Raw genomic sequence first — 57,671 nt, 5'->3', positions numbered from 1 at the left:
GAATCCGCCGCTCGAAGAGATCCCTCGCGAGGAGCACCACCGCATCATGGACGAGGTGCGCGACGAGTTCGGCATGCGTTGGGAGGACGTCGACGATGCGCATGGTGATTGACGCCTCGTCGGTCGTCGACCTGCTCGAGTCCACCGCGATTGCAGCGAGAACCCGAGAGATCGTCGGTGGCGGTCCGCTCGACGCGCCTGATCTCGTCACGGCCGAGGTGTTGTCCGCGCTGGCTCGCCGCGCGAGAGCCGGGCGACGCGGCACCGACGGTGCGCTGCGGGTGTTCGGGGAGATGCCGATCGTGCGGCACGACAGTCATCTGCTGCTGTCGGAGGCGTGGCGGCTGCGCGGCAGCATTCGGGTGACCGATGGCTTCTACGTGGCGCTGGCCCGCTCGCTCGGCGTACCGCTGGTCACCTCGGACGCTCGACTCGGACGCGCGGTCGAGCAGCAGGCACTCTGCGACGTACGCATCGTCTCGTGAGGAATAGGCTCGCGCGACAGCGGGTTGCGGGGTGAAGTGAGCGCAGGAACCGGTACGACGTCCGCCGGCTTCGGCGTGCTCTGGGTGGCCATCAAGCGGGAGCCGTGGATCTTCGCGGTCTCGACCGTCGGGAGCGTCCTCTTCGGCGCGCTGACCGTCGCGGACGCCTGGGTGCTCGGCTGGTCGACGGACCATGTGGTGATCCCGGCCTTCCGGGACGGCGAGATCGGGGCGGGGCTGCTCTGGGCGGTGCTCGGACTGTTCGTCGGCGTGGCGATCCTGCGGGCCGTCGGGATCGTGGCGCGGCGCCTGGGCGCGGGGGTCATGCAGTACCGGATGCAGGCGCACAGCCGTCGCGCCGTCACCCGCCAGTACCTCCGGCTTCCGATGGCGTGGCACCAGAAGCACCCGACCGGCGAGCTGCTGTCCAACGCCAACGCCGATGTCGAGGCGGCCTGGGGCCCGATCGCGCCGCTCCCGATGGCCGTCGGCACGGTGGCGATGATGGTGATCGCCGTGGTGCAGATGCTGGTCACCGACCTGGCGCTGGCCGCGGTCGGCCTGCTGGTCTTCCCCCTGGTCATCGTCGTCAACATCGTCTACCAGCGGCTCGCCCAGGGCTGGGCGACGCGCGCGCAGGAGTTGCGCGCCGAGCTCTCCGAGATCGCCCACGAGTCGTTCGACGGGGCGCTCGTCGTCAAGACGCTCGGCCGCGAGCCCGAGGAGACCCGGCGGTTCCGGGCCAAGGCCGAGGAGCTGCGCGAGGCCAACATCCGGGTCGGCCGGATCCGGGCCGCCTTCGACCCGGCGCTCGCCGCGCTGCCGAGCCTGGCGGTGCTGGTCGTCCTGGTGGTCGGCGTCCACCGCGTCGTGTCCGGCGCGACCGTCGCCGGCGACGTCGTGACGGTGTCCTACCTGCTGACCGTCGTTGCGTTCCCGATCCGCTCGATCGGCTGGCTGCTGGGCGACTTCCCGCGCAGCGTCGTCGGCTACCGACGGGTGGCCGCCGTCCTGGCCGCCACCGGCGCGATGGAGTACGGCGACCGGCCGCTGCCGACGCGCGCGGGCGGAGCCCGGCTCGAGGTCGATGGGGCGGCGTTCGGCTACGTCGCCGGCCGGCCGCTGCTGCGCGAGGTGAGCTTCGACGTCGCCCCGGCCCGCACGGTGGCCCTCGTCGGCGCCACCGCGTCGGGCAAGAGCACCCTGGTCGGCCTGCTCGCCCGCCTGGTCGACGTCGACGCCGGTGCGATCCGGATCGACGGCATCGACCTGCGCGAGGTGCATCGCGGCGGGCTCGCCGAGACGCTGGCCGTCGTACCCCAGACGGCCTTCCTCTTCGACGACACCGTCCGCGGCAATGTGACGCTGGGACGTCGGGTGGGAGCCACGGACACCACGGACGACGAGGTCTGGGCGGCCTTGCGCACGGCCCAGGCCGACGGCTTCGTCGCCGCCCTGCCGGCGGGGCTCGACACCCGTCTGGGGGAGCGCGGCACCTCCCTGTCCGGCGGCCAGCGGCAGCGACTCGCCCTGGCGCGGGCGCTGGTGCGGCGCCCGCGGCTGCTCGTGCTCGACGACGCCACCTCCGCGGTCGACCCGGAGGTCGAGGCCCGGATCCTCGCGGGTCTCGGAGCCGAGGACACCACCCTCGTGGTCGTCGCCTACCGCAAGGCGACGATCGGGCTGGCCGACGAGGTGCTCTACCTCGTCGACGGCCGGATCGCCGACCGCGGACCGCACGACGAGCTGGTCGCCCGCAACGCCGACTACGCCCGGCTCGTCAACGCCTACGAGACCGAGCACGAGAACGACGTCGTGGAGGTCGCCCCGTGAGCACCACCCTGAACACGGAGCCGGGCACCCCGGAGCACACCCGTCTCGCGACGGGCGAGGACATCGGAGCCTGGGAGACGATCCGCCGCGGCATCCGTCACTCGCCCGAGCTCGTGGAGGGCGTCGGCTGGACGCTCACCCTCGCGGTGCTCGCCTCGGTGGGCCAGGTCGTCGTCCCGATCGCGGTCCAGCAGACCGTCGACAAGGGCCTGCGCGGATCCGGTGGCCCCGACCCGACCTTCACCACGTGGCTCGCGCTCGCCTCGGCGGTCGCGATCGTGGTGACCAGCTGGGCGTCGTACGCCATGACGGCCCGGCTGTTCTCCTCCGCCGAGCGCGGGCTGGCGACGCTGCGGGTCAAGGCGTTCCGCCACGTCCACGACCTCCCGCTGCTCACCCAGAACACCGAGCGCCGCGGGGCGCTCGTGTCCCGCGTGACGAGCGACGTCGACCAGGTCAGCCAGTTCCTCGTCTTCGGTGGCCTGATCTTCGTCGTCAGCATCGGTCAGATGCTCATCGCGACCGTCGTGATGGTCTTCTACAGCTGGCAGCTCGCGCTCGTGGTCTGGATCTGCTTCGCGCCGCTCTTCTTGAGCCTGCGCTACTTCCAGCGCAAGCTGGCCGCGGCCTACGGCACCGTACGACGCCAGGTGGGCGTGCTGCTCTCGGCCGTCTCCGAGCCGGTGGTGGGCGCGGCGGTCGTGAAGTCCTATGCGATCGAGGCGCGCACGCAGGAGCGGATCGACACCGCGATCGACACCCACAAGACGGCGAGCACCCGCGCCCAGGGGTTCACCGCGTTCTCGTTCAGCCTCGGCGGCATCTCGGCCGGCATCGCCAATGCGGGGGTGCTGATCGTCGGGATCTGGCTGGGCCAGGGCTTCGCGTGGGGAGAGGGGATCACCGCCGGCGAGGTGCTCGCCTTCGCGTTCTTGGTCACCCTGTTCGTCGGCCCGGTCCAGATGGGCACCCAGATCCTCACCGACGCCCAGAACGCCATCGCCGGCTGGCGTCGGGTGATCGGCATCCTGGACACTCCGGCGGACCTGCTCGATCCCGGCCCCGACGGGCAGAGCCTGCCGAAGGGCGCGATCGACGTCCGGTTCGACGGTGTCTCCTTCGCCTATCCCGGGGGACCGGCGGTGCTGAGCGACATCGACCTCGAGATCCCCGCCGGCCAGCGGGTCGCGGTCGTCGGCGAGACCGGATCCGGCAAGTCGACGATCGCCAAGCTGTTGACCCGGCTGATGGATCCCGGCCGGGGACGGGTGCTGCTCGACGGCATCGACCTGCGCGAGATCGCCGAGGGCGCGCTGCGCCGCAGCGTGGTGCTCGTGCCCCAGGAGGGCTTCCTCTTCGACGACACCCTGGCCGCCAATGTCCGCTACGGCCGCCTCGGCGCCACGGAGGCGGAGATCAGCGAGGCCGCTCGGACGATCGGTCTCGGCGACTGGCTGGCCGGTCTGCCGGAGGGTGTCGAGACCCGGGTCGGTCAGCGGGGCGAGGCGCTGTCGACGGGGGAGCGGCAGCTCGTGGCACTGCTGCGTGCCCAGCTCGCCGACCCGGACCTGCTCGTCCTCGACGAGGCCACCAGCGCCGTCGACCCCGAGCTGGAGACCCGGATCGGCCGGGCGCTCGAACGGCTGATGAGCGGGCGCACCTCGGTCACCATCGCCCACCGGCTCTCGACCGCGGAGGCCGCCGACGTCGTGGTCGTCGTCGACCGCGGCCGGATCGTCCAGCACGGTCCGCACGACGAGCTCGTGCGGCAGGCGGACACCCCCTATGCGCGTCTGCACGCGTCGTGGGTGGCGCAGCACGGTCGCTAGGGCCGGCGTACCCGCACCGTCGTCGTCCGGCTCGCCTTGGCGTCACCCAGCTCGTTCGTCGCGACCACGCTCACCCGGTAGGTGCCCGCGGCGAGCTTCCGCAGGACGAGCCGGTGCTTGGACGCCGCGACCACCCACGACCGCCCGTTGACGCGGACGGTGTACTGCGTCAGCGGCGCGCCCTGTGCGGACGGCTCGCGCCACCTCACGACCAGCCGAGGGCGCTCGCCCTTGACGGTGGCGGTGGGCTTGGCGACCCGACCCGGCCGGCGGGCGGGGACCACGCTGTTGGACGGCGCCGAGGCGAGACCCGCCCCGGCGGCCGTCGTCGCGGTCACCGTGAAGGTGTACGACGTCCCGTTGACGAGGCCCGGGACGACGATCTCGCGCACGGTGGCGCCGACCGTCGTCTGCTGGCCGCCGGGATGGGTCGTCACGACGTAGCCGGTGACCGGGGAGCCGTTGCCGTCGGCCGTGGTCCAGCTGACCGTGGCGGACCGGTCGCCGCGCTGGGCGCGCACGGTGGCCGGCGCTCCTGGTGCCTGGGCGGACACGACCTCGGGCGTGACCGCGTCGGAGGGGACCGACGCCGCACTGTTGCCGACGGGGTTGGTGGCGATGACGGTGAAGGTGTAGGCCGTGCCGTTGGTCAGGCCGGTCACCGTGCAGCTCAGGCCGGCGGTCGTCGCGCACGCGCCGCCCGCGGGTGAGCTGAGGACGGTGTAGCGCTCGACCGCGGCGCCGTTGCCGTTCGCCGCGCTCCAGGTGACGACGGCCGATGCGTCGCCGCGGACGGCGGTGGGTTTGGCGACCGTGCCGGGTACGCCGGCCGGGGTGACCGCGTTCGACGACGCCGACGCCGGGCCGGTGCCGAGCAGGTTGCTGGCCGTCACGGTGAAGGTGTAGGCCGTGCCGTTGTCCAGACCGTCGACCAGAGCGGTGGTGCCGGTGCCGGCGACGTCGACCGGCCGCTCCCCGGGATGGGCCCTCACGGTGTAGCCCGTGATGGCCGAGCCGTTCCCCGGGGCCGCGGTCCAGGTGACGACGGCGGCGCCGTCGCCCCGGGTCGCGGAGGGAGCGGCGACCTGGCCCGGCGCCGCGGCCGGGGTGACCGCGTTCGACGGCTGCGACGGCGTGCCGTCGCCCACGTCGTTGGCGGCGGTGACGGTGAAGGTGTAGGCCGTGCCGTTGTCGAGACCGTCGACCGTCGTCGAGGTGGCGTCGCCGTCGACCGTGGCGGACCTGCCGCCGGGGGCGGCAGTGACCGTGTAGCCCGTGATGGGTGAGCCGTTGCCGCCGGTCGCGGTCCAGGTGACCGTTGCGGATGCGTTGCCGCGCACGGCGGCCGGCTTGGCGACGGTACCGGGGCGGCCGGCGGGGACGACCTCGGTCGACGGCTCGGAGACGGCGCCGGAGCCGAGGGTGTTGGTGGCGACCACCGTGAAGGTGTACGCGATGCCGTTGTCGAGACCGTCGACCGTGGCCGCGGTCGAGGTGCCGTCGACGATCACGGTCCGCCCGCCCGGAGCGGCCTTGACCGTGTACGCCGTGACCGGGTGGCCGTTGCCGTCGGCCGCGGTCCAGGTGATCCGCGCGGCGCCGTCGCGGCGCTCCGCGCTCGGTCGGGCGACCTGGGTCGGGACGGTGGCCGGCACGACGCCGGCGGACGGCGCCGAGGCGGGGCCGTCGCCGATCGCGTTGCTGGCCCGTACGGTGAAGGTGTAGGTGGTCCCGTTGGTGAGCCCGGTGACCGTCGCGTGGGTCGTGGAGCCGTCGACGGTCACGGACGTGCCGCCGGGCGTGGTGGTGACGGTGTAGCCGGTGACGGGCGAGCCGTTGCCGTTCGCCGCCGTCCAGGCCACGGTGGCCGACTGGTTGCCACGGGCCACGATCGGCTTGGCGACCGCGAGCGGGGCGCCTGCGGGGGTGACCGCCGCGGACGGCTCGGAGGCCGGACCGGCGCCGCTGGCGTTCGTGGCGGCCACGGTGAACGTGTAGGCGGTGCCGTTGGCGAGGCCGGTCACGGTGGCGGTGCGCTTGTCCCCGGCGACCGTGACGATGGTGTCGCCCGGAGAGGTGGTCACGGTGTACGTCGTGACGTCCTGACCCTCGTTGCCCTCCTCGGTCCAGGTCACGGTCGCGGTCCCGTCGCCGGCGGTCGCGACCGGCCGGACCACGCGGTGGGGAACGCCCACCGGGACGACGCTGTTGGAGGCCGCGGACGCCGCGCTGTCGCCCACGGCGCTCGTGGCGACCACGGTGAAGGTGTAGGCGGTGCCGTTCGTCAGGCCGGTGACGCCCGCGGTCGTCGTACCGCCGGCGACGGTGACCTCGCTGCCGCCGGGGCTCGCGGTGACCGTGTAGCCCGTGATCTCGGCGCCGTTGCCGTCGGCGGCCGGCCAGGTGACGGTCGCCGACTCGTTGCCGCGCTCCGCGACCGGGGTGCCCGGCGCCCCGGGCAGGCCTGCCGGTGTCACCGCGGCGGACGCCGGCGAGGCCGGGCTGTTGCCCAATGCACTGCTCGCCACGACCGTGAACGTGTAGGCCTGGCCGTTCTGGAGGCCGGTGACGGTGCAGCTGAGGCCGTCGGTGGCGGCGCACGCCTTGCCGCCGGGGCTGGCGACGACGGTGTAGCTGGTGATGGGGGAGCCGTGGTCGGCCGGAGCCGTCCACGACACCGTCACCGCCCGGTCGCCGCGGACGGCGGACGGCTGGGCGACCTGGGCCGGAGCGCCCAGGGTGGCGGCGGTCGGTGCGGAGGTCGCGATGCCGGTCAGGCCGCCGACGGTGTTGTAGACGCGGACCGAGATCTGCTTGCCGGCGTCGCCGGCCCCAGGCGTGTACGACGGCCCGTTGGCTCCCGGGACGGGCGCGCCCTCGACGAGCCACTGCCGGGCGAAGGCGCCGCCGGCGCTCCAGGTCCCGTGGTCGGTGGTGAGGGGAACCCCGGTGACGGGCGCACCCGAGCCGGCCGTGTTCGTGATGACCGGGGGCGTCGTGTTCGACGGTGTCGGAGCCCCGTTCGACGCCTTGACCGTGACCGCGGCCGACGTCGCGGACCCGTCGGTGTAGCCCTCGTGCGAGGCGGTGACCCGCACGCTGAACTCGGGCCAGTTGAGGCTCTGCCAGGGGCTCACGCTCGGCGTGTACGTCGCCGCCGTCGCGCCGGCGATCACGTTGCCGTTCGAGTACCACTGGTACGCGAACCCGGTCCCCGCGGCCGGATCCCACACGCCCGGGTCCACCTGCAGCACCTCGCCGGAGCTCGCCGTGCCGCTGATCGTCGGCGGCAGTGCGTTGGTCACCGGGGGGAGCGGGTCGGCCGCGGCGGCACCGCTGGGCACGGTGAGGACGGCCAGCGCCAGCAGGAGAGTCGTCACCGGCGCGAGCAGGATCAGGGCTGCGCGACGAACGCGGGGGGACATGGTGCCTCCAGGGACGAGGAACGGACGGTGCACCCGGACCCCCGATGGCACGGTGACAGTGAGCCCTCAACGAGAACGTGATCGCGTTCGTTACGGACGCCCCGCAGGGCGCGCTGGCCCCGTTGGCGATACTGGAGCCTGTGAGTTCCCTCGACCCGGCTCTGGCCGACCGCCTGCGGCGCACCCCCGACGGTCTGGTTCCGGCGATCGTCCAGCAGCACGACTCCGGCGAGGTCCTCATGCTCGCCTGGATGGACGACACGGCCCTGCACCGCACCCTCACGACCGGCCGGGCGACGTACTGGAGCCGATCGCGGCAGGAGTACTGGGTGAAGGGCGGGACCTCCGGCAACCCGCAGCTGGTCAAGGAGGTGCGCCTCGACTGCGACGGCGACACCCTGCTCGTCAAGGTCGACCAGATCGGTGTCGCCTGCCACACCGGGACCCGCACCTGCTTCGACGACGGACTGGTCGAGGGCCTCGATGGCTGAGGCCCGGGCCACCTTCGGTCCCGTCGTGCTGCTCGGCCTGGCGGGCAGCGGATTCGCCGCGGTCGCGGGACACAAGGCGATGCTGTCGATCCCCGAGGCGACGGTCACCGCGGCCGGCGGGCTCGCGCCGAGCATGGCGGAGCGGTCGGTCGAGTTCCCCCTCGCCGGTGCACTCGCCCTGGTCGCCCTGGCGGCCTGGGGAGTCCTGCTGGTGACCCGCGGCGTCGTCCGCCGGGTGGCGGCCGGGCTCGCGCTGCTGGCCGCGGCCGGCATCCTCGTGGTCGTGGTGGTGGGTGGCTTCGTCCAGGACCAGGACGCCGCGGGCGACCTGGCGACGCGCCTCGGTCTCAACCTCGAGGCGGTCGACGTCGAGCGCTCCGGATGGCTGTGGGTCGCCCTGGTGTGCTCGCTGGTCGCGCTGGTCGCGGCCGGGGCGGCGGTGCGCCTGGTGCCGGCGTGGCCCGCGATGGGCAGTCGGTACGACGCCCCGACCGGCGCGGCCGCCGCGGGCGCGGCGGCGAGTGCGGGCCAGGACCCCGCCGAGCAGTCGAACCTCGACCTGTGGAAGTCCCTGGACGAGGGACACGATCCGACCGGCGATCCGACCGGCGACCCGACCGGCGACCCGACCGGCGACCCGACCGGCGACCCGACCGACGACCCGACCGGCGGCTGAGGCCTCGCGACCCCTAGAATCACACCCGATCCACCCGAACGAGCGAGGAGTTCCCACTCATGGCCGACAACCACGGCAACACCCCTGCGGCCTGGACCGCGGTCCTGGTCTCGCTCGTCGGCTTCGTCGTGGGTGCGGTCGGCATGTCCCTCAGCCCGTTGAACTGGCCCCTGTTCTGGGTCGGCACCGCGGTCGTCCTCGCGGGCGGCGTCGTCTTCGTGGTGATGGCCAAGATGGGACTCCACGAGTCCGGCCACTGAGCCGATGAGTCACTGAGCCGATGAGTCTCGCGGCGACCCCCGTCCGGGCCCCCGCCGCGCAGGCGCGCGGGCGGCGGATGGTGCCGCCGCTCCTCGTCGCCGGCGGGATCGCCGCGGCGACGATCGCCCTGCATCTGCGTGACCCCCACGACCAGGGCAGCTGGGGCCTGTGCCCCTCGGCGGCCCTGGGCTTCTACTGCCCCGGCTGCGGCGGCCTGCGCGCGGTCAACGACCTCGGCGACCTGCGGATCGCCGACGCCGCGTCCAGCAACCTGCTCTTCGTCGCGACGATCCCGCTCTTCGTGTGGATCTTCTGGCGCTGGAGCGCCGGGCGCTGGACCGGTCGCGCCTGGGACCCCGACAGCCGCGCCGTCGCTCGGCTCTCCGCGGTGCTGATCGCCGTGATGGTCGTGTTCTCGGTCGTGCGCAACACCCCCGCGGGCGCCTGGCTCGCGCCCTGAGGCCCGCCCGCGCCGCGACGTACGACGCCCCCTGTCCCGGTCGGGACAGGGGGCGTCGCGCGTGTCGACGTGATCCGCTCAGCTGTTGCCGAGCGCCACGACGAAGATGATGCCGTAGACCACGATGCCGACGACCATGAGGATCGAGGCGATCATGCCGCAGATGCGCCCGGCGTTGATCGTGCCGCGGTTGGTGTACGCGCCCGGGTTGGCGTCGATCTCCTGGATCGCCTTGTTGCCCATCACCCAGGCCGCGATGCCCAGGGGGCCACAGCACACGAGGCCGAGGATGCCCAGGATCAAGATGGTGGTGCCCTGCGGGTGGTCGCCCCCGGCGAAGCCCCCGGTGCCGTAGCCGCCGGCCGGCGGCGGAGGCGGAGTGCCGTAGTTCGGCGGCTCGTTGTAGCTCACGATGGTCCCCTTCTCAGGTCTGCAGATGTCGTGCGGCCCGACCGAGTTCCGGGCGGTGTGTGGAACCCTAACGGCCGCGTGCCACACTCGACACCATTCGTCGGTGTTTCGGTGCCGTCGGACCTTGCCCAGCGCGGGCGAGCTTTGAACCTGCCCACCTGCGAACCACCACGGAGGCGTCAGATGTCGGCCCCCCAGGCCCCCCAGCCCACGGTGCTCGACGGGATCGTCGCCGGAGTGCTCGACGACCTCGCCACGCGCCAGACGGCCCTCTCCGAGGCGGACCTGCGGGCAGCGCTCGCCGATGTCGACCCCGCGCGCGACCCGATGCCGCACTTCCGGGCCGCCGGATCGAGCGTCATCGCCGAGGTGAAGCGCAAGAGTCCGAGCAAGGGCGCGCTGGCCGACATCCCCGACCCCGCCGCGCTGGCGCGGGAGTACGCCGCCGGCGGTGCCGGCGCGATCAGCGTCCTGACCGAGCGGCGTCGCTTCGGGGGCAGCCTCGACGACCTGCGCGCCGTACGCGCCGCGGTTGACGTCCCTGTCCTCCGCAAGGACTTCATCGTCACCGAGTACCAGCTGCTCGAGGCGCGCGCGGCCGGCGCCGACCTCGCCCTGCTGATGGCCGTCTGCCTGCCGGGCGACCGGCTGGGGCAGCTCCACGACTTCGCCCGCGAGCTGGGCCTGACGGTCCTCCTGGAGGTCCACGACGAGGAGGAGACGGCCCGTGCGGTCGACGTCGGCGCCGAGCTGATCGGCGTCAACGCACGCGACCTCAGGACTCTCGAGATCGACCCGGCCGTCTTCGGCCGACTCGCCCCCCACATCCCCGACGACCGGGTCAAGGTCGCGGAGTCCGGCATCTTCGGCCCCGCCGACGTCGCGCGGTTCGTCGGCGAGGGGGCACGCGTGGTCCTCGTGGGGGAGGCGCTGGTCAAGGACGGAGCGCCGCGCACGGCGGTCGCGGCGATGACGGGGCTGTGAGCATGGCGGAGGCAGGCATGGACACGACGGGTTCGACGGGCGCATACGGTGCCGACGCCCTGGGCTGGTTCGGCGGCGCGGGCGCGTTCGGCGGCCGGTTCATGCCGGAGGCGCTGATCGCGGCGCTCGACGAGCTCGACATCGCCTGGCGCGAGGCCATGGCCGACCCCGCCTTCACCGGCGAGTTCGAGCGGCTGCTCACCGACTACGCCGGCGTCCCGAGCATGCTCTACGACGCCACCCGGCTCTCCGAGCACGCCGGGGCCCGGATCCTGCTGAAGCGCGAGGACCTCAACCACACCGGCGCCCACAAGATCCGCAACGTGCTCGGCCAGGCGCTGCTCACGAAGCGGATGGGCAAGACCCGGGTCATCGCCGAGACCGGGGCCGGGCAGCACGGCGTCGCCTCGGCCACGGCCGCGGCCTACCTCGGGCTCGACTGCACCGTCTACATGGGCGAGGTCGACACCGAGCGGCAGGCGCTCAACGTGGCCCGGATGCAGCTGCTCGGCGCCGAGGTGATCCCCGTCAAGAGCGGCTCACGCACTCTCAAGGACGCCATCAACGAGGCCCTGCGCGACTGGGTGGCCAGCGTCGACGAGACCGCCTATCTGTTCGGCACCGCCGCCGGACCGCACCCGTTCCCGAGCCTGGTGCTCAGCTTCGTGCGCGGGATCGGCGACGAGGCGCGCCGGCAGTGCCTCGACCAGTACGGCGCGCTGCCCGACGCGGTCGCGGCCTGCGTGGGCGGCGGATCCAACGCGATCGGCCTGTTCGCCGGCTTCGTCGACGACCCCGAGGTCGCGATCTACGGCTTCGAGGCGGGCGGCGACGGCGTCGAGACCGGCCGCCACGCCGCCACCATCTTCGCGGGCTCGATCGGCGTGCTGCACGGCGCGCGCACCTACGTCCTGCAGGACGAGGACGGCCAGACCATCGAGTCCCACTCGATCTCGGCGGGCCTGGACTATCCCGGCGTCGGGCCGCAGCACTCCGCGCTGTCGGCGGCCGGGCGCGCGACGTACCTGCCGGTCACCGACGCCGAGGCGATGGACGCGATGGCTCTGTTGGCCCGCACCGAGGGCATCATCCCGGCCGTGGAGTCCGCGCACGCGGTCGCCGGCGCGCTGCGGCTCGCGCGGGAGCGACCGGGCCAGACGATCCTGGTCAACCTCTCGGGGCGCGGAGACAAGGACATGGGCACCGCCCTGGAGTACTTCGGGCTCGGGCAGGCCGGGACCCGCGGGCAGGGGGAGACGAAGTGACCAGCAGCAGCGCCGCGTTCGCGAGGGCGCGGTCCGAGGACCGGGCTGCCCTGGTGGGCTACCTGCCCGCCGGATTCCCCGACGTCGACGGGAGCATCGCCGCGCTGAAGGCCATGGTCGAGGCCGGCTGCGACGTGATCGAGATCGGTCTGCCCTACAGCGACCCGGTCATGGACGGCCCCACCATCCAGGCGGCCGCGCAGCAGGCGCTCGACGCCGGCGTCCGGACGACCGACGTGCTCCGTGTGGTCGAGGCCGTCGCCGCGACCGGCACGCCGACCCTCGTGATGACCTACTGGAATCCCGTGGAGAGCTACGGACGCGTCAGCGGGCGGAGCCATCAGCGCAGTGGCGCCGAGCGATTCGCGCAGGACCTGGCGAACGCCGGGGGAGCCGGCCTGATCACGCCCGATCTCACCCCGGACTTCGCGCCGGAGTGGATCGCCGCGGCCGACGAGCGCGACCTCGACAAGGTCTTCCTCGTCGCGCCCTCCTCGACCGACGAGCGGATCGCGATGACCACCGCCGCCGCCCGCGGCTTCGTCTACGCGACCGGCGTCATGGGGGTGACCGGCACCACGCAGGCGACGGCCGCGGGCGTCGCCCCCCTGATCGCCCGGACCAAGGCGCTGAGCCCGGCCGGGGCCGACCTGCCGGTCGGGGTGGGGGTCGGGGTCAGCTCCGGCGCGCAGGCCGCCGACCTGGCGGTCAAGAACGGCATCGGCGCCGACGGGGTGATCGTGGGCTCCGCGTTCGTCCGCACGCTGCTCGACCACCCCGACGACCGGGCGGCCGGGCTGAGGGCCCTCGCCGCGCTGACCGAGGAGCTGGCCGGAGGTGTCCGTGCGTAGGCTCGCCATGCTCGTCGCCATGGTCGGCCTCCTCGCCTCCGCCTGCAGCAGCGGCAGCGCGCCGGAGGAGTTCGCCGGCATCCGGCTGAAGAACCCCTATCAGGCGGCCGACATCGCGTTGACCGACACCAGCGGGACGCCGTACTCCCTGGGCTCCGACACCACGAAGCCGCTCACCGTCGTGTTCTTCGGCTACACCAACTGCCCCGACTTCTGCCCGATGGTCATGAACAACCTCGCGGCGGCGATGAACCGGCTCGACGCCGACGACCGCAGGTCGGTCGACGTGGTCTTCGTGACCACCGACCCGGCCCGGGACGACGAGAAGACCCTGCGCGCCTATCTCGACCAGTACGACAAGGGGTTCATCGGCCTCACCGGCGACCTCGACACCATCATCGAGGTCGGCGACCCTCTCGCCATCTACGTGAACGACGGCGTCAAGCTGCCCACCGGCGGCTACGACCTCGGCGGCCACTCCACCTTCACCCTCGCCATCGACAGCAGCCACCAGGCGGTCGCACTGTGGAACCAGGAGACCTCCAGCACGGAGTTCGCCTCCGACATCCACACGCTGCTGACCGAGGACTGACCCCCGTCCGTTCCCGTCGGCCCATCTGGCCCGAACCCACCAGGAGTCGCCGTGCTCACCGAGATCCCGCGCGTGATCGTCGCCAGCATCCCGAGCCCCTCGGAGGGCGTCTGGAACATCGGGCCGTTCCCGCTGCGCGGCTACGCCCTGTGCATCATCCTCGGCATCGTCGTGGCGATCTGGATCGGCGAGAAGCGCTGGCAGGCGCGGGGCGGCACGATCGGCGAGGTCCAGGACGTCGCCATCTGGGCGGTGCCCTTCGGCCTCGTCGGCGCCCGGCTCTACCACGTCGCCACCGACTGGAAGAACTACTTCGGCGCCGGCGGTGATCCGATCGAGGCGCTCTACGTCTGGCATGGCGGTCTCGGCATCTGGGGCGGGGTGGCGCTGGGCGCCGTGGGCGCCTGGATCGGCGCCCGGCGCAAGGGGATCCGGCTGCTGCCGCTCCTCGACGCGCTCGCCCCTGGCGTGCTCGTGGCCCAGGCGGTCGGGCGTTGGGGCAACTGGTTCAACCAGGAGCTCTACGGCCGCCCGACCGACCTGCCCTGGGGCCTGAAGATCGACAGCGACCACTTCAGCGGCGCCTATCAGGCCAGCCAGGACTACCGGGACGCCGTGGCCGCCAACGGCGGCATCCCGCCGGAGTTCGTCACCTTCCACCCGACCTTCCTCTACGAGTGCCTGTGGAACCTGGCGGCCTTCGCCCTCATCATCTGGCTCGACCGCCGCTTCAGGCTGGGGCATGGCCGCGTGATGGCGATCTACGTCATGGTCTACACCCTCGGGCGCGGCTGGATCGAGTACATCCGCATCGACGACGTCCAGCTCAACGACGTCCTCGGCCTGCGGTTCAACGTGTGGACCTCGATCGTGCTCTTCGTGCTCGCCGCCGCCTACTACGTCTGGTCGGCGAAGAACCTCCCGGGCCGGGAGGAGAGCGTGTACGCCGACGGACGCACGACGCCGGTCGAGGCCGGGGCGGACAGCGAGGACGCCGGAGATGCCGAGGACGAGGGGGACGGCGGGACCGGTGTGACGCATGATGCGTCCACTGCGGGCGACGATTGAGCGGACGCGCTTAACGCTGTAGTAACCTGGGCGCTCCGCCGCGTGGGCCAATGCCGTCCCTTGCGCCCCACCTTCTGTGGTTCCGTACGCCCGCTCCGGCCGGCGTGCAGCGCGAGCACAGACGTAGTCGACGGGAGGCTTCCCATGCCTTATCTCCACAAGTTCCCGCCGCCCCAGGGTCTCTACGACCCCCGCCACGAGAAGGACGCCTGCGGCGTCGCCTTCGTCGCGACCCTGACGGGAGAGGCCAGCCACGACATCGTGGCCAAGGCCCTGACCGCTCTGCGCAACCTCGACCACCGCGGTGCCGCGGGTGCCGAGGTCAACTCCGGTGACGGTGCCGGAATCCTGATGCAGGTCCCCGACGCCTTCCTGCGCGAGGCCGCGGTCGAGGCCGGCTTCACCCTGCCCGCGGCCGGTGGCTACGCCGTCGGCACCGCCTTCATCCCCGGCGACGACGAGCAGGCCGCCAAGACCCGCGGCCGGATCGAGGAGATCGCCGCCGAGGAGGGCCTGTCGGTCCTCGGCTGGCGCGACGTGCCCGTCGACCCGAGCATCCTCGGCACCATGGCGCGCAGCGTCATGCCGACCTTCGCCCAGCTCTTCGTGCAGCCCGCCGGCGGCCCTCTGAACCAGGCCGGCGCGGACCACGGCGCCGACGGCCTGGGCCTGGAGCGGCTGGCCTTCTGCCTGCGCAAGCGCGCCGAGCACGAGACCGACGTCTACTTCCCGTCGCTGTCCTCGCGCACGCTCGCCTACAAGGGCATGCTGACGACCGACCAGCTCGACCACTTCTTCCCCGATCTGGTCGACGAGCGGATGGCCTCGGCCCTCGCCGTCGTCCACTCGCGGTTCTCGACCAACACCTTCCCGAGCTGGCCGCTGTCGCACCCGTTCCGGTTCATCGCCCACAACGGCGAGATCAACACGGTCATGGGCAACCGCAACTGGATGCGGGCCCGCGAGGCGCTGCTCGCCTCCGACAGCATCCCGGGCGACCTCGAGCGGCTGTTCCCGATCTGCACGCCGGGCGCCTCGGACTCGGCGTCCTTCGACGAGGTGCTCGAGCTGCTCCACCTGGGTGGGCGCAGCCTGCCGCACGCGGTGCTGATGATGATCCCCGAGGCGTGGGAGAACCACGCCGAGATGGACGAGCGGCGGCGCGACTTCTATCGCTTCCACTCGACGATGATGGAGCCCTGGGACGGCCCGGCCTGCGTCGTCTTCACTGACGGCACCCAGATCGGTGCGGTCCTCGACCGCAACGGCCTGCGCCCCTCCCGCTTCTGGGTCACCGACGACGGACTCGTCGTCCTGGCCTCCGAGGTCGGCGTACTCGACCTCGACCCCGCCACGATCGTCCGCAAGGGACGTCTCCAGCCGGGCAAGATGTTCCTCGTCGACACCGACGAGCACCGGATCATCGAGGACGAGGAGATCAAGGACCAGCTCGCCGCGGAGCGCCCGTACGGCGAGTGGCTGCACGCCGGTCTGGTCGAGCTCGACGACATCCCCGAGCGCGAGCACATCGTGCACACCCATGCCTCGGTCACCCGGCGCCAGCAGATCTTCGGCTACACCGAGGAGGAGCTGCGGGTCCTGCTGACGCCGATGGCCAACACCGGCGGCGAGGCGCTCGGCTCGATGGGCACCGACTCGCCCATCGCCGCCCTGAGCGAGAAGCCGCGGCTGATCTTCGACTACTTCAGCCAGCTGTTCGCCCAGGTGACCAACCCGCCGTTGGACGCCATCCGCGAGGAGCTCGTCACCTCGCTCTACGGCTCCATCGGTCCGGAGGCCAATCTCCTCGAGCCGACCCCGGCGTCCTGCCGTCAGGTGGTGCTCCCGTTCCCGGTCATCTCCAACGACGACCTGGCCAAGATCCGGCACATCAACCGCGAGGGCGACCACCCGGGCTTCGTCACGCACGTGTCGCGCGGGCTCTACCAGGTCGAGGAGGGCGGCGCCGCGATGGTCCGGCGGATCGACGAGATCTGCCAAGAGGTCTCCGACGCCATCGCCGGCGGGGCCCGGATCATCGTGCTCTCCGACCGGCACGCTGACCAGTTCAACGCCCCGATCCCGTCGTTGCTGCTGACCGCCGCCGTGCACCACCACCTGGTGCGGGAGAAGACCCGGACCCAGGTCGGACTTCTGGTCGAGGCGGGCGACGTCCGCGAGGTCCACCACGTCGCGCTGCTCGTCGGATTCGGCGCGGCCGCGGTCAACCCGTACCTCGCGATGGAGACGGTCGAGGACCTCGCCCGCGAGGGCTACTACGTCAAGACCGAGCCGGAGCAGGCCGTCAGGAACCTGATCAAGGCGCTCGGCAAGGGCGTGGTGAAGGTGATGTCGAAGATGGGCGTGAGCACGGTGGCGTCCTACACCGGCGCGCAGATCTTCGAGTGCGTCGGTCTCTCCCAGGAGGTCATCGACCGCTACTTCACCGGTACGACCTCCAAGCTCGGCGGCATCGGCATCGACGAGATCGCCCGCGAGGTCAAGATGCGCCACGACATCGCCTATCCGGTCAGCGGTATCCCCGCCGCGCACCGCGAGCTCGAGATCGGTGGCGAGTACCAGTGGCGCCGGGAGGGCGAGCCGCACCTCTTCAACCCCGAGACGGTGTTCCGGCTGCAGCACTCGACGCGGACCGGTCGCTACGACATCTTCAAGCAGTACACGAAGGCCGTCGACGACCAGTCCGAGCGGCTGATGACGCTGCGTGGGCTGTTCCGGTTCAAGGACGCCGGCGCGTCCGGCCGCAGCCCGATCCCGATCGACGAGGTCGAGCCGGTCGCGGAGATCGTCAAGCGGTTCTCGACCGGCGCCATGTCCTACGGCTCGATCTCGCGCGAGGCGCACGAGACGCTCGCGATCGCCATGAACCGGCTGGGCGCGAAGTCCAACACCGGTGAGGGCGGCGAGGATCCGGAGCGGCTGCACGACCCCGAGCGCCGCAGCTCGATCAAGCAGGTCGCCTCCGGACGCTTCGGCGTCACCTCGGAGTACCTCACCAACGCCGACGACATCCAGATCAAGATGGCGCAGGGCGCGAAGCCCGGCGAGGGCGGCCAGCTGCCCGGCAACAAGGTGTACCCGTGGGTGGCGAAGACCCGGCACTCCACGCCGGGTGTGGGTCTGATCAGCCCGCCGCCGCACCACGACATCTACTCGATCGAGGACCTGGCGCAGCTGATCCACGACCTCAAGAACGCCAACCCGTCGGCCCGCGTGCACGTCAAGCTGGTCTCCGAGGTGGGCGTCGGCACGGTCGCCGCCGGTGTGTCCAAGGCGCACGCGGACGTCGTCCTGGTCTCCGGCCACGACGGCGGCACGGGCGCCTCCCCGCTGACCTCGCTCAAGCACGCGGGCGGCCCCTGGGAGCTCGGCCTCGCCGAGACCCAGCAGACCCTGCTGCTCAACGGCCTGCGCGACCGGATCGTCGTCCAGACCGACGGTCAGCTCAAGACCGGTCGCGACGTCGTCATCGCCGCGCTGCTCGGTGCCGAGGAGTTCGGCTTTGCGACCGCCCCGCTGGTGGTCTCGGGCTGCATCCTGATGCGGGTCTGTCACCTCGACACCTGCCCGGTGGGCGTGGCCACCCAGAACCCGACCTTGCGCTCGCGGTTCAGCGGTAAGGCCGAGTACGTCGTCAACTTCTTCGAGTTCATCGCCGAGGAGGTCCGTGAGCTCCTCGCCGAGCTGGGCTTCCGGTCCATCGAGGAGGCCGTCGGCCAGGTCGAGGCACTGGAGACCGCCGACGCCGAGCGCTACTGGAAGGCGCGGGGGCTCGACCTCGCGCCGATCCTGCACAAGGTCGAGGTCGCCGACACGCACTTCCCCGACCAGGACGTGCGCAACACGGGCAGCCAGGAGCACGGCCTGGCGAAGTCGCTCGATGTCACCCAGCTGGTGCCGTTGGCCGCCGCGGCCCTCGAGACCGGCGAGCCGGTGCGGGCGCAGCTGCCGATCCGCAACGTCAACCGCACGGTCGGCACGATCCTCGGCCATGAGGTGACGAAGCGGTACGGCGGCGCCGGCCTGCCCGACGGCACGATCGACGTGACCTTCGTCGGCTCGGCCGGCCAGTCGCTCGGCGCGTTCGTGCCGCGAGGCATCACCCTGCGGCTCGAGGGCGACGCCAACGACTACGTCGGCAAGGGGCTGTCCGGTGGCCGGATCGCGATCCGGCCCGACCGGGGTGCGACCTTCCGCGCCGAGGAGCACGTCATCGCCGGCAACACCATCGCCTACGGCGCGACCTCGGGTGAGATCTTCATCCGCGGTGGCGTCGGCGAGCGGTGCTGCGTGCGCAACTCGGGTGCCACCGTCGTGACCGAGGGCGTGGGCGACCACGGCTGCGAGTACATGACGGGCGGCCGTGTGGTCGTCCTCGGCGCGACCGGGCGCAACTTCGCGGCCGGCATGTCGGGAGGCATCGCGTGGGTCCTGGACCTCGACGAGGCCCGGGTCAACGGCGAGCTCGTCGACCTGCGTCCGGTGACCGGTGACTATGCCGGCGAGCTCGAGCAGATCGTCCGCGCGCACGCCGAGGAGACCGGCTCCGAGGTCGCCGCGGCGCTGCTGGCCGACTGGGAGGCGGCACTGCCGCGGTTCACCGAGGTCATGCCGCGCGACTACGCCAAGGTTCTGGCGGTCCAGGCCGACGCCGAGGCCGAGGGCCTCGATGCCGATGCTGCCGCCGCACGAGTGATGGAGGTACTTCATGGCTGACGTCCGATGCCTTCCATTCCTCTCCTGCATTGGGCGTCAGTCCATGAAGAAGGGGGCACAGCATGGCTGACCCGAAGGGATTTCTCAAGCACACCCGCGAGGTGGCCGGGCGTCGTCCGGTCGAGGAGCGGGTCGGTGACTGGGACGAGGTCTACCCGGGCGGGATGGGCCGCGCGCTGCTGCCGATCATCAACGTCCAGGCCAGCCGCTGCATGGACTGCGGCATCCCGTTCTGCCACTCGGGCTGCCCGCTGGGCAACATCATCCCGGAGTGGAACGACCTGGTCTGGCGCGACGACTGGGACGGTGCCATCGAGCGCCTGCACGCGACCAACAACTTCCCGGAGTTCACCGGTCGCCTCTGCCCGGCTCCCTGCGAGACCGCGTGCGTGCTCGGCATCAACCAGCCGGCGGTGACGATCAAGAACATCGAGGTCTCGATCATCGACCGGGCCTACGAGTCGGGATTCGTGCGGCCGCAGCCGCCCGAGTGGCTCACCGGAAAGACCGTCGCCGTCATCGGCTCCGGTCCGGCCGGCCTGGCCGCGGCCCAGCAGCTCACCCGGGCGGGCCACACCGTGGCCGTCTACGAGCGGGCCGACCAGCCCGGTGGCCTGCTGCGCTACGGCATCCCCGAGTTCAAGATGGAGAAGAAGCACCTCGAGCGCCGCCTGGACCAGATGCGGCGCGAGGGGACGGTCTTCCGCTCCGGCGTCGAGGTCGGTGCCGGCAAGCTGACCGGCGCCGCGCTCCGCGACCGGTTCGACGCCGTCGTGCTGGCCATCGGCTCGACCGTGCCGCGCGACCTGCCGGTCCCGGGCCGGGAGCTGGCCGGCATCCACCAGGCGATGGAGTTCCTCCCGCAGGCCAACCGGGTCGCGTTGGGCCGGCCGGCGACCGATGACGGCTCGGAGCAGATCCGGGCCGACGGCAAGCACGTCGTCATCATCGGCGGCGGCGACACCGGTGCCGACTGCCTCGGCACCTCCACCCGCCAGGGTGCGGCCTCGATCACGCAGCTCGAGATCATGCCGCAGCCGACCGAGGACCGTCCGGACGGACAGCCGTGGCCGACGTACCCGATGATCTATCGGGTCTCCTCCGCGCACGAGGAGGGTGGCGAGCGGGTCTACTCGGTCTCGACCAAGGAGTTCCTGGGCGACGCCGAGGGCAACGTCCGCGCCCTGCGGCTGGTCGAGGTCTCCTTCGAGGCCGGCCGGCTGGTCGAGCACGAGGGCACGGAGCGGGAGATCCCGGCCGACCTGGTGCTCTTCGCGATGGGCTTCGTCGGTCCCGAGCAGCCCGGCATCGTCGAGCAGCTCGGTGTCGAGCTCGACGAGCGCGGCAACATCAGACGTGACGACAACTACGCCACCAACGTCGACGGCGTGTTCGTGGCCGGCGACGCCGGGCGGGGCCAGTCGCTCATCGTGTGGGCGATCGCCGAGGGCCGCGCCGCCGCCGCGGGGGTCGACAAGCACCTCACGGGCAGCACCCAGCTGCCCGCGCCCATCCCGCCGACCGCCCGGCCGCTGGTGGTCTGACGGATCCGTCGCACCGGCACGCTCCGGAGACGCCGACCCGTCGCGTGGCAACGCGACGGGTCGGCGTTTGCACGTTCCAATCGACCGATAGGCTGGGAGCGTGCGGAGAGCCAAGATCGTGTGCACCCTGGGCCCGGCCACCAGCTCGGAGCGGAGGATCCGCGAGCTGGTCTACGCCGGGATGGACGTCGCGCGGCTCAACATGAGTCACGGCAGTCACGAGCAGCACGCCGAGGCCTACCGCCTGGTGCGCGAGGCGTCGGACGCCTCCGGCCACGGCGTCGGCATCCTCGCCGACCTCCAGGGCCCCAAGATCCGGCTCGAGACCTTCCCCGACGGCCCCGTCGTCCTGGCCCGCGGGCAGCAGTGGACCATCACCACGCGCGACGTCGCCGGCGATGCCCGAGCCTGCGGTACGACGTACAAGGGCCTGCCCGGGGACGTCGCCCCCGGCGACCCGATCCTCATCGACGACGGCAAGATCCGGCTGCGGGTGACCGAGGTGACCGACACCGACGTCGTCACCGAGGTCCTGGTGGGCGGCAAGGTCAGCAACCACAAGGGCATCAACCTGCCCGGCGTCGCCGTGTCCGTCCCGGCGCTGTCCGACAAGGACACCGAGGACCTGCGGTTCGCACTGCGGCTCGGCGTGGACTTCATCGCGCTCAGCTTCGTGCGCAACGCCGCCGATGCCGAGGACGTGCGGGTGATCATGCGCGAGGAGGGGATCCTGGTCCCCGTCATCGCCAAGATCGAGAAGCCCCAGGCCATCGAGAACCTCGACGAGGTCGTCGACGCCTTCGACGCCTTCATGGTCGCCCGCGGCGACCTCGGCGTGGAGTGCCCGCTGGAGGAGGTGCCGTTCCTCCAGAAGAAGATCATCGTCGCGGCGCGCCGCAACGCGAAGCCGGTCATCGTCGCCACCCAGATGCTGGAGTCGATGGTCACCAACCCCGCCCCGACCCGCGCCGAGGCGAGCGATGTCGCCAACGCCGTCCTCGACGGCGCCGACGCGGTCATGCTGTCGGGTGAGACGAGCGTGGGGGAGCACCCGGTCCACACCGTCGAGACGATGGCCCGGATCATCACGGCCACCGAGGCGCACGCCCTCGTCGACGAGAGCTTCAGCCGTTTCGGGCGCATCGAATGGGACCCGCACACCACCTCCGGCGTGATCACCAAGGCAGCCGAGGAGGTCGCTCAGCGGGTCGGCGCCAAGTACGTCGTCGCCTTCACCCAGTCCGGCGACTCCGCCCGCCGCCTGGCCCGGCTGCGCAGCCCCATCCCCGTCCTCGCCTTCACCCCCGAGGCCCGCGCCCGCTCACAGCTCGCGGTCAGCTGGGGCGTCGAGGCCTTCCAGACGCTCCCCGTGGAGCACACCGACGAGATGGTCCGCCAGGTCGACGAGGAGCTGCTCAAGATCGGCCGGGTCAAGGAGGGCGACCGGGTCGTCATCGTCGCCGGCAGCCCGCCCGGCATCCCCGGCTCCACCAACGCGCTGCGGGTGCACCGGATGGGCGACGCGATCAACGAGGTCGCCCCGGCGTACCGCCGCAGCCGCTGAGCTCTCGTCGTACCGGACGATTCGGTTGTCAGAGCGCCGAGTTCACGACCGGATCGTCCGGTACGACGCGATCGAGTGCCCCGGGTGGGATTCGAACCCACACTTGATGTGGTTTGAGCACATTTCCTCTGCCGTTGGGATACCGGGGCGGGTACCGCGGAAACCGTAGCCGAGACGCGCCCGACGTCCCACACCGCCCGGCCCGATAACCTGATGTCGTGACCGAGACCGTCCCGACCGAGCCGCCCGCACCGTCGCAGCCCCGCACTGTGGTCATCGCCGAGGACGAGACCCTGATCCGGATGGACCTGGCCGAGATGCTGGCCGAGGAGGGGTACGACGTCGTCGGCCAGGCGGGTGACGGGCAGAAGGCGATCGAGCTCGCCGAGGAGCTGCGACCGGACCTGGTCATTCTCGACGTCAAGATGCCCGTGCTCGACGGGATCGCGGCCGCGGAGGCGATCGCCGGGCGGCGGATCGCGCCGGTGGTGATGCTGACGGCGTTCTCGCAGCGCGACCTGGTCGAGCGGGCGCGGGAGGCCGGCGCGATGTCCTACCTCGTCAAGCCCTTCTCGCAGTCCGACCTGGTCCCCGCGATCGAGATGGCCGTGAGCCGGTTCGCCGAGATCAGGCAGCTGGAGAGCGAGGTCAGCGACCTCACCGAGCGCCTCGAGACCCGCAAGGCGGTCGACCGGGCCAAGGGCGTCCTGCAGGAGCAGCTGTCGCTGTCGGAGGGCGAGGCGTTCCGCTGGATCCAGAAGACGGCCATGGACCTGCGCATGTCGATGCGCGAGGTGGCCGACGGCATCGTCTCCCACGGCGTCCCGGGGAGCCCCACCCCCTGATTGGCGTAAATCGTCCGACGTTCGAGTCGTCTAGGTAACAGATTCGTCATGATTTGTGACCTGGACCACTGAGTTGCTTCCCCGGGCCGCAGTGCCGGTGTAGGTTCCCGCGGCAGGACACCTCCGGTGGGCGGCGACCGCTGCCGGCCGGCTCGAACAAGGAAGCGGGACTGTCTTGAGGCGTAACAAGGTATTCGCGGCCGGTGCTGCTGCGCTGGCACTCGGTCTGAGCCTGACGGCATGCGGCACGACGGACGACAAGGACAGCGGAAGCAGCGGTGGCGGCGGTGGGGACGCCGCCTGCGACCTGAAGCTCGCCTTCTTCGGACCGGAGACCGGCCCCGCGGCCGGCCTCGGCAAGCCGATCATCCAGGGCGCCCAGCTGGCCGTCGACCAGTACAACGACGACGCCGACTGCGAGGTCGAGCTGGTCAAGTACGACTCCCAGGGCTCGCCCGACGAGGCGCCGTCGCTGGCCACCGAGGTCGCGGGCGACGAGTCGATCATCGGTGTCGTCGGTCCCGCCTTCTCCGGTGAGTCGGCTGCTGCCGGCCCGATCTTCGCCGAGGGTGGCGTCCCGACGATCACTCCGTCGGCGACCAACCCGACGTTGGCCGACAACGGGTGGGACACCTTCCACCGCGCGCTCGGCAACGACGCGACCCAGGGCCCGGCCGCCGCGAAGTACATCCAGGACACGCTGCAGGCGAAGGGCACCTTCGTCATCGACGACGCCTCGGAGTACGGCGCCGGCCTGGCCGGCATCGTCGAGGACACCCTCGGCGACACGGTCGTCGGCACCGACACCATCCAGGCCGGTGACACCGACTTCTCCGCGACCGTCACCAAGGTGACCGACGCGAAGCCGGACGCCGTCTTCTTCGGTGGCTACTATGCCGAGGCGACCATCCTGATCGGTCAGCTGCGCAATGGCGGCTTCGACGGCACCTTCGTCGTCGCGGACGGTGTGAAGGACCCGGCGTACCTCGACGCGAAGGACGCCGCCGAGGGCACCATCATCACCTGCCCCTGCATCCCGGACACCGACCCCGCCGTGGCGACCTTCGCCGCCGACTACGAGGCGGAGTTCGGCGAGGCGCCGGGCACCTACGCCGCCGAGTCGTTCGACGCCGCGAGCATCTTCCTCGCCGGCATCGCGGACGGGATCGACAACCGTGAGGACATGCTGACCTTCGTCAACGACTACGACGAGAAGGGCATCACCAAGCAGCTGAAGTTCGACGACAAGGGCGAGCCGGCCGACGTCCACGTCTACGCCTACACCGTGAAGGACGGGGCGATCGTCCCGGAGGGCGAGATCAAGTGACCAACGGCTGATCCGTCCGAACTGACAGGTGACGCGGCCGGGGACCACCGTCCCCGGCCGCGTCACCTGTCCAGACCTTGGGGCCAGGAGGCCTGGGTGAATTTCGAGTTCCTCTTCAGCAACCTGCCGCAGCTGACGATCGGCGGTCTCGCCTTCGGCGCCATCTACGCGTTGATCGCACTGGGCTACACGATGGTCTACGGCGTGCTGCAGCTCATCAACTTCGCGCACTCCGAGGTGTTCATGTACGGCACCTTCGCGATGCTGTGGACCGTGATGGCGCTCGGCGGAGCGGACGCCGGCGGCATCAAGCTGGTCGCCATCCTGATCGCCGCGTTGTTCTCGGCCATGGCGATGTCGGCGATCATCGCGCTCCTCCTCGAACGCGTGGCCTACCGGCCACTCATCAAGAAGGACGCGCCGCGCCTGATCGCACTCATCTCGGCGATCGGCGCATCCTTCGTGCTCGCCGAGCTGATGGGTCTGCGCGACCGCATCGCCGGCTGGTTCGGGCTGGACGACAACCTCTCCGAGTACGTCGGCAAGGCGCGCATCAACAACAGCATGGCCGGGGTCCTCGACGCGCCACGCTGGAAGATCGGCAACGTGACGATCTCCAGCATCGACGTCCTGGTCATCGTCGCCGCGGTCGGCATGATGATCCTGCTCGACCAGTTCGTCCGCCGCTCGCGCCTCGGCAAGGGCATCCGGGCCACCTCGCAGGACCCGGAGACCGCGGCACTGATGGGCGTCAACCCGACCCGGACCATCCAGCTGACGTTCCTCATCGGCGGTCTGATGGCAGGCATCGCCGCCTTCCTCTACATGCTGAAGATCGAGACCACGAAGTTCGATGTCGGCTTCCTGCTCGGCGTGAAGGCGTTCACGGCGGCGGTGCTCGGCGGCATCGGCAACCTGCGCGGCGCGCTGCTGGGCGGTCTGGTCCTCGGCGTCGCGGAGACCTGGGGATCGGCGCTCTTCGGCACCGAGTGGCGCCACGTGGTCGCCTTCGTGCTCCTCGTCGTGATCCTGCTGTTCCGCCCGACCGGACTGCTGGGTGAGTCGCTCGGAAAGGCCCGCGCATGAGCAAGATCAAGCAGAGGTTCGTCGCCCTGCCCAAGCCGGTCAAGATCCTGCTCTGGGTCCTCCTGGCGCTGTTCGCCTACGCCCTGCCCCTGCTGGAGCCACCGATCATCTCCACGCCCGGCGTGGACTTCGGCGGCGTCCTCTTCGTCGTCACGATGTACTGCCTGGTCGCGATCGGCCTCAACATCGTCGTCGGCTACGCCGGCCTCCTCGACCTGGGGTACGTCGGCTTCTATGCCATCGGTGCCTACACCGCGGCGGTCCTGACCTCGTTCCACGCGCACTGGCCCCTGCTGCTCGCCATCCCGGTCGCGGTGGTCGTGACCACGATCTCCGGCGTCCTGCTGGGCGCGCCGACCCTACGGGTCCGGGGTGACTATCTCGCGATCGTGACCCTCGGTTTCGGTGAGATCATCCGCCTCGTCGCGGTGAACTCGGAGTGGCTGAACCAGCGCAAGGGCATCTCCGACATCGCCCGCCCGCCGAGCATCGGCGGCCAGGAAGGCCTGTTCGAGATCCCGCATCTGTTCTGGGGCGACGGCACGGTGCTGGTCGACACCAAGGACACCACGCAGTTCCTGGTGTTCGGCGTGCTCGACCAGATTCCCTACTACTGGCTGGGCCTGACCGTGGTCATCGTCATGCTCTTCGCCGACCGGCTGATCAAGAACAGCCGGGTCGGTCGGGCCTGGGAGGCCACCCGTGAGGACGAGGATGCCGCGGAGCTGATGGGTGTCCCGACGTTCAAGTTCAAGCTGCTGGCCTTCGCCACGGGCGCCTTCGTCGGCGGCCTGGCGGGCTCGCTCTACGCCAGTCGGCAGAACTTCATCAACCCGGACTCGTTCCTCCTGCTCTACTCGATCCTGTTCCTGGCGGCCGTCGTCGTCGGCGGCCAGGGCAACCGGTGGGGCGTGCTGGTGGGCGCCATCCTGGTGGCCTACCTGCCGCAGCGGTTCCGCGAGTTCGACGACTTCCGCGTCCTGGCCTTCGGCCTGGCGCTGGTGCTGCTCGCCACGCTGCGGCCGGAGGGTCTGTTCCCGCCACGACGCACCGTGCGCGCCAAACATCTGGAACAGGAGCTCGAGGAACTCGAGGAAGGCGCCGGCGGAGAGGAGAGTGCCCGTGTCTGAGGCGATTCTCGAGGTCCAGAACCTCACCTTGAAGTTCGGCGGCCTCACGGCTCTCGACGACGTGACCTTCCGCATCGACGAGGGCGAGATCCTCGGCCTGATCGGACCCAACGGCGCCGGCAAGACGACCTGCTTCAACGCGGTCACCGGCGTCTACCGGCCCACCAGCGGTGGCATCGCCTTCCAGGGACGGTCGATCGTCGGACTGAAGAAGCACAAGATCACCCAGCAGGGGATCGCGCGCACCTTCCAGAACATCCGGCTCTTCCCGACCATGACGGCGCTGGAGAACGTCCTGGTCGGCACCGATGCCCAGCACACCACGGGCATGATCTCGGCGCTGTTCCGGCTGCCGAAGCACCGGCGCGAGGAGCAGGACGGTCATGAGCGGGCCATGGACCTGCTCAGGTTCATGGGCATCCACCGCAAGGCCGACGAGCTCGCTGCCAACCTGTCGTACGGCGACCAGCGGCGCCTGGAGATCGCGCGGGCGATGGCGACCAACCCGAAGCTCATCTGCCTCGACGAGCCCGCGGCCGGGTTCAACCCGGCCGAGAAGGTCGAGCTGATGAACCTCATCCGACGGGTCCGCGACCGAGGCTTCACTGTGCTGCTGATCGAGCACGACATGAAGCTGGTCATGGGGGTCACCGACCGGATCGTCGTCCTGGAGTTCGGACGCAAGATCGCCGAAGGCACCCCCGCCGAGATCCGTGACAACCCGGCGGTCATCGCCGCCTATCTGGGAGTGGACGAGGAAGATGCTTCTTGAGGTCGAGGGCCTCTGTGTCAACTACGGGCACATCGAGGCGATCCGTGACATCAGCTTCAGCGTCCCGGAGGGGACGGTCACGACCCTGATCGGCGCCAACGGCGCTGGGAAGACGACGACGCTGAAGACCATCTCGGGGCTGCGCAAGGTCCGGGCCGGTTCGGTGCGGTTCGAGGGACGCGACATCAACGACATCCCGCCCTACGACCGGGTCAAGCTCGGCATCGGGCAGTCGCCGGAGGGACGGCGCTGCTTCGTCGGCATGACCGTCCGCGAGAACCTCGAGATGGGCGCGTTCACCCGCAACGACCGCAAGTCGGCGGCGTACCGCGAGGACATGGAGCGGGTGCTCACCCTCTTCCCACGGCTGGAGGAGCGGATCGACCAGATCTCCGGCACCATGTCCGGCGGCGAGCAGCAGATGCTCGCCATCGGCCGGGCGCTGATGGCCCGGCCGCGGCTGCTGCTGCTCGACGAGCCGTCGATGGGTCTCGCGCCGAAGCTGATCCAGCAGATCTTCACCATCATCACGGAGATCAACCAGCAGGGCACCACCGTGCTGCTCGTCGAGCAGAACGCCGCCCAGGCGCTCAAGCGGTCCCACGACGCCCACATCCTCGAGACCGGCGAGATCATCCGGTCCGGCACGGGCGCGGACCTCGCGGTCGACCCGGCGGTCAAGGCCGCCTATCTCGGCGGCGACGTGTAGGTCGCGCTCAGAGCACCTTCGAGAGGAACGAGCGGGTCCGCTCGTGCTGAGGATGCGAGAGCACCTCGGCCGGGCGGCCCTCCTCGACCACGATCCCGTCGTCCATGAAGACGAGCTTGTCGCCGACCTCGCGGGCGAAGCCCATCTCGTGGGTGACGACCATCATCGTCATCCCCTCCCGGGCGAGCTCCTTCATGACGGCGAGCACGTCGCCGACGAGCTCGGGGTCGAGTGCGCTGGTGGGCTCGTCGAAGAGCATCATGTCGGGGTTCATCGACAAGGCGCGTGCGATCGCGACCCGCTGCTGCTGGCCGCCGGAGAGGTGCGCCGGATAGGCGGACTCCTTCTCCGAGAGGCCGACCTTCGCGAGGTTCTGTCGAGCGACCTCGACCGCCTCCTCCTTGGCCCGGCCGCGCACGCTGCGCTGGGCGAGGGTGAGGTTCTTGAGGACCGACAGGTGCGGGAAGAGGTTGAACTGCTGGAACACCATCCCGATCCGGGAGCGCATCTCGTCGAGGTCGGTCCTGCGGTCGCAGATGTCGACGCCCTCGATCAGGATCTCGCCGGCCGACGGCTCCTCGAGCCGGTTGACGCAGCGCAGCAGGGTCGACTTGCCGGACCCGGAGGGACCGATCACGCAGACGACCTGACCGGCGTCGACGTGGAAGTCGATGCCCTTGAGGACCTCGTGCTGGCCGTAGTGCTTGTGCAGCCCACGCACCTCGATGGCGGACGCGGTCATCGGACGGCCTTCCTCTGGCGACGCTCCAGCCAGGCGACGAGTTGGGTGAGCGGCAGGGTGATGGCCAGGTAGAGCAGCGCGGCCTGGATCAGGCTGGTGGCCGTGCCCGCGGAGGGGCCAGAGGTCAGGAAGTCCTTCGCCACCGAGGTCAGCTCACGCTCGTTGGCCGCGGCGCCGAGCAGGAACAGCAGGGCGGTGTCCTTGATCAGCAGCACGAACTCGTTGGTCAGCGGGGGGATGACGATCCGGAACGCCTGGGGGAGTACGACCTTGACCGTGGTCGCGCCCGGCCGCATGCCGAGCGACCGAGCGGCCTCCGTCTGGCCCTTCGGGACCGCCTGGATGCCGGCGCGCAGCGTCTCGGCCATGTAGGCGCCGGCCACCATGATCAGGCCGATCAACCCGGCTCCGACGGTGCCGCCCGGCGGGGTCCAGCCGAAGGCGATCGGCAGGCCGGTCGACATGAAGATCATGACGACCAGCGCCGGCAGCCCGCGGAAGAACTCGACGTACGCCGTGGCGAGCCAGCGGTACGGCGCGACCGGGGACAGCCGCATCAGCGCGAGCACCAGGCCCAGCGCGAGGCCGCCCGCGAACGCGATCGCGGTGTACTTGACGGTGTTCACCATGCCGATGGTGATCAGGTCGCCCCAGTTGCCGTCGGCCCAGCCGATGCCCCCGGAGTTCCAGAAGTTCTCCCTGATCACCGGCCAGTCCGCCACCAGCGCCAGCGCGACGACGGCCGCCGCGAGGACGACGTACAGCGTCGTCTGGACCAGGAGCGCGCGCTGCCTGCGAGTCACCCCCACGTTCCCCCCGTTCCCCCTGCTCCGACCGACGGGCGGCTCAGTCCTCCGTGGAGAAGTACGTGTCGTAGATCGTGTCGTAGGTGCCGTCGCCGCGCATCTCCTCCAGCGCGCCGTTCACGTCGTCGACGAGCTGGCTGTTGCCCTTCTTGATGGCGAAGCCGTACTGCTCGTCGGTCTCGTAGGTCTCGACGACCTTGAAGGTGCCGTCGGTGGTGTGGTCGAGGTTGACCGGCAGGTCCTGCAGCAGCGCCTCGACCTGTCCGGCCTTGATCGCCTGGAACATCTCGGCGTCGCTGGGGAAGGAGACGATCTCGGCGCCGGTGGCGTTCTCCTCGGCGTAGGTCTTGCCGGTCGTGCCCTGCTGGACGCCCACCTTGACACCCTTGAGGTCGGCGATCGCGGCGATGTCGCTGTCCGCGGGGACGAGCAGGGACTGCTGGGAGTCGTAGTAGCCGTCGGAGAAGTCCAGGTTCTTCTTGCGGTCGTCGGTGATGGTCATGGCCGACGCCGCGAGGTCGCACTGCTTGGCGTTGAGGGCCTGGCCGCTCTGCAGCGCGTCGAACGAGGAGTCCTTGATGGCGAGGTCGAGGTCGAGCCGCTTCGCGATCTCGGTGACGATGTCGACGTCGAAGCCCTTGAAGCCGCTGTCGCTGGACTTGTCGAAGTCCTCGAACGGCGGGTAGGGCACGTCGGAGCAGACGGTGAGCGTGTCCTTCTTGACGAGGTCGGCACCACTCGCGGAGGTGCCGCTGTCGTCGGAGCCGCAGGCGCCGAGCGCGAGGGCCGTCAGAGCCGTCAGAGTGAGGGCGGTGATGCGCGACATCTTCATCTCGGCACTGTAAGCCGGATCGGAGAGCGTGACGAGGACCGGCGGGGAGCCGGACCAGGGTTGTTCCAGGATCGTGACCTGGCCGTCACCATCGGCTGGCGGCCGGTCCGGGGGAGATCCGGGCGTCCCCCTGTCCGGGGCGTGCCCGTGGGCGTAGTGTGTGCGACCGGACCGCCCGCCGCCGTGCGGTCTCCCGTTCGGGGGTCGAGGAGAAGGCAGGGTCGGATGAGTCGCTATTCGCTGATCACGCGCGTCGCCACCCGCGACGACGCCGTCGTCCTCGCCGAGCTGTGGAGCGACGCCGTACGCCGCGCCGACCCGGCCGAGCAGGTCGCCGACCTCGAGCTGATCGTCAAGGGTGCCGCCGCGTCGCCGGAGCAGCGCCTTGTCGTCGTCGAGTACGACGGCCAGGTGGCCGGCGCCGTCTATCTGCGGATCACCACGCTGTCCCCGCTCAACCTCGAGCCCTGTGTGCAGTCGATGCACCCGCGCGTCTTCGACCACTGCCGCCGCCACGGCGTCGGCCACGCCCTGGTGGAGGCGGCGACCGCGTTCGCCGAGGAGAACGGCATCCTGCACGTCGTCACGGCGGTCCCGCACTCCTCGCGCGAGTCCAACCGGTTCATGGCGCGGCTCGGCCTGGCGCCGGTCGTGATGTACCGGATCGCCCCGACCGCGCTCCTCCGCAGCCGGGTGTCCCCACAGCGCCAGCAGTCGGGCGTCGAGGGCAGCCGCAACCGGGTGCTCGCCGCGCGTCGTTCGCTGCGCCGGGCCCGGACCGAGCGCCTGACGCTGCCCGAGCCCGAGCAGGCCTGACCGGCTACTTCTTGGCCGGGTCGCGCTCCAGGAGCGCGCAGGTGATCCGAGAGGTGCACACCCGGCGCCCGGCGTCGTCGCTGACGACGATCTCGAAGCTGGCCATGCTCCGGCCGCGGTGCAGCGGCGTGGCGACGCCGGTGACCACGCCGGAGGTCGCCGAGCGGTGGTGGGTCGCGTTGATGTCGGTGCCGACGGCGAACCGGTCCGGCCCGGCGTGGATCGCCGCGGCCACCGAGCCGAGGGTCTCGGCGAGGACGACCGACGCACCGCCGTGGAGCAGGCCGTAGGGCTGGGTGTTGCCCTCGACGGGCATCGTGGCGACCACCCGGTCGGGGGTGATCTCGACGAGCTCGATGCCCATCCGCTCGTTGAGCGCACCCATGTGGGTGCGCATGAAGTCGGCGATCTCGTCGATGGTGGTCATGGGCCGAAACGATAGTCGGCAGGCATCGGTAGAGTCGCCGGGTGCCCCAGCCTATGACGGAGACGACTCGACCGCGACTCCTTCTCCTTGACGGCCACTCCCTGGCCTACCGCGCGTTCTTCGCCCTCCCGGTCGAGAACTTCTCGACCGCGACCGGGCAGAACACCAATGCCGTCTACGGGTTCACCTCGATGCTGGTCAACGTGCTGCGCGACGAGCAGCCGACCCACGTGGCGGTCGCCTTCGACGTGTCGCGGCAGACCTTCCGCACCGAGGAGTACGCCGAGTACAAGGCCAAGCGCAACAAGACGCCGAGCGAGTTCAGCAGCCAGCTGCCGCTGATCGAGCGGATGCTCGACAGCTTCTCGATCCGCTACATCAAGCACCCCGGCTACGAGGCCGACGACATCATCGCGACGCTCGTCACGCAGGCCCTCGCCGACGAGACGAGCGGTCTCGAGGTGCTCATCCTCACCGGAGACCGCGACTCCATCCAGCTGGTCACCGAGCGCTCGACCGTGCTCTACCCGATGCGCGGCGTCTCCGACCTGTCCCGGATGACCCCTGCCTTCGTCGAGGACAAGTACGGCGTCCCGCCGCACCGCTACCCCGAGCTGGCGGCGATCGTCGGCGAGCAGTCCGACAACCTCCCGGGCGTCCCGGGCGTGGGCGCCGGGTTCGCGGCGAAGTGGATCAACACCTACGACGGTCTCGACAACGTGATCGCCCAGGCGGACAAGATCACCGGCAAGAAGGGGGAGGCGTTCCGCGAGCACCTCGGCGACGTGATCCGCAACCGCCGGCTCAACGCACTGGTCCGCGACCTCGACCTCGGTGTCGCGGTCGACGATCTGGTGCTGGGGGAGTGGGACCGCTCGTCGGCCCTCGAGCTGCTCGACGAGCTGGAGTTCCGCGGTGAGCTGCGCACCCGCATCCTCGATGTCGTGGCGCCCGGCGAGGACACGCCGGTCGAGGCGGGGGTCGAGGTCGACGGCACCACTCTCGCGCCCGACACGGTCGCCGCCTGGTTGGACGAGATCGACGGGGCCACGGTCGGCCTGTCGGTCCGCGGCACCTGGGGCAGCGGCACCGGCCGGGTGAACGGGCTCGCCCTCGCGCTGGCCGACGGTCGCGCGGCGTACGTCGACGTCGAGGCGATGAGCGTGGCCGACGACGCGGCGGTGGCCGCCTGGCTCGACGACGCGGCGCGCCCGAAGGTGCTCCACGACACCAAGGGACCGTTGCTGGCCCTCGCCGCGCAGGGCTGGAGCCTCGCCGGCGTGGTCGAGGACACGGCGCTCGCGGCCTATCTGGTCGCCCCGGACCAGCGCTCCTACGATCTCGCCGACCTGTCGCTGCGCTACCTCCACCGTGAGCTCACGGTCGCCGAGGACGACGACCAGGGGATGCTCTTCGACGAGGACGCCAACCTGGCGAAGGCGTCGATGGTGCACGCCCGCGCCGCGCTGGACCTGTCCGCCGAGCTGGCCGACGAGGTCGAGAAGGCCGGCGGCCGCGGGCTGCTGACCGACGTCGAGATGCCGCTCGTGGCCGTGCTCGCCGGCATGGAGCAGACCGGCATCGCCATCGACGTCGACCATCTCGAGGGGCTCGAGGCGCACTTCGGGGAGGAGGTGCGCAAGGAGGCGCAGGCGGCGTACGACGTGATCGGCAAGGAGATCAACCTCGGCTCGCCCAAGCAGCTCCAGGTGGTGCTCTTCGACGAGCTCAACATGCCGAAGACCAAGCGCACCAAGACCGGCTACACCACCGACGCCGACGCGCTGCAGTGGCTGTTCGCCCAGACCGAGCACCCGTTCCTGCTGCACCTGCTGCGCCACCGCGAGGTGATCCGACTGCGGCAGACGATCGAGGGCCTGCTCAAGACCGTCCAGCCCGACGGCCGCATTCACACCACCTTCCACCAGACCATCGCCGCCACGGGCCGGCTCTCCAGCACCGAACCCAACCTGCAGAACATCCCGGTCCGCACCGAGGAGGGTCGGCGGATCCGCGAGAGCTTCGTGGTCGGCGGCGGCTACGCCTCGCTGATGACCGCCGACTACAGCCAGATCGAGATGCGGATCATGGCCCACCTCTCCGAGGACGAGCTGCTCATCGAGGCGTTCCGCTCCGGTCGCGACTTCCACGCCGAGACCGCCTCGCGGGTCTTCGATGTCGCGCCCGACGCGGTCACGCCGGAGATGCGGGCCAAGATCAAGGCGATGAACTACGGCCTCGCCTACGGCCTGTCCGCCTTCGGCCTGTCCCAGCAGCTCGGCATCGAGGCGCGGGAGGCCAGCGCCCTGATGGACGACTACTTCGAGACCTTCGGCGGGATCCGCGACTACCTCGGTGGGGTCGTCGACGAGGCCCGGCGCACCGGCTTCACCGAGACCATCATGGGCCGGCGCCGCTACCTGCCCGACCTGACCAGCGACAACCGGATGCGTCGCGAGGGCGCCGAGCGGATGGCGCTCAACGCGCCCATCCAAGGCTCGGCGGCCGACCTGATCAAGGTCGCCATGCTGCGCACGGACGCCGCCTTGCGGAGAGCGGGTCTGCGCTCGCGGATGCTGCTCCAGGTCCACGACGAGCTCGTGTTCGAGGTCGCCGACGGCGAGCGCGAGGAGCTCGAGACCCTGGTCCGCGAGCAGATGGCCGGCGCCGCCGACCTCACGGTCCCGCTCGACGTCTCCGTCGGCACCGGCCGCTCCTGGCACGACGCCGCGCACTAGTTGGTCGGCGCGAGCGCGTCGTCGCTTCGCTCCGCCGCGCTGCCGCGCACGCGGTTGGCTTCCGTAGCCGGTCGCCTTGGTACGGCGGCGAACCGGTCGGCCCGCGGAAAGACTCGGCTCCTCCGCTGCGGTCGCTCGTGCCTCGCTCCCTGCGCTCCGTCGCCCTCGCTTCCCGCGATGACCGACTACTGGTCCGCCGGAGCAGGCACTTCCTCGCGACGGTGCCGGAAGGCCTGGAGTACGACGAGCACGAGCAGCACCACGAGGTCGACGACGGCGACCGTGGTGGCGAGACTCGTGACCGAGTCGGCCTGCGAGCCGCCGATCACGAGGGCGACCACGCCGACGCCGACGAGGTACTTCGTCGCGGCGCCGCGGCTGGCCAGACCGGCGTACACCAGCATCTGGAGCAGGGCGAGCAGGGCGCCGAGGACGGCGAACATCCACAGGCGGTCCTCGACCTCGGCGTACTCGGCGCCGCCGATGAAGACGAGGGCGAGGCCGGAGAGCAGGTAGGTCGCGACGACGCACGCGGTCCCGAGGACGGTCAGGAAGGCCAGCCCCTTGGCGAGCGCGGCCCGGCTCTCGCTGCCCTTCGACATGGACGGGAAGAGGACGACGACCGCGAACTGCGGGAGGAAGAGCACGGCCTTGGTCACGATCAGGCCGCCGGCGTACAGGCCCGCGTCGTGGCCGTCGAGGATGCCGCGGGCGACCACGACGTCGAGGTTGGACAGGGCGAAGAAGGCCAGCAGCGCGATCGAGCTGCCGGCCGTCTCGCGCAGCACGTCGCGGCGGATCTCGGACTCGGTCACGCTGCTGGTGGGCCGGGGGTGCCGGCCGAGGGCCCAGGCGCCTGCCGCGACCGGGACCCAGGAGGCGACGAGGACGGCGAGCATCGCGCTGGTCTCGGAGCGCCACACCAGCAGGAACGCGAGGCCGAGAAGCACCCGGGGCACGCCGACCGCGAGATAGACCAGGCTCAGGGGGAGCCAGCGCCGCTCGCCCTGCAGGACGCCGGCCTGGGCCCCCATCACGGTGATCGGGACGATGCTCAGACCCAGCAGCACGGCGGGCAGGAGGCCGTCGAGCCGCAGCAGCTTCGTCACCAGGGGAGCCGCCAGCACCGTCACCAGCCCCAGCGCGAACGCGGTGCGCCAGGCGGTGCGGAGAACGGACGCCTCGACGGCGGCCACGTGCTCCGGGTCGGCGGCGATGCGCCGCGCGGACGTCGCCTGGAGGCCCAGCTGGAGGACCGAGAGGACCATGAGCAGCGCCATGACGCCGGCGAGGGCGCCGTACTGGCCCGGGCCGAGCAGGCGTGCCGAGACGATCTGGAAGCCGTAGGCACCGACGTTCATCACGGCCATCGCGATGGCGATGCCGGCGCTGCTGCGCAGCAGCCGGCCCAGGCGTGAGCCCGCGGCAGGCGAGGTCGTCGTCACCAGAGCAGGTTAGGGGGTGTCCTCACCGATCCGGGAAGCGGAGGCCGCGTCGGCATACAGTGACCCCCGCCGGGGAGGGCCAGGGAGCGGAGGCGGGATGCGTGACGAGCGGCGCGGTCGCGTGGTGCTGCTGACCCTGTACGCCGCGCTCGCGCTCTTCGTCTTCACCGAGAAGTGGGGCCAGTCCACGAGCGACACCCGCTTCGAGCTCACCGAGGTCCCCGGCCCGCACCTCGCCGGCACCTTCCACCTGTGGAACCCCGAGGTGTCGCTGGGGGAGATGCAGAACCAGGCCTACGGCTATCTGTTCCCCCACGGCTCGTTCTTCTGGCTGGCCGAGCTCGTGGGCGTTCCGGGCTGGGTGGCGCAGCGGCTGTGGTCGGTGCTGATCCTGCTCCTCGCCTGTGAGGGGCTGCGCCTCCTCTCCCGCGCCCTCGGTACGACGCCCGTGGCTGCCGCGGTCGCCGGCCTGGCCTACGGGCTCACGCCCCGGCACGTCACCGAGATCGGCACCCGCAGCGCGGAGATCCTGCCCGGCGCGATGCTGCCGTGGGCGGCGCTCCCGGTGGTGCTGGCCGTCCACGGCCGGATGCGGCCACGCAACGCGGCCATCCTGTCGGCGGCCGCCTTCGCCTGCTCGGGTGGCGTCAACGGCACCGCCACGGCGGCCCCCGCCGCCCTGCTCGCGATCCTCGTCCTCTGGGCCGTGCTGACCCGCCGGCTGAGTTGGCGCTTCGGCGCGGGCTGGCTCGCTCTCGTCGGCGCGGTCAGCGCCTGGTGGATCCTGTCGCTGTTGCGGCTGGGCACCTACAGTCCACCGTTCTACGACTTCGTCGAGGACGCCCGAGCCACGACGTCGACAGCCGACTTCGCCTCCGTGCTCCGCGGCGCCAGCAACTGGGTCGGCTTCATCTCGGTCGGCGGCGACCGCTGGTGGCCGGCCGGCTACGACCTGGCCTACGAGCCGTGGCTCGTACTCGGGTCGGGCCTCGTCGCCGTCGCGGGCTTCGTCGGCCTGCTCCGGATGCGCGGCGCGTGGCGGACCCCTCTGCTGCTCGCGGCCGGGTTCGGACTGGTCTGCCAGGTGATCGCCCATACCGGCGCGCTCGACGGGCCACTCAGTCAGGCGCTGCGCGACCTGCTCGACGGCCCCGTTGCCCCGTTGCGCAATGTCGCCAAGATGGACCCGGTGCTCCGGGTCCCGATCGCGATCGGGCTCGGCGCCCTCGCCGACGACCTGCTCCGGTCCCTGTGGCGGCGTCGGCCCCTCGACCTGCGGCGGTTCGCGGCCGGCGGACTCGCCGTGGCGCTCGCCGGCGGCCTGGTCGCGATGGCCCAGCCCATCGCCACGGCCGACACCCGCACGCCCGGATGGAAGGAGCTCCCGTCGTACTGGTGGGAGGCCTCGGCGTTCCTCGAGGAGCGGGCCGAGGCCGCCGACGACGGCGGCGGCGCGACCTGGGTCATCCCCGGATCGGGGTTCGGCATCCAGCAGTGGGGCTGGACCATGGAGGAGCCGATGGAGGCGGTGGCGCGCAGCCCCTGGATCACCCGCTCCCAGGTGCCGCTCACCCCGCCGGCCACGATCCGGCTGTTCTCCGCGATGGAGACCTTCCTCGAGACCGGCTCCGGCTCGCCGTACCTGCGCCACCTGCTGAACCGGATCGGCATCGACACCGTCCTCGTGCGCCACGACCTCGAGCCGGAGGTCTCCCAGGCGACCTCCGCGAGCCTGGTCGGTGTCGCGCTCGGGCGCTCGCCCGGCCTGCACTCGGTCGCTACGTTCGGCGAGCTGGAGTTCGGTCCCGCGATCGAGGTGTTCGACGTGGAGCCGGCCATCGGGGCCCAGGTCGGCACCGGCGGGTACGACGTGCGCGATGTCGACGACGCGGTGACCGTCGCGGGCTCCGTCGAGGCCGCGGTGGCCGCCGTCGGGTCCGGCCTGGTCGGGCCGGCGCAGGCGATGGTGCTGGCCGGCGAGCCCGGTTGGGAGCGGGACGCGCAGGTGGTGGGCGACGGCTACCGGCTCCGCGAGCGTACCTTCGGCCGGATCCAGGACGCCGAGAGCAACGTCATGACGGCCACCGACGCGTTCCACGGCGACCGGGTGGTGCCGAACTACCCGGGTGCCGCGGGGGCCGAGCCGGTCGTGGCCCGGTACGACGGCATCGCGGGTGTCGACGCGTCGAGCTCTCGGGCGTGGACCAGCTCCCTGGGGGCGGTGCACCCCGAGAACGCGCCGTGGTCGGCGCTCGACGGCGACCCGGCGACGTACTGGCGGCCGAGCCCGTTCGCTGACGCCGTGGGCCAGTGGCTGGAGGTGGATCTCGGCGGCGAGCGGCGGATCGGCGCGGTGCGTCTGACCCAGCCGTCCGCCGAGGAGGTGAGCCGGGTCGCCCGCTGGCGGGTCACCGCGGGCGGGCGCAGCCGGACCCTCGTGGCCGACCCGTTCACCGGGGAGGGCACGGTGCGGCTCGACGTCAGCGCCGACCGGGTCCGGATCGAGGCTCTCGACGCCCCGGACCGAGACGCCACGATCGGTCTCGCCGAGGTCGGGATCGACGGCGTCGCGCCGACCCGCACGCTCGTCGTCCCTGACGCCGGGACCGCCGGCCCGCCCGATCTGCTGTTCGCCGCGGCGCCCGAGACCCGCTCCTGCGTGCTGACCCTGCTGGGGCCCGACTGCGGCCGGTACCGGGCACGCGCGGCCGAGGAGGCCGCCGGCATCGACCGCACCTTCACCCTCGACGAGGGCGGCCGGTTCCGGGTGCGCGGCCTGGTCGTGGGTCGCAGCCGCCCGGGCACGCTCGCCCTGCTGCAGCCTCTGGGCGGCGTGACCATGACCGGTTCCTCGTGGCTGGGGAACGATCCGGCCGTGTCGCCGCGGATGGCCTACGACGGCAACGACGCGACCTCGTGGGTGGCCGACCCCCGCGACGGCGAGCCGACGCTCACCGTCGATCTCGGCCGCAAGCGGACGCTGCGGCGCCTCACGGTCACGCCCCCGGCCGGCGTGGCCGTGCGCCCCGACCATGCGGTGGTCCGGGCCGAGACCGCGGAGGGTGAGGTGGTCCGGCGGGCCGACCTGACTGGGTACGGCGCCTTCGAGCCGGTCCGCGCGCGCCGGCTCACCATCACCTTCGGCCGCACGGCCGGCCGGGTGGACGGTGCGCCCCTCGGCGTCGGTGAGATCCGGCTGGGTGGGGCGCGCGTCGCCGCGACCCTCGACGGAGGCGGTCCGACGGGCGCCGTCTGCGGCTTCGGCCCGCAGCTGGTCGTCGACGGCCGCGTCGTCGACACCCGCGTCGACGGCCTGATGGGCGATGTCGTGGCGGCGGGCCAGCTGGCGCTCGAGCCGTGCGACGACGCCGGCCCGTGGGAGCTCGCCGCCGGTGCGCACCGGGTCGAGCTGCGCTCGACCGAGCAGTTCCAGCCGGTCGCCCTGACCCTCGACTCCGTCGGTGGCGGTGCCGCGCCCGAGCGTGGTCCGTCCCGGTCGCGCACGGTCCGGCTGCTGTCCGCGGACGACACCCGGGTACGGCTCGACGTCGGTCCGGGGGAGGAGGCCGTCCTCTCGTCGCCCCACAACGTGAACCTCGGCTGGGTGGCCACTGTCGACGGGCGCGAGCTCGAGCGGATCACGGTGGACGGCTGGGCCCAGGGCTGGGTGCTGCCGGCCGGCGTCGCGGGCGAGGCGGAACTCGTCTACACCCCCCAGCGGGGCTACCTGATCGTCCTGGTCGCGGGCCTGGGGGTCCTCGGCGTCGTCCTGCTCACGGCCCTGGGGATCCTCGCGTCCGGAGCGCTGCGCCGCGTCCGGCGTCGCAGGGGCAGGCCCGCCGAGCCCGCCGAGCCCGCCGAGCCTCCGTCGCCGGCGGACGGCGAGCCCTCCGCCGGCGTGCCGCCCTCGCGCCGCAGGATCGTCCTCACCGCGGCCGTCGCGGGCGTCGCGGCCGGCCTGGTGGGCGGGCCGATCGTGGCCGCGGCCGGAGTGCTCGGTGCCCTCCTCGCCCGGTGGCCCCGGCTGGTGCAGGCTCTCGCCGGTGCCGCGCTGCTCGGCGCGCTCGTGGCTCTCGTGGTCGCCCTGACCGACGCGCCGCGGTTGCCGTCGCGACCGGTCGACCTGGTCACCGGTGCGGCTCTCGCGCTCGGCTTCGCGGCCGTCCTGGCCCGGGGAACGCCGCCGGAGCATCGGTGAGGCGGCCAAGCCCCGACCTCGCGGTGACCGTGGCGGTGACCGCGCTCGTGCTCGGCCCCCTGCTCGTCGGCGGCGGGTACTGGCTGGTCGGCGACATGGTGTTCGTCCCACGCCAGCCCTGGAAGAGCGCCTGGCTGGGTCTCGACGGCTCACTGCCGCGCGCGGTCCCGATGGACGCGCTGGTCTCGCTGGCGACCCACGTGGTGCCCGGAAGCGCGGTCCAGCGGCTGCTGCTCGTCGGGGGCTTCGTCGCGGGCGGCCTGGGCGTCGCCCGGCTGGTGCCCGACCAGCGCTGGTACGCGCGCGCCGCCGCGATCACCCTGTTCTGCTGGAACCCGTGGGTCTACGAGCGCCTGTTGATCGGGCAGTGGGCGATCCTGCTCGGCTACCTGCTGTTGCCCTGGGTGGCGCGCGCCGCGCTCCGGCTGCGCGCACACCCGCGCGACTGGGGACCCGCCGCGGTGATGCTCGTCCTGTCCGCGCTGTGCAGCCCGTCGAGCGGCGTGATGGCGGTCGGGGTCCTCGCCGTCCTCGCGCTCGGCAGGGACCGCCGGGTCTGGTGGCGGGCGGCCGTGCTGGCGGTCGGCGCGAACCTGACCTGGGCACTGCCCGCCGTCACCGCGACGGCCGCCCGGGTGACGACCGACGGTGTGTTCGAGGGCTTCGCCGCACGCGCCGAGTCCGCGGCCGGTACGGCGGCGAGCGTGCTGTCCCTGGGCGGCATCTGGAAGACCTCCATCGTGCCTGCCGAGCGCACCAGCGCGGCGCTGGTGCTGCTGTCGTGCCTGCTCAGCCTGGTGGCGCTGGCCGGGCTGGCCCGCAGCGGCCCGGACCGACGGCGCTGGGCGCTCCTGGGCGGCGCCGCGCTCCTCCTCGCGCTCGTCCCGGCGATGCCCGGCGGCAGCGACCTGCTGGAGCGGTTGGCCGACTCCGTGCCCGGACTGGCCCTGCTGCGCGACTCCCACCGGTTCCTGGCCCCGCTGGGCCTGGTCCTCGCGGTCGGCTCCGCACACTCCGTGACGGCGGTGCGCGAACGGATCCGGCCGGGCGTCCCGGCGCTGTGGAGCGTCGTCGCCCTCGGCGTGCTCGCTCCGCTGCTGCTCCTGCCCAGCCTGGCGTGGGGCGCTCTCGGGGAGCTGCAGCGCTCGTCGTACCCCGAGGCGTGGACGGACGTCGCCGAGCTCGTGGGGCCCGAGGACACCACCGTCGTGCTGCCGTGGGTGGGGTCCTACCGCGGCTATGCCTGGAATCACCGCCGTGCGGTCCTCGATCCCGCGCCCCGCCTGCTGCCCGGCGAGGTGCTCGTCGACGACCGCGTGCTGCTGGGCGGGGGCCGTGTCGTCCCGGCCGAGGACCCGCGCGTGGTGGCGGTGACCGGTGCCCTCGCCGACCCCGATCCCGCGGCCGCCCTGCGGGCCCTCGGCGTGCGCTGGGTGCTCGTCGAGCGCGGCATGGGGGACCCTGAGGTCCCGCCGGGGCGGATCGCGTACGACGGTGAGGGGCTGCGGCTGGTCGACCTCGCCCCCGACGCCGCCGTGACGCACGTCACGAAGGGCGCGCTCCGGTCGCGCCAGATCCTCCTGTCGATCGGACACACTTGCGCGTTTCTTTTGCTTTTGGCCGGTGCCGCATGGATACTCACGAGTAGGGAGTAACGGGCATCACATTCATGACAGTCATGGGGACTGATGCTCTGTGCCGGTCTTTGGGAGGGGACCAGCGCATGAACACGATCATCGCCACTGTGGTGGGGGCTCTCGCCTCGACCGTCGTCCTCGTCGCCGGCGTCAACGCCGCGCAGGGTGAGCACAAGCCCGTCAGCAACGAGAAGCTCTACAGCTACGCCGACCAGTAGGTCGCCCTCGCCTGCGCCTCCGTGACGTCCTGTCACCCGGGTGCGTGGGTTCGTCGTACGTCCTCCGCGAAGGGGACGGGTTGAGCAGACGGCTTGGGAGGGTCCGATGCTGCAGATCGTCATTCCGGCGTACAACGAGGAGCGCCGGCTGCCGCGCACCTTGCGCGAGCTGCGTCGTCACGTGACGGCGCACCGCGGGGTGCTCGGCCGCGTGGAGGTGCTCGTCGTCGACAACGCCAGCACCGACCGCACCGCCGAGGTCGCGCGGGCGGCCGACTCGACCGCGCTGCCGGTCCGGGTGGTCCGCTGCGCGCGCCGGGGGAAGGGCGCCGCCGTGCGGGCGGGCCTGCTGGCCACCGACGCCGACCTGGTGTGCTTCATGGACGCCGACGGAGCGACCGGGCTCGACGCGATCGAGGAGGCCTGGCGGCACCTGCTGCTCGGCGCCGACGTCGTCATCGGTTCGCGCGCCGTGGCCGGGAGCGAGACCGCGGCGCGGCACTGCCGCACCCGCTCGCTCGGTGCGGCGGCCTACCGGCGCCTGGCCGGCCGGCTGGTTCCCGGCGTCGCCGACACCCAGTGCGGCTTCAAGGTGTTCCGGGGCAGCGTCGCCCGCCAGGCCGTGCGCGGCCTGCGGACCGCGGGCTTCTCCTTCGACGTCGAGCTGCTGGTGCGGCTGCGCGCGGCCGGCGCCGAGCTCCAGGAGATCCCGGTGACCTGGATCGACGTGCCGGGCTCCACGTTCGTGCCGTCCCGGCACGGAGCGGCGGCCTTCGCCGAGCTGGCCCGCATCGCCTGGCGCTGCCGTTCTCTCGACCGGCCCGGGCCGGTGGGCGTGCCCACCCCGGTGGCACTCGTGGGGAGCCACTGATGGGGCGCCCCGAGCCAGACCTGGCCGGCCGGCGTCTGGTCGTCGTCAACTGGCGCGACCTGGACCACTCGCTGGCCGGCGGCGCGGAGATCTACGCCTGGCAGTTCGCCCGGGCCCTGCGTGAGGCGGGTGCGCAGGTCCACTTCGTCACCGCCCGCGACGAGGGTCAGGCCGCGCGCGAGACCCGCGACGGCATCGCCGTACGCCGGGGCGGCGGCGCGCTGACCTTCTACCCGTTCGTGCTGGCGTGGCTGCTGCGCCACCGCCGCCGGATCGACGCCGTGATCGACCCCGCCTGCGGGCTGCCGTCCTTCTCACCACTGGTTCTGCGCCGCGCGACGCCGGCCCTGCTGCTGGTGCACCACGTCCACCAGGCGCAGTTCGCGGTGCACTTCCCGGCGCCGGTGGCGGCCTTCGGCCGGTGGCTGGAGCGGGTCGCGATGCGCCGTGTCTACCAGCGCCAGGTCACCGCGGCGGTGTCGCTGTCGACCGTCGCCGAGATGCGCGACCAGCTCGGCTGGACCGGCGACATCCGGATCCTCGAGAACGGCGCGGACCTGCCCTCCGCCGACCGGTCCGCCGATCTGCTGGACCCGGCGGCCAAGGACCCGGACCGGATCGTCGTCCTCGGCCGGCTGGTCACCCACAAGCGGGTCGATCTGGCGATCGAGGCCGTCCGACGCGCGCAGGCGCGGGCCGAGCTCGCCGGGCGACGCCTGCGCGTCGACGTCGTCGGCCGCGGTCCCGAGCGCGATCGGTTGGTCGCGCTGACCGCCGAGTCCGGCCTCGCGGACCAGGTCACCTTCCACGGCTTCCTGTCCGTGGAGGAGAAGGACGCCCTGCTGGCCCGGGCGGCGGTGCACGTGTGCGCCTCCGACGCGGAGGGCTGGGGTCAGGCCGTCATCGACGCGGCCGCCCACGGCGTCCCCACCGTCGCCCGCGACGTCCCCGGACTGCGCGACTCGATCCGTCCGGGCGAGAGCGGCTGGCTGGTCCCGGACAGCGCGGACCCGGCCATCGTCGTCGACCACCTCACCGAGGCGCTGACCGGTGCGCTGGTCGACGCCGACGATCCCGGAGTCCGGGTCCTGCGCGCGGAGGCGTGCGTGGCCTGGGCCCACAAGTTCGACTGGTCGCAGATGCGCGCGCAGGCGCGCGAGCTGACCCACCAACTCCTCGGGCACGTGTCCACGCGGCCCGACCGTCACCACCCACGCGACCGCGTGGCCGTCTGAGAGGTTCCTCCGCCCATGCGCAGCAAGCTCGCCGCCGTGTCCGTCGGACTCGGTGTCTTCCTGATCGTGGCGGCCGCCCTGGTCCGCTTCTACGCCTACCCGGTCCTCGCCACCGTCCCACCCGACTACGAGGGCGTCACCGAGCTCGAGGCCGACGGCGCCGAGGTCTTCAACTCCGACCCCGACGTGCTCGCGCCCGAGACCACCGACTTGGAGATCAGTTCCCGCACGATCGCCGACAGCGGTGCGGACGCGCCCGACGGCGTCGTGGTGTGGGTCAACTCCACCACGGTCAAGCGGGCCGACGGCACGATCTTCCAGCAGTCCCGTGAGCGGGCGCCGTTCGACGGCACCAGCGGCGCGGCGGTGGACTGCGCGAAGTGCGACTCGTGGACCGAGGTGGCCGCCGGTGAACGCGAGCCCGCGGTCCGCAAGGGCCAGATCTACAAGTTCCCCTTCGACACGAAGAAGAAGGACTACCCGGTCTGGGACGACAACGTGGGCGAGGCCGTCCCCGCCACCTACGAGGGCGAGGAGACGATCGACGGGCTCACCGTCTACAAGTTCGTCCAGCGCATCGAGCCCACCGTGATCGAGGGTCGCGAGGTTCCCGGCTCCGTGTTCGGCTCGACCGAGGCGTCGGTCCAGGCCGAGATGTGGTACGGCATGACCCGCACCTTCTACGTCGAGCCGAAGACCGGCTCGCCGGTCGACCGGGTCGAGGACCGGGTCCAGGAGCTGCGCTACGACGGCGTCAGCGTCCCCGCCTTCACCGGAACCGTCCAGTACACCCAGGACCAGGTCGACGAGCTGGTCGACGACGCGAAGTCCAACGCCACGCTGCTGGGCGGGATGAAGCTGCTCTTCCCGGCCCTGCTGGTGCTGCTCGGGGTGGCCCTCGTCGCCGCGGGCCTCTTCCTCGGCCGCGCCGCACGCCGTGGCGGCGACGGCGCCGAGCGACGTGACCAGGAGCTGGCCGGGGTCTGACCCGGAGAATCAGGAGCATGCAGGAGATCAGAGAGCGGCTGCGCGCCTTCTACGACAGCCGGATCGGACTGCCGATCCCCGACGACGGCCTGGTCCTCGACGTCGGCAGCGGGGACAAGCCGTCGTGGCGCGCCGACGTGCTGCTCGACCGCTATCCCGGCGACGCGTACGCCGGGCAGCGGTCGGGCAGCGGCCGCACCCGGGTCGACCGGCCGCTGTTCGACGCCGACGCGTCGGCGATGCCCTTCGCCGACGGGGTCTTCGACTACGCCATCTGCTCGCACGTCCTCGAGCACGTCACCGACCCGGTGGGAGTGGTGGGGGAGCTGACCCGGGTCGCGAAGGCCGGCTACATCGAGGTGCCGGAGGCCGCCGCGGCCAAGATCGTCGACTTCCCCAGCCATCTGTGGTGGTGCCGCCTGGACGACTCCACGCAGCCGCCGACCCTGGTGCTGGAGGCGAAGCAGGCGGCGAGCTTCGACCCCGAGATCGACGCCTACCTGCGCCGGGCCGAGCTCGCCGATCCGGTGAAGCGTCTGATCGACAGCCGGCACCACCACAACGTCATCGCCCTGCGCTGGAGCGGCACCCAGCCGGTGCGCACCGTCGGGACCCACGACCCCGCCTTCGTCGAGCGCACCGTCAACTCCGAGGCGCACCACACCCGCGGCACCGAGGCCCTCGTCGCCCGTGCGCTCACGGCCGCGCTGACCTATCGCAAGCCGCGCCGTCGTACGCCGGTCAGGTACGACGACGTCGTGCGCCCCGAGCTGCGCCGGGGGGACGGCGCGCTCCTCGAGCCGCGGATCTACCGCTTCGACTGACCCGGCACGGGTCGGTGGGCGAGGAGCACCAGGCTGACGCCGGGCAGTCGCCGGACCGGGAGCGCCCGCTCGACCGCGAGGGCGGCCCGCAGGCCGGCGTTGAGCACCGGGTGGACGTCCTCCATCTCGCTCTCGGCGGCGTGCTTGTTGCGCCGGCGGGCGCGCACCACCGGGCGGAGCAGGACGTTCCACGACCAGAGATCGTCGATGACCAGGCCGGCGCCGGTCGCGAGGTCGGCGAGCTGCTGCCGCTCGTAGCGCCGGACGTGCCCGAGGGCCACGTCGTGGCCGCTCCACAGGGCCATGCCGGCCGGGACCGCGATGAGCGCGCGGCCCCCGGGCCGCAGCACCCGCGCCGTCTCCCGCGCCACGGCCCGGTCGTCGTCGATGTGCTCCCAGGCGTCGGTCGACATGACCAGGTCCACCGAGGCGTCGGCCACGGGCAGCCTCCGGCCGTCGCCGCGGACCACCGGGATGCCGCGGGCCGCGGCGATGCCGGCGCCGGTGTCGGTGTACTCGACGCCGACCGCCCGCCATCCCAGCTCGCGCAGGACCGCGGTGTTGCCGCCCATGCCGCATCCGACGTCGATCGCCCGACCCGCCGGCCAGGCCCGGACGGTCCGGCGCACGAGCGCCCGCCGGGCGGCGTACCACCAGTGCCGGTGCTCGAGTGCGGCCGACTTGGCGATCTCCTCCGCGTCCACACATCCACCCTAGTGACAACGGTCCCGCGGGCACGTGCCCGCGGGACCGTCGTGTCGGCGTCGGTCGGATCAGCCGTGGCGGCTCGGGTCCGTCTTGCTCTTGACCTCCCGGCCGTCGCGGCCGCCGCCCCAGTCGGTGTCGGCGAGCGTCGGATCGGTCTTGCGCTTCTTGAACCGCTTGTTCTTCGAACCGGTGACCTCCTGGTGGTCGGTCAGCCCGTCCCTGTCGGTGTCGGCACGGGTCGGATCGGTCATCCGGACCTTGATCTTGTACGTCCCGCCGTTGGCCTTCGAGCGGGTGATCTTCTGGCCGATCTTGATGCCGGTGACCTCCTGGAAGTCGGTCAGCCGGTCGCCGTCGGTGTCGGTGTTGCAGGGGTTGGTCTTGACCAGGCCGATGGTCTTCGCCTTCCGCGGCTTGCCGCGGTTGGTGTGGAAGACCTGCTGGATGTTCATCCCCTTGACCTCCTGGCCGTCGGTCAGCCCGTCGCCGTCGGTGTCGGGCTTCAGCGGGTTGGTGCTGCTCACGGCGCCGGTCACGGTGACGCAACCGGTCGGCCCGTTGACCTCCTGGCCGTCCAGGAGGCCGTCACCGTCGGTGTCCGCCTTGTTCGGGTCCGTGCCCGCCGTCTGCTCGGCGCCGTCGTTCAGCCCGTCGTTGTCGGTGTCCGGGTTGTTCGGGTCCGTGCCGTTCTCCGACTCCTCGCCGTCCGGGATGCCGTCGCCGTCGGTGTCGGTCGCCTCGGTCTCGACGCTGAAGGTCACCGTGTCGTCCGTGCCGGCGCCGTTGGCGTCGCCGTCGACCGTGACGGTGTGGCTGCCGTCGGGGAGGGCGGTGGTGGGCGTGTAGTTCCACATGCCGTCGGGGCCCACCGTGACGTCGACCGCGGTTCCGCCGTCGACGCTGACTCCCACGGTCGAGTTCGGCTCGGCCGTGCCGGAGATGGTCGGCGTGGCGTCGGTGACCGTGCCGCCGTCGGCCGGTGCCGTGATCACGGTGCCGTCGATGACGTCGTCGGCCGGGTCGAGCGGGTCGGTGCCGTTGTCGACCTCGTCGCCGTCGTTGACGGTGCCGCCGTCGGTGTCCGCGTCATTGGGGTTGGTCGAGTGGTCGTTCTCCTCGCCATCCAGCAGGCCGTCGTCGTCGGAGTCGTCGTCGGTCGGGCTCGTCGCGGTGCCGTCGTACTCGTTGCCGGCGCCCGAGACCTCATCACCATCGTTGATGGCGTCCTCGTCGCTGTCGGGGTCGTTCGGATCGGTGTTGTGCTCGGCCTCCTCAGCGGCGGTCAGACCATCGTCGTCGACGTCGGTGTCGACGGTGAAGGTGGTGGTGTCGTCGGTCCCGGTGCCGTTGGCGTTCCCGTCGGCGGTGATGGTGTGGGTGCCTTCGGTGAGGTCGGTGGTGGGGGTGTGGGTCCAGGTGCCGGTGGGGCTGACGGGGACGGTGATGGGGGTGCCGCTGTCGATGACGAGGGTGACGGTGGAGTTGGGTTCGCCGGTGCCGGTGATGTCGGGGGTCGCGTCGGTGACGGTGGATCCGTCGGCGGGCGAGGTGATCACCGTGTCGGCTGTGGGTACGGCGTCGACGGTGAAGGTGGTGGTGTCGTCGGTCCCGGTGCCGTTGGCGTTCCCGTCGGCGGTGATGGTGTGGGTGCCTTCGGTGAGGTCGGTGGTGGGGGTGTGGGTCCAGGTGCCGGTGGGGCTGACGGGGACGGTGATGGGGGTGCCGCTGTCGATGACGAGGGTGACGGTGGAGTTGGGTTCGCCGGTGCCGGTGATGTCGGGGGTCGCGTCGGTGACGGTGGATCCCTCGGCGGGCGAGGTGATCACCGTGTCGGCGACCGGGTCGAGGGCGCCGCACTCGACGCCGCCGGCCGGGGCCGCCGCCTCCACGGTGCCCGCGCCGATGGCGAGGTCGAGGTCGGCGAGGTCGGTGCCGAGCAGCGACGCCTGCAGCTGGATGCGCAGCACGGCGTCGAGCGCGCCCGCGCCGGTCGCGCCGGAGGAGCTGTCGGTGAAGTTGGCCAGTCCGATCCTCAGGTTGACCGAGGCCAGGCCGAGGTTGACCGGGACGTCGACCTGGCCCTGGCCGAGGTCGACGGTGGCGATCGGGAGGCCGGCCACGAGGACCGCGGCGGTGACGCCGGGGCTGACGACCGCGGACGTGCCGGTCGTGCCGTCCGAGGTCGCCCGCGTGACGACCGCGTCCGAGAGCCGGACCGTGATCCCGCCCGCGACCGCGGGGAGCAGTTGGACGTCGCCCACCGTGGTACTGGTCTCGGACACCATGTCGGAGTGGCCGTCGGAGTCGGCGTCGACGAGCTTGGTCGTCGTGGTCGCCTGGATCGCGCCGATCGTCGCCACGTCGCTCAGCAGGCCGACCGAGGCCACGGAGCTGCTCGCCCGGCCGAGCAGGCGCTCGGTGCCGACGAGTGGCGGGCATGACGTCGCGCTGACGTAGTTGGCCTCGACGTCACGCTCGATCGCGTCGACGTCGGCCAGCGCGCCGAGGTCCAGCGGCACCAGCGTGTCGGACGCCGAGTCCGAAGGCGGTGCGGTGACGCCGAGGCTGTCCAGGTCGATCGGGATGCCGGCCAGCGCCACGTCCACGTTGGCGGAGTCCGCCCGGACGTTGTCGGTGGCCAGGGTGCTGTCGACGGTGGTGAAGGCATGCCCGAGCGGGACGCTCGCGGCCGAGGCGTCGAGGACGTCGACCGGCAGGTTCACCAGGTCGGCGTGCGCCGATCCGGTGAACGCCGCCGGCAGCGGATCGGCGTGGGCCGGCGTGGCCAGCGGGACGGACAGGGCGAACGCCGCCCCCGTGGCGACGGACGTGACGAGCAGCGCCGCGGACCGGGTCCTGCGGCGCGCCTGGGATGCAGACATGGGGTGCTCCCTCCAGAGCGGTTCCGAGGGCCCTCACTATTGACGAGGGGACACCGTCCCGGGAGGGGCGCGGCGCCGATCCGGCAGGAATGAGGACGTAAGGCCCACGCGGGCATGACCCGGAATGACCAGGCGGGAGCCCTCAGTCCAGATCGGCGCCGAAGATCGCGGTGCCCGGCGTCAGCCGGCCGCGGGTCCCGGACCAGCCGCCCCACAGCCGTTCGTTGCCCTCGGGCCACTCTGGCTCCAGCAGCGTCGTGAGCCGGAAGCCTGCGCCGGCGAGCAGGGCGACCCAGTCGCCGAGGGTGCGGTGGTGCTCGACGTACGACGTCGCGCCGGTCTCGTCGTCGACCTCGACGTAGGGGGTGCGGTCCCAGTAGGACTGGGTCGCGGTCAGCCCCTCCTCGCCGGGGTCGTCGGGGAACATCCACCGCGTCGGGTGCGTGATCGAGAACGCGAACCGGCCGCCGGGTCGCAGTACCCGCGCCGTCTCGGCGACGGCGACGTCGATGTCGGCCACGAACTGCAGCGCGCCGAAGGAGGAGAACACGACGTCGAAGCGGGCGTCGGCGAAGGGGAGCGCGGTGGCGGTGCCACGGACGCTGGGGACCACGACCCCCGTCGCCTCGTCGATCCGGCGCGAGTGCTGCAACTGGCGGTGGGACAGGTCCAGGCCGATGGCCCGGCCGCCCTGGCTGCTCACCCAGCGCGAGCACTGGCCGGCCCCGGAGCCGACCTCGAGCACGTCGCGGTCGCGGACGTCGCCGAGGATCCCGGCGCCACTCTCCGTCAGGCCCTCCGGACCCCAGACGAATCCGATGTCACCGAGGAAGCCCCCGTGCGTGGCCTGGTACTCGTCGGCGTAGCGGTCCCAGTCGGCACCGTTGGCGCGCCGTGACTCGCGTTCGTCGGCGCGGCGCCGATGCGCGGTGACGGGGGGATGCGGCCACGCCGTGATGTCCTGCACGTCCTGCACCCTGTGAGGATAGTGCCCGCCGGTTGGACTCCGGTGACCGGCGGCGCGTACCCTGGAACGTCTGTGTGCTCGCCTGCCCTCGGGTCGGCGGTCCCGCCGACGTTCATCCCGACTACTTCTGCCCACCCAAGGATCACCCACCTTCATGACCAGCACCCTCTCGACCGCCATTCCGAGCAGCTACGACGACAACGCGCCCCAGGTCGCCGTCAACGACATCGGCTCGGAGGCGGACTTCCTGGCCGCCATCGACCTGACCATCAAGTACTTCAACGACGGCGACATCGTCGACGGCACGATCGTCAAGGTCGACCGTGACGAGGTCCTGCTCGACATCGGCTACAAGACCGAGGGCGTCATCCCCTCGCGCGAGCTGTCGATCAAGCACGACGTCGACCCGTCCGAAGTCGTCCAGGTGGGCGACAAGGTCGAGGCTCTCGTCCTCCAGAAGGAGGACAAGGAGGGTCGCCTGATCCTGTCCAAGAAGCGCGCCCAGTACGAGCGCGCCTGGGGCACGATCGAGGAGATCAAGGAGGCCGACGGCGTCGTCGAGGGCACCGTCATCGAGGTCGTCAAGGGCGGCCTCATCATCGACATCGGCCTGCGCGGCTTCCTGCCCGCCTCGCTCGTCGAGATGCGCCGGGTCCGCGACCTGCAGCCCTACGTGGGTCAGACCCTCGAGGCCAAGATCATCGAGCTCGACAAGAACCGCAACAACGTGGTCCTGTCGCGCCGTGCCTGGCTCGAGCAGACCCAGTCCGAGGTGCGCCACGGCTTCCTCACCCAGCTTCAGAAGGGCCAGATCCGCAAGGGTGTCGTGTCCTCGATCGTCAACTTCGGTGCGTTCGTGGACCTCGGCGGCGTCGACGGTCTCGTCCACGTCTCGGAGCTGTCCTGGAAGCACATCGACCACCCGTCCGAGGTCGTCACCGTGGGCGACGAGGTCACCGTCGAGGTGCTCGACGTCGACATGGAGCGCGAGCGCGTCTCCCTGTCGCTGAAGGCGACCCAGGAGGACCCGTGGCAGCACTTCGCCCGGACCCACCAGATCGGTCAGATCGTCCCGGGCAAGGTCACCAAGCTGGTTCCCTTCGGCTCGTTCGTGCGGGTCGAGGAGGGCATCGAGGGCCTGGTCCACATCTCCGAGCTGGCCGAGCGCCACGTCGAGATCCCGGAGCAGGTCGTCCAGGTCAACGACGACGTCATGGTCAAGATCATCGACATCGACCTCGAGCGTCGCCGGATCTCCCTCTCGCTCAAGCAGGCCAACGAGACCGCTGCCGCGGCGGACGTCGAGGAGTTCGACCCGACGCTGTACGGCATGGAGGCCACGTACGACGACCAGGGCAACTACATCTACCCCGAGGGCTTCGACCCCGAGACGGGCGAGTGGCTCGAGGGCTTCGACGAGCAGCGTGCGAAGTGGGAGGAGCAGTACGCCAAGGCGCACGCTCGCTGGGAGGCCCACGTCAAGCAGCAGGCCGACGCCAAGCAGGCCGAGATCGAGGCCGGCGACGCCAGCTCCTACTCCTCGGCCCCGGCCGAGGACAGCGGCAGCGGTGGCGGCTCGCTCGCCTCCGACGAGGCGCTCCAGGCGCTCCGCGAGAAGCTGACCGGCGGCAACTGATCACGCCGTCCGGCGCGCTGCGCCACGGCACCAACCCGAAGGCCCCGACCATGCGGTCGGGGCCTTCGGGCTTCCGGCGCAGGCTCAGGTCGCGTCGCGCGCTGCCGATCGGCTACCCCATGGGTGTCGTCGCACGTCTGCTCCTCCCAGCTCTGCTCCCGGCCCTGCTGGTGGGTCTCGTCGGCCTCCCCGCGACGCCGGCGGGCGCCGCCGTGGCGGCGGAGCCCGCCATCACGCTGGCCGTCTCCGGCCCCGGCACCGAGCTGCGTCCCTCCTTCGACCCGACCGTCAGCCGGTACGCCGTGGCGACCACCGCCGCGACCGCGGGCCGGCTGACCGTAACGGCCAGCACCGGCGACCCGGCCGGAGTGATCAGGGTCAACGGGGTGGTGGTGAGGGGACCGACCGAGGTGAGCGGGCTGGCCCCCGGCGACGAGGTGTCGGTGTTCGTGGACGACGCGGCGGGCCGCCGTACCTATGCGCTGGTCTACCTGCCGGCCGGGTTCCCGGAGATCACCACGGTGGTCGACGGCCCCGAGACCGCCGCCGGTCACGTCCTGGTCACGCTCGGCACCTTCGCCGCAGCCCTCGACCGCAACGGCGTGCCGGTCTACGTCCATGACTTCGGGCAACCCGTCGCCGACCTGAAGCCCGCCCCGCACGGCCGCTACACCCTGATGCGGCGGTTGCCCGGGCCGGCCAGCGACTGGGACCTGGTCGAGCTGGACGCCCAGCTGCGCGAGGCGACGCTCTCGCGGACCGTGGGCCTGGTCAACACCGACAATCACGACTCGATCCTGCGCGCGGACGGCAGCCGGCTCTTCGTCGCCTACGAGCCCGATCCCCTCAGCGGGCTGGTCGACGCCGTGATCCAGGAGGTCGACGCGGCGGGGGCCGTGGTCTACACCTGGGACAGTGGCGACCACCTCGACCCTGCCGCGACGACGGCCGGGGCGGCGAGCGACTGGGCGCACATCAACTCGATCGAGATCCTGCCCGGCGGCGACGTGCTGGCGTCGTTCCGTCACCTCAGCGCGGCGCTGCGTATCGCCTGGTCCGACCATGACGGCCACCAGCGGGGCGACGTGGTGTGGCGTCTGGGCGGACGGCACAACGACTTCACCTTCGTCGGCGACCCGCACGGCGGACCCTGTGCCCAGCACACGGTGAGCCGGCTCCCCGACGGTCACCTGCTCGTCTTCGACAACGGCTCGGCCGTGCTCGAGTCCACGCCGTCCTACTGTGTCGACCCGGCGGACCGGCTGGGGCCGACAGTGAACCGCGCGGTGACGCGGGTGACGGAGTACGCGCTCGACGAGACCACACTCACCGCGACCCTGGTGCGCTCCTGGGACCACCCGGGCCGGTTCTCGTACTTCGCCGGCTCGGCCCGCCGACTCGTGGGAGGCAACACCCTGGTCAACTGGGCTTCCTACCGGGGAGCCCTGGTCAGCGAGGTCGCGCCCGACGGCCGCGTCGTGTGGGAGCTCGCGGCGCCGGCGGTGCTGAGCTATCGCGCCGAGAAGGCAGAGGTCGCGGACCGGATCGATCCGGTCGTCGAGGTCACCCTCCCGGACGGGGAGCTCGGCGGGGGCGTCTACGAGACGGGTGACGCCGTCGCGCCGCACGTGCGGTGCACGGACCGCGGCGGATCGACGCTGCAGTCCTGCTCGCTCTCGGGCCCCACCCTGGCGACCGGTACGCCGGGGGAGCGGGCCGTCACCGCGACCGCGACCGACGGTGCCGGCAACGTCACCACCGTCCGGCGCGCCTACACCGTCGTCGGTGCGCAGCCGGCGATCGCGGTCCGTTCGAAGGGAGCCTGGCGCACCACCCGGACCTTGCGGCTCCCGAGGCGTGGCGACGTGCGGCGGGCCGTGCTCCGGGTGACCAACACCAGTGCCCGGCCGGCGGCGCTCACCCTGCGCGGCTCACGCGCCGGGTCGGCGTACCGGGTCCGCTATGTCGTCGCCGGTCGCGACGTCACGGCCGCGGTCCTGGCCGGCACCTGGCGCACGCAGTCGCTGGCGCCGGGTCAGGACGCGCGGGTCAAGGTCGTCGTGACCCGGCGGGGCGCGCGGGCGGTGCCGCGGCGCACGATCCGAGTGGTGGCCGGACGCTCGGACGCGCCGGCCTCGGACAGCTCGCTGGCGCTGGGCCTGCGTTCGCGATGAGCGGACGCCCGGTCGTCGCGGTCCGCGCTGCCGGCGGACAGTCGGTCGTGGCGGGCCCACGTGACGAGGGCGGTCAGGCCGGAGGCGAGCATCAGGAGCAGGAGGGAGAGGATCAGTGCGGTGGTCATGGCAGTAATCCTGCTCTCCGTTGATTCCTGCCACCAGTGGCAGAAAAGCCGGTTGGCGTTGATTCTCTGCCATATGCCTGCGATGGTGGTGCAGTGCTGACCAATGTGGCCGTGATCGCCTTCGACGGCGTCGCCCCGTTCGAGCTGGGGATCATCTGTGAGGCGTTCGGGATCGACCGGACCGCCGACGGCGTGCCGGCTATCGACTTCGCCGTGTGCGCCGAGGACGACCGCCCGCTGCAGACCTCGATGGGCTTCACGATGCAGGCCACCCACGGCCTCGACCGGGTCGCCGAGGCCGACCTGGTCGGCATCCCGGCGATCAAGCAGGCCGAGGCCTCCGAGGCCGTCCTCGACGCCATCCGCGCCGCCCACGAGCGCGGCGCCCGGCTGATGTCCGTGTGCAGCGGCTCCTTCATCCTCGGGCAGGCCGGTCTGCTCGACGGTCGCGAGTGCACCACCCACTGGATGTACACCGAGCAGCTGCAGCGGCAGTTCCCGGCGGCCAAGGTGATCCCCGAGGTGCTCTACGTCGACAGCGGCCAGGTCGTCACGGGCGCGGGCAGCGCGGCCGGTCTCGACGCGGCACTGCACATCTGGCGCCAGGAGTACGGCGCGGCCGTGGCCAACGTGATCGCGCGCCGGGCCGTCGTCCCTCCCTACCGGGACGGGGGACAGGCGCAGTACATCGCCCGCGCCGTCCCCGACTGCGACGCCGACACGCTGCGCCCGCTGCTCACCTGGATCCTCGAGAACCTCGGCGAGGACCACTCCGTGGAGGCGCTCGCCAAGCGCGCCCTGATGTCCCCGCGCACCTTCGCGCGGCGCTTCCGCGATGAGACCGGCACGACGCCCCACCACTGGGTCACCCGGCAGCGGGTCGCGGCCGCGGAGGAGCTGCTCGAGCGCACCGAGCAGCCCGTGGAGTGGATCGCGGGCGAGGTCGGCTTCGGCAACGCGGCCACCCTGCGTCACCATTTCGTGCGGGTACGCGGGGTGAGCCCGCAGAGCTACCGCCGCCAGTTCGCCTGCTGAGCCCGCAGCGAGGGACCCCTCGTGCTACTCCCCGCGGGTGACCGTGCACGATGGTGCCCGAGTCCACTGTCGTGAACGTGCTGCCGGGAGGCGCCGAGGCCGGCAGCTGTGGCGCGGGTGAGATCCTGGACGCATTGTCCGTGCATGGCAAGGGAGGCGCAGCATGACCGTCGGACCCGTCGACGCGACCCAGATCCCCCGGTACGCGGGAGACACCACTTTCGCCCGGCTGCCGCGGCTGAGCGAGGTCGGCGACGCCGACACCCTCGTGTGGGGTGTGCCCTTCGACGGCGGTGTCTCCTACCGGCCCGGTGCGCGTTTCGGCCCCAACCACATCCGCCAGTCCTCACGCCTGCTGCGGCCCTACAACCCCGCGCAGGACAGCGAGCCGTTCGTCCGCGCCCAGGTCGCCGACGCGGGCGACCTCGGCGTCAATCCGTTCTCCCTCGACGAGGCGATCGCTGCTATCGAGGCGGGCGCGCGCGAGCTGTCCGGCACCTCCCGGAGCCTGCTCACCATCGGCGGCGACCACACCATCGCGCTGCCCCTGCTCCGCGTCCAGCATGAGCGGCACGGACCTGTCGCGGTCCTCCACTTCGACGCGCACCTCGACACGTGGGACACCTACTTCGGCGCGCCGTACACGCACGGGACGCCCTTCCGTCGGGCGTCCGAGGAGGGGTTGATCGACTTCACCCACGCGATGCACATCGGCATCCGCGGCCCGCTCTACAGCAAGCTCGACCTCGACGAGTCCGAGGAGCTGGGCTTCTCCGCCGTCCACGCCCGCGACTTCGTGCGCTCGCCCATCGACGACATCATCAACCGGATGCGCGAGCGTCTGGGCGACCGGCCGGTCTACGTATCGCTCGACATCGACGTCCTCGACCCCGCCTTCGCCCCCGGCACCGGCACACCCGAGGCCGGCGGCCTCTCCAGCGCCCAACTGCTCGAGGTGCTCCGCGGCCTCGACGGACTCGACGTCGTCGGCGCCGACGTCGTCGAGGTGTCCCCGGCCTACGATCACGCCGAGATCACCGGCATCGCCGCCGCTCACGTCGCCTACGAGCTGCTGTCGGTGCTGCCGGGCAAGCCTGGGTGAGCTCGCCGCGGGTTGTGTCGGACCCTTTTGATGGGGTGTCGGCATGGTCAGTGAAGAGGCGGTGACGGGTCTGGAGGACCTGTCGACGGTGGGGGTGCTCGACTTCGTCGAGCGTCGTCATGCCGCCCGCCTGGAGGCCGAGCGGGACATCCTGCGGGCGGCGTACCAGTGGGCGGTGCTGCACCACCCCGACCGCCTCCCGGCGTCGGATCGCCGCGGCCGTGCCCGGGCCAAACGGGCTGGTGGGGTCGGGACCCCGTTGATCACCGAGCACGCCGCGGCCGTCTTCGGCGCCCGGGTCCAGACCAGCCCGTACGGTGCGCGCAGGTTGATCGCCGACGCGGTCGACCTCCAGTTGCGCCTGCCCCAACTGTGGGCCGGGATCGAGGCCGGCACCGTCCGGGTTCCGCATGCCCGCCATGTCGCCGACGCGACCCGCGACCTCTCGCGTGAGGAAGCAGCCTGGGTCGACGGCGAAGTGCACGAGGTCGCCGACGGTCGTCTGGCGTGGTCCCGGTTCGAGACCCTGGTCGCGGGCAAGATCGCCGCCGCGGCCCCCGAACTCGCCCGCGAGCGGGAGGAGGTCGCCGCGAAGGAGCGGTGTGCCCGGATGAGCCGGGTCAACCAGCACGGCATGGCGACCTTCACCATCAAGGCCGACGCACTCACCATCGCCGGGATCGACGCCGCGGTCACCGCGGTCGCCGACAGGTTGAAGGAGCGGCTGCCCGACGCGGGCCGCAACGACCGCCGCGTCGCCGCCGCGGCCCTTCTCATGAACCCGACCACCCATCCCGACCTCGGTGAGGACGTGGGTCCGGTCAAGGTACGGGCCAAGGTCTACCTGCACCTGTACGCCGACTCACCCATCGCCCGACTCGAGGGCCACGGCCCGGTCACCATCGGCCGCCTCACCCA

At 71.7% G+C, this 57,671-nt stretch carries 46 protein-coding genes and 1 tRNA gene (1 of these 47 running past the window's edge); 36 read left to right on the top strand and 11 right to left on the bottom strand.

Annotated elements, in window-relative coordinates; genetic code table 11:
* The 4 genes in view from RB608_RS10855 to RB608_RS10840 are tightly spaced (at most 36 nt apart) and all read left to right on the top strand, a layout consistent with a single transcriptional unit that may run on beyond the window.
* Positions 1 to 112: the 3' end of a type II toxin-antitoxin system CcdA family antitoxin gene (locus RB608_RS10855; protein WP_308087908.1), read on the top strand. The gene continues 146 nt to the left of window position 1, outside the view; the window shows 112 of its 258 coding nt (coding positions 147-258); its start codon lies beyond the left edge, outside the window; the stop codon is at positions 110 to 112.
* Positions 96 to 485: a type II toxin-antitoxin system VapC family toxin gene (locus RB608_RS10850; RefSeq protein WP_308087906.1), complete on the top strand. Its 390-nt coding sequence runs from the start codon at positions 96 to 98 to the stop codon at positions 483 to 485. The genes RB608_RS10855 and RB608_RS10850 overlap by 17 nt, the downstream gene beginning before the upstream one ends.
* 36 nt (positions 486 to 521) lie before the next feature.
* A complete protein-coding gene (locus tag RB608_RS10845) occupies positions 522 to 2,318 on the top strand; it encodes an ABC transporter ATP-binding protein (RefSeq protein WP_308087905.1) in 1,797 nt (598 codons plus the stop codon).
* Complete coding sequence (locus RB608_RS10840; RefSeq protein ID WP_308087903.1) at positions 2,315 to 4,147, top strand: ABC transporter ATP-binding protein; 1,833 nt, start codon at positions 2,315 to 2,317, stop codon at positions 4,145 to 4,147. Before RB608_RS10845 ends, RB608_RS10840 begins: the two co-directional genes overlap by 4 nt.
* Here the strand turns inward: RB608_RS10840 and RB608_RS10835 are convergent.
* Positions 4,144 to 7,572, bottom strand: a complete 3,429-nt coding sequence (locus RB608_RS10835) for a fibronectin type III domain-containing protein (protein WP_308087901.1) — start codon at positions 7,570 to 7,572, stop codon at positions 4,144 to 4,146. The two genes, RB608_RS10840 and RB608_RS10835, sit on opposite strands and share 4 nt — an antisense overlap.
* Before the next feature lie 140 nt (positions 7,573 to 7,712).
* On the opposite strand from RB608_RS10835, the gene hisI reads away from it, so the two are divergent.
* Genes hisI through RB608_RS10815 form a run of 4 tightly spaced genes read left to right on the top strand, consistent with a single transcriptional unit; the run spans position 7,713 to position 9,460 of the window.
* Positions 7,713 to 8,063 (top strand): phosphoribosyl-AMP cyclohydrolase, encoded by a 351-nt coding sequence (gene hisI / locus RB608_RS10830; RefSeq protein WP_392390987.1) that lies wholly within the window; start codon positions 7,713 to 7,715, stop codon positions 8,061 to 8,063.
* The gene (locus RB608_RS10825) at positions 8,056 to 8,739 is read left to right on the top strand and encodes a Trp biosynthesis-associated membrane protein (RefSeq protein ID WP_308087900.1); all 684 of its coding nucleotides are present in this window, start codon (positions 8,056 to 8,058) and stop codon (positions 8,737 to 8,739) included. The genes hisI and RB608_RS10825 overlap by 8 nt, the downstream gene beginning before the upstream one ends.
* 59 nt (positions 8,740 to 8,798) lie before the next feature.
* Positions 8,799 to 8,999 carry an HGxxPAAW family protein gene (locus RB608_RS10820; RefSeq protein ID WP_308087899.1) on the top strand — a complete coding sequence of 67 codons (201 nt, stop codon included), beginning with the start codon at positions 8,799 to 8,801 and terminating at the stop codon, positions 8,997 to 8,999.
* A gap of 20 nt (positions 9,000 to 9,019) precedes the next feature.
* Positions 9,020 to 9,460 carry a DUF2752 domain-containing protein gene (locus RB608_RS10815; protein WP_308087897.1) on the top strand — a complete coding sequence of 147 codons (441 nt, stop codon included), beginning with the start codon at positions 9,020 to 9,022 and terminating at the stop codon, positions 9,458 to 9,460.
* Positions 9,461 to 9,538: 78 nt separating this feature from the next.
* On the opposite strand, the gene RB608_RS10810 is transcribed toward RB608_RS10815, so the two are convergent.
* Positions 9,539 to 9,871: a DUF4190 domain-containing protein gene (locus RB608_RS10810; RefSeq protein ID WP_308087896.1), complete on the bottom strand. Its 333-nt coding sequence runs from the start codon at positions 9,869 to 9,871 to the stop codon at positions 9,539 to 9,541.
* Positions 9,872 to 10,054: 183 nt separating this feature from the next.
* Here RB608_RS10810 and trpC point away from each other — a divergent pair, with 183 nt between their 5' ends.
* The 8 genes from trpC to pyk all read left to right on the top strand — a co-directional run bounded on the left by trpC (position 10,055) and on the right by pyk (position 22,476).
* Entirely contained in the window at positions 10,055 to 10,855 is an 801-nt protein-coding gene (gene trpC / locus RB608_RS10805) for an indole-3-glycerol phosphate synthase TrpC (RefSeq protein ID WP_308087895.1), read from the top strand.
* A gap of 17 nt (positions 10,856 to 10,872) precedes the next feature.
* Complete coding sequence (trpB, locus tag RB608_RS10800) at positions 10,873 to 12,120, top strand: tryptophan synthase subunit beta (RefSeq protein WP_308087894.1); 1,248 nt, start codon at positions 10,873 to 10,875, stop codon at positions 12,118 to 12,120.
* A complete protein-coding gene (gene trpA, locus RB608_RS10795) occupies positions 12,117 to 12,971 on the top strand; it encodes a tryptophan synthase subunit alpha (RefSeq protein WP_308087893.1) in 855 nt (284 codons plus the stop codon). The genes trpB and trpA overlap by 4 nt, the downstream gene beginning before the upstream one ends.
* Positions 12,958 to 13,563, top strand: coding sequence for an SCO family protein (locus tag RB608_RS10790; protein WP_308087892.1), 606 nt, complete (start codon positions 12,958 to 12,960; stop codon positions 13,561 to 13,563). Before trpA ends, RB608_RS10790 begins: the two co-directional genes overlap by 14 nt.
* Positions 13,564 to 13,614: 51 nt before the next feature.
* A complete protein-coding gene (gene lgt / locus RB608_RS10785; RefSeq protein ID WP_308087891.1) occupies positions 13,615 to 14,631 on the top strand; it encodes a prolipoprotein diacylglyceryl transferase in 1,017 nt (338 codons plus the stop codon).
* A gap of 144 nt (positions 14,632 to 14,775) precedes the next feature.
* Positions 14,776 to 19,368: a glutamate synthase large subunit gene (gene gltB / locus RB608_RS10780; protein ID WP_308087890.1), complete on the top strand. Its 4,593-nt coding sequence runs from the start codon at positions 14,776 to 14,778 to the stop codon at positions 19,366 to 19,368.
* A 62-nt stretch (positions 19,369 to 19,430) separates the two neighbouring features.
* A complete protein-coding gene (locus RB608_RS10775; RefSeq protein ID WP_308087889.1) occupies positions 19,431 to 20,912 on the top strand; it encodes a glutamate synthase subunit beta in 1,482 nt (493 codons plus the stop codon).
* A 100-nt stretch (positions 20,913 to 21,012) separates the two neighbouring features.
* On the top strand, positions 21,013 to 22,476 hold the full coding sequence (pyk, locus tag RB608_RS10770) for a pyruvate kinase (protein ID WP_308087887.1): 1,464 nt from the start codon (positions 21,013 to 21,015) through the stop codon (positions 22,474 to 22,476).
* Between the two features lie 76 nt (positions 22,477 to 22,552).
* Here pyk and RB608_RS10765 read toward each other — a convergent pair.
* Positions 22,553 to 22,625: transfer RNA gene (locus tag RB608_RS10765), tRNA-Leu, on the bottom strand.
* A 69-nt stretch (positions 22,626 to 22,694) separates the two neighbouring features.
* Here RB608_RS10765 and RB608_RS10760 point away from each other — a divergent pair.
* The 6 genes from RB608_RS10760 (at position 22,695) to RB608_RS10735 (ending at position 28,345) form a co-directional block, all read left to right on the top strand.
* A complete protein-coding gene (locus RB608_RS10760) occupies positions 22,695 to 23,321 on the top strand; it encodes a response regulator (RefSeq protein WP_308087886.1) in 627 nt (208 codons plus the stop codon).
* A 175-nt stretch (positions 23,322 to 23,496) separates the two neighbouring features.
* On the top strand, positions 23,497 to 24,648 hold the full coding sequence (locus RB608_RS10755) for a branched-chain amino acid ABC transporter substrate-binding protein (RefSeq protein ID WP_308087885.1): 1,152 nt from the start codon (positions 23,497 to 23,499) through the stop codon (positions 24,646 to 24,648).
* Between the two features lie 96 nt (positions 24,649 to 24,744).
* On the top strand, positions 24,745 to 25,734 hold the full coding sequence (locus RB608_RS10750; RefSeq protein ID WP_308087884.1) for a branched-chain amino acid ABC transporter permease: 990 nt from the start codon (positions 24,745 to 24,747) through the stop codon (positions 25,732 to 25,734).
* Positions 25,731 to 26,864, top strand: coding sequence for a branched-chain amino acid ABC transporter permease (locus tag RB608_RS10745; RefSeq protein ID WP_308087883.1), 1,134 nt, complete (start codon positions 25,731 to 25,733; stop codon positions 26,862 to 26,864). Before RB608_RS10750 ends, RB608_RS10745 begins: the two co-directional genes overlap by 4 nt.
* Positions 26,857 to 27,636, top strand: a complete 780-nt coding sequence (locus tag RB608_RS10740; RefSeq protein WP_308087882.1) for an ABC transporter ATP-binding protein — start codon at positions 26,857 to 26,859, stop codon at positions 27,634 to 27,636. The genes RB608_RS10745 and RB608_RS10740 overlap by 8 nt, the downstream gene beginning before the upstream one ends.
* Positions 27,626 to 28,345, top strand: a complete 720-nt coding sequence (locus RB608_RS10735; protein WP_308087880.1) for an ABC transporter ATP-binding protein — start codon at positions 27,626 to 27,628, stop codon at positions 28,343 to 28,345. Before RB608_RS10740 ends, RB608_RS10735 begins: the two co-directional genes overlap by 11 nt.
* A gap of 7 nt (positions 28,346 to 28,352) precedes the next feature.
* Here RB608_RS10735 and RB608_RS10730 read toward each other — a convergent pair whose 3' ends face one another.
* From RB608_RS10730 to RB608_RS10720, 3 genes are read right to left on the bottom strand one after another with little or no spacing between them, the layout of a single operon-like run.
* Positions 28,353 to 29,087, bottom strand: a complete 735-nt coding sequence (locus RB608_RS10730) for an amino acid ABC transporter ATP-binding protein (protein ID WP_308087879.1) — start codon at positions 29,085 to 29,087, stop codon at positions 28,353 to 28,355.
* The gene (locus tag RB608_RS10725) at positions 29,084 to 29,890 is read right to left on the bottom strand and encodes an amino acid ABC transporter permease (protein ID WP_308087878.1); all 807 of its coding nucleotides are present in this window, start codon (positions 29,888 to 29,890) and stop codon (positions 29,084 to 29,086) included. The genes RB608_RS10730 and RB608_RS10725 overlap by 4 nt, the downstream gene beginning before the upstream one ends.
* Before the next feature lie 43 nt (positions 29,891 to 29,933).
* A complete protein-coding gene (locus RB608_RS10720) occupies positions 29,934 to 30,725 on the bottom strand; it encodes an ABC transporter substrate-binding protein (protein WP_308087877.1) in 792 nt (263 codons plus the stop codon).
* Positions 30,726 to 30,950: 225 nt separating this feature from the next.
* Here RB608_RS10720 and RB608_RS10715 point away from each other — a divergent pair, with 225 nt between their 5' ends.
* Positions 30,951 to 31,541 carry a GNAT family N-acetyltransferase gene (locus RB608_RS10715; protein WP_308087876.1) on the top strand — a complete coding sequence of 197 codons (591 nt, stop codon included), beginning with the start codon at positions 30,951 to 30,953 and terminating at the stop codon, positions 31,539 to 31,541.
* A 4-nt stretch (positions 31,542 to 31,545) separates the two neighbouring features.
* Here the strand turns inward: RB608_RS10715 and RB608_RS10710 are convergent, their stop codons facing one another.
* Positions 31,546 to 31,968 carry a hotdog fold thioesterase gene (locus RB608_RS10710; protein WP_308087875.1) on the bottom strand — a complete coding sequence of 141 codons (423 nt, stop codon included), beginning with the start codon at positions 31,966 to 31,968 and terminating at the stop codon, positions 31,546 to 31,548.
* A 53-nt stretch (positions 31,969 to 32,021) separates the two neighbouring features.
* On the opposite strand from RB608_RS10710, the gene polA reads away from it, so the two are divergent.
* Complete coding sequence (gene polA / locus RB608_RS10705; RefSeq protein ID WP_308088193.1) at positions 32,022 to 34,706, top strand: DNA polymerase I; 2,685 nt, start codon at positions 32,022 to 32,024, stop codon at positions 34,704 to 34,706.
* Between the two features lie 185 nt (positions 34,707 to 34,891).
* On the opposite strand, the gene RB608_RS10700 is transcribed toward polA, so the two are convergent.
* A complete protein-coding gene (locus tag RB608_RS10700) occupies positions 34,892 to 36,151 on the bottom strand; it encodes an oligosaccharide flippase family protein (RefSeq protein WP_308087873.1) in 1,260 nt (419 codons plus the stop codon).
* A 97-nt stretch (positions 36,152 to 36,248) separates the two neighbouring features.
* On the opposite strand from RB608_RS10700, the gene RB608_RS10695 reads away from it, so the two are divergent.
* The 7 genes from RB608_RS10695 (at position 36,249) to RB608_RS10665 (ending at position 46,121) form a co-directional block, all read left to right on the top strand.
* Positions 36,249 to 40,349: an alpha-(1->3)-arabinofuranosyltransferase family protein gene (locus RB608_RS10695; protein WP_308087871.1), complete on the top strand. Its 4,101-nt coding sequence runs from the start codon at positions 36,249 to 36,251 to the stop codon at positions 40,347 to 40,349.
* Complete coding sequence (locus RB608_RS10690; RefSeq protein WP_308087870.1) at positions 40,346 to 42,004, top strand: hypothetical protein; 1,659 nt, start codon at positions 40,346 to 40,348, stop codon at positions 42,002 to 42,004. The genes RB608_RS10695 and RB608_RS10690 overlap by 4 nt, the downstream gene beginning before the upstream one ends.
* Before the next feature lie 68 nt (positions 42,005 to 42,072).
* Positions 42,073 to 42,204: a hypothetical protein gene (locus RB608_RS10685; RefSeq protein WP_281285791.1), complete on the top strand. Its 132-nt coding sequence runs from the start codon at positions 42,073 to 42,075 to the stop codon at positions 42,202 to 42,204.
* A gap of 106 nt (positions 42,205 to 42,310) precedes the next feature.
* On the top strand, positions 42,311 to 43,075 hold the full coding sequence (locus tag RB608_RS10680) for a glycosyltransferase (protein ID WP_308087869.1): 765 nt from the start codon (positions 42,311 to 42,313) through the stop codon (positions 43,073 to 43,075).
* The gene (locus RB608_RS10675) at positions 43,075 to 44,310 is read left to right on the top strand and encodes a glycosyltransferase family 4 protein (protein ID WP_308087868.1); all 1,236 of its coding nucleotides are present in this window, start codon (positions 43,075 to 43,077) and stop codon (positions 44,308 to 44,310) included. Before RB608_RS10680 ends, RB608_RS10675 begins: the two co-directional genes overlap by 1 nt.
* Before the next feature lie 15 nt (positions 44,311 to 44,325).
* Positions 44,326 to 45,297: a DUF3068 domain-containing protein gene (locus RB608_RS10670; protein WP_308087867.1), complete on the top strand. Its 972-nt coding sequence runs from the start codon at positions 44,326 to 44,328 to the stop codon at positions 45,295 to 45,297.
* Positions 45,298 to 45,314: 17 nt separating this feature from the next.
* Positions 45,315 to 46,121 carry a methyltransferase domain-containing protein gene (locus tag RB608_RS10665; protein WP_308087866.1) on the top strand — a complete coding sequence of 269 codons (807 nt, stop codon included), beginning with the start codon at positions 45,315 to 45,317 and terminating at the stop codon, positions 46,119 to 46,121.
* On the opposite strand, the gene RB608_RS10660 is transcribed toward RB608_RS10665, so the two are convergent.
* From RB608_RS10660 to RB608_RS10650, 3 genes are all read right to left on the bottom strand, one after another.
* Entirely contained in the window at positions 46,106 to 46,825 is a 720-nt protein-coding gene (locus RB608_RS10660; RefSeq protein WP_308087865.1) for a class I SAM-dependent methyltransferase, read from the bottom strand. The genes RB608_RS10665 and RB608_RS10660 overlap by 16 nt on opposite strands.
* A 69-nt stretch (positions 46,826 to 46,894) precedes the next feature.
* Entirely contained in the window at positions 46,895 to 49,711 is a 2,817-nt protein-coding gene (locus RB608_RS10655; RefSeq protein WP_308087864.1) for an Ig-like domain-containing protein, read from the bottom strand.
* Positions 49,712 to 49,853: 142 nt separating this feature from the next.
* Entirely contained in the window at positions 49,854 to 50,687 is an 834-nt protein-coding gene (locus RB608_RS10650; RefSeq protein ID WP_308087863.1) for a class I SAM-dependent methyltransferase, read from the bottom strand.
* A gap of 145 nt (positions 50,688 to 50,832) precedes the next feature.
* Here RB608_RS10650 and rpsA point away from each other — a divergent pair, with 145 nt between their 5' ends.
* From rpsA to RB608_RS10625, 5 genes are all read left to right on the top strand, one after another.
* Complete coding sequence (gene rpsA / locus RB608_RS10645; RefSeq protein WP_308087862.1) at positions 50,833 to 52,314, top strand: 30S ribosomal protein S1; 1,482 nt, start codon at positions 50,833 to 50,835, stop codon at positions 52,312 to 52,314.
* A gap of 119 nt (positions 52,315 to 52,433) precedes the next feature.
* Positions 52,434 to 54,488, top strand: coding sequence for an aryl-sulfate sulfotransferase (locus RB608_RS10640; RefSeq protein ID WP_308087861.1), 2,055 nt, complete (start codon positions 52,434 to 52,436; stop codon positions 54,486 to 54,488).
* A gap of 221 nt (positions 54,489 to 54,709) precedes the next feature.
* Entirely contained in the window at positions 54,710 to 55,651 is a 942-nt protein-coding gene (locus RB608_RS10635) for a helix-turn-helix domain-containing protein (protein WP_308087859.1), read from the top strand.
* A 163-nt stretch (positions 55,652 to 55,814) separates the two neighbouring features.
* Positions 55,815 to 56,753: an agmatinase gene (speB, locus tag RB608_RS10630; RefSeq protein WP_308087857.1), complete on the top strand. Its 939-nt coding sequence runs from the start codon at positions 55,815 to 55,817 to the stop codon at positions 56,751 to 56,753.
* A gap of 43 nt (positions 56,754 to 56,796) precedes the next feature.
* Positions 56,797 to 57,671: DUF222 domain-containing protein (locus RB608_RS10625; protein ID WP_308087856.1), on the top strand; the 875-nt coding region annotated here is incomplete at its 3' end.

This window comes from Nocardioides sp. LHD-245, from assembly GCF_030929495.1.
Taxonomy (GTDB): Bacteria; Actinomycetota; Actinomycetes; order Propionibacteriales; family Nocardioidaceae; genus Nocardioides.
Note: the sequence above shows the minus strand (reverse complement) of the source record. Positions and strands in the feature narration are given on the sequence as shown.

Bases quoted from the DNA above. Each gene is read 5' to 3' on its own strand.
- RB608_RS10640 (WP_308087861.1), top strand. From the start codon at position 52,434: ATGGGTGTCGTCGCACGTCTGCTCCTCCCAGCTCTGCTCCCGGCCCTG.
- RB608_RS10655 (WP_308087864.1), bottom strand. From the start codon at position 49,711: ATGTCTGCATCCCAGGCGCGCCGCAGGACCCGGTCCGCGGCGCTGCTC.
- rpsA (WP_308087862.1), top strand. From the start codon at position 50,833: ATGACCAGCACCCTCTCGACCGCCATTCCGAGCAGCTACGACGACAAC.
- RB608_RS10735 (WP_308087880.1), top strand. From the start codon at position 27,626: ATGCTTCTTGAGGTCGAGGGCCTCTGTGTCAACTACGGGCACATCGAG.
- polA (WP_308088193.1), top strand. From the start codon at position 32,022: ATGACGGAGACGACTCGACCGCGACTCCTTCTCCTTGACGGCCACTCC.
- RB608_RS10670 (WP_308087867.1), top strand. From the start codon at position 44,326: ATGCGCAGCAAGCTCGCCGCCGTGTCCGTCGGACTCGGTGTCTTCCTG.
- RB608_RS10850 (WP_308087906.1), top strand. From the start codon at position 96: ATGCGCATGGTGATTGACGCCTCGTCGGTCGTCGACCTGCTCGAGTCC.
- RB608_RS10745 (WP_308087883.1), top strand. From the start codon at position 25,731: ATGAGCAAGATCAAGCAGAGGTTCGTCGCCCTGCCCAAGCCGGTCAAG.
- RB608_RS10835 (WP_308087901.1), bottom strand. From the start codon at position 7,572: ATGTCCCCCCGCGTTCGTCGCGCAGCCCTGATCCTGCTCGCGCCGGTG.
- trpB (WP_308087894.1), top strand. From the start codon at position 10,873: ATGGACACGACGGGTTCGACGGGCGCATACGGTGCCGACGCCCTGGGC.
- RB608_RS10825 (WP_308087900.1), top strand. From the start codon at position 8,056: ATGGCTGAGGCCCGGGCCACCTTCGGTCCCGTCGTGCTGCTCGGCCTG.
- RB608_RS10685 (WP_281285791.1), top strand. From the start codon at position 42,073: ATGAACACGATCATCGCCACTGTGGTGGGGGCTCTCGCCTCGACCGTC.
- RB608_RS10665 (WP_308087866.1), top strand. From the start codon at position 45,315: ATGCAGGAGATCAGAGAGCGGCTGCGCGCCTTCTACGACAGCCGGATC.
- RB608_RS10675 (WP_308087868.1), top strand. From the start codon at position 43,075: ATGGGGCGCCCCGAGCCAGACCTGGCCGGCCGGCGTCTGGTCGTCGTC.
- RB608_RS10720 (WP_308087877.1), bottom strand. From the start codon at position 30,725: ATGAAGATGTCGCGCATCACCGCCCTCACTCTGACGGCTCTGACGGCC.
- RB608_RS10815 (WP_308087897.1), top strand. From the start codon at position 9,020: ATGAGTCTCGCGGCGACCCCCGTCCGGGCCCCCGCCGCGCAGGCGCGC.
- gltB (WP_308087890.1), top strand. From the start codon at position 14,776: ATGCCTTATCTCCACAAGTTCCCGCCGCCCCAGGGTCTCTACGACCCC.
- RB608_RS10775 (WP_308087889.1), top strand. From the start codon at position 19,431: ATGGCTGACCCGAAGGGATTTCTCAAGCACACCCGCGAGGTGGCCGGG.
- RB608_RS10820 (WP_308087899.1), top strand. From the start codon at position 8,799: ATGGCCGACAACCACGGCAACACCCCTGCGGCCTGGACCGCGGTCCTG.
- RB608_RS10730 (WP_308087879.1), bottom strand. From the start codon at position 29,087: ATGACCGCGTCCGCCATCGAGGTGCGTGGGCTGCACAAGCACTACGGC.
- speB (WP_308087857.1), top strand. From the start codon at position 55,815: ATGACCGTCGGACCCGTCGACGCGACCCAGATCCCCCGGTACGCGGGA.
- RB608_RS10715 (WP_308087876.1), top strand. From the start codon at position 30,951: ATGAGTCGCTATTCGCTGATCACGCGCGTCGCCACCCGCGACGACGCC.
- trpC (WP_308087895.1), top strand. From the start codon at position 10,055: ATGTCGGCCCCCCAGGCCCCCCAGCCCACGGTGCTCGACGGGATCGTC.
- RB608_RS10695 (WP_308087871.1), top strand. From the start codon at position 36,249: ATGCGTGACGAGCGGCGCGGTCGCGTGGTGCTGCTGACCCTGTACGCC.
- RB608_RS10710 (WP_308087875.1), bottom strand. From the start codon at position 31,968: ATGACCACCATCGACGAGATCGCCGACTTCATGCGCACCCACATGGGT.
- RB608_RS10680 (WP_308087869.1), top strand. From the start codon at position 42,311: ATGCTGCAGATCGTCATTCCGGCGTACAACGAGGAGCGCCGGCTGCCG.